Below are 52,156 nucleotides of genomic sequence, written 5' to 3' on the forward strand. Positions count from 1 at the left end.
TCGAGCACCCCGGTGCGCTGCAGGTGATCGACTTCGCCGAAGGCAAGGCGCAACTGGTGGCGGTCAAGGCCTACTACGGTGGCCCGCTGGTGGGCCAGCAACTGCGCCAGCTGCGCGAGCACATGCCCAACGTCGACACCCGGGTGGCGGCGATCTTCCGTCGCGACCGGCCGATCATGCCCAAGGGCGATACGGTGATCGAGGCCGACGACGAAGTGTTCTTCATCGCCGCCAAGGCCCACATCCGCGCGGTGATGAGCGAGATGCGCCGCCTGGAGGAATCCTACAAGCGCATCGTCATCGCCGGTGGCGGGCAGATCGGCGAGCGCCTGGCCGAGGCCATCGAAAGCCGCTACCAGGTGAAGATCATCGAGATGAACCCGGCCCGCTGCCGCTACCTCTCCGACACCCTGGACAGCACCGTGGTGCTGCAGGGCAGCGCCTCGGACCGCGACCTGCTGCTGGAAGAGAACATCGCCGACGCCGATATCTTCCTGGCCCTGACCAACGACGACGAAGCCAACATCATGTCCTCGCTGCTGGCCAAGCGCCTGGGAGCGAAGAAGGTGATGACCATCATCAACAACCCGGCCTACGTCGACCTGATCCAGGGTGGCGATATCGACATCGCCATCAGCCCGCAGCTGGCCACCATCGGCACGCTGCTGGCCCACGTGCGCCGCGGCGATATCGTCAGCGTGCACTCCCTGCGCCGGGGCGCGGCGGAAGCCATCGAGGCCATCGCCCACGGCGACGCCAAGTCGAGCAAGGTGATCGGCCGTGCCATCGAGAACATCGGCCTGCCGCCGGGCACCACCATCGGCGCGATCATTCGCGACGAAGAAGTGCTGATCGCCCACGACGACACGGTGATCGAAGCCGGCGACCACGTGATCCTGTTCCTTGTGGATAAAAAACACATCCGCGACGTGGAGAAACTGTTCCACGTCGGCCTGAGCTTCTTCTGATCAACAACTCTGTAGCCGCTGCCGAAGGCTGCGATCGACTGCGCAGCAGGCGCTGCCCTTGCGAAGGCTGTACGGGCCTGATCGCAGGCTACATGAGCCCACAGGAGTGACAACGATGCTTGAATCCCTGGAAAAAATGCTCGCCAAGGGTGTGGATAACGCCCTGCTGCGCTTCGGCCTGGGCAAGGGTTACCTGGATCAGGGCGATTTCGCCAAGGCCGCCGAGCACCTGCAACGTTGCGTGGCCTTCGACCCCAAGTATTCCGCGGCGTGGAAGTTGCTGGGCAAGGCCTGCCAGGGGCAGGGCGACCTGCCGGCAGCGCGCCAGGCCTGGGAACAGGGCCTGGAAGCGGCCCGGGGCCACGGCGACAAGCAGGCGGAAAAGGAAATGACGGTGTTCCTGAAAAAACTCGACCGCCAGTCTCAAGGCTGACCCCACCCCTCCTCGGTAGCCGCTGCTGCAGGCTGCGAACGAGCTGGGCGGCACTCCGATGCACTGCTCGCTAGCTCTGAAGACCCGCACAGGCTCGACAAGAGAGCGCCAAGCAAGGCCCTTCGGTCCTTTTCGCAGCCTCGCGGGCTCGGCAACGGCTACAGGGCTATTTCACAGGTAGCGCAGGGCGATCCCTTCCGCGTCCACTTGCACCACTTCCATGCGCACCCGCGGCGCCGTCACCGGCAGGCCCTGGACCTGGCCGTAGACCACCGCGCCCTTGGGCAGTCTTGCCAGGGCCGGGCTCTGTACATAGACGCCGCTGGCGGACAGGTTGCGGGTCTGCCCCAGGCATTCGCCGATGCTTTCGTGGGAAATCTTGATGCGGAACGACTTGCGATGATCGGACATCTTCTGCGCCCTTGTTCGGTGTGCTGTGGATAACTCCCGATGCGGGGTTATCCACAGATCGTGCCAGCTCCCTCAGTACCAGCGCGCCTCGCCAGGCGGGCGCTTCTTGAAGCGTTTCATGCTCCACATGTACTGGCTCGGATAGGCCCCCACATAACGCTCGACCACCTTGCTCATGGCCGCGCAGGAGGTTTCGGTATCGGTGCTGTACATGTCTTCCGGCGCCGCTTCGAGGATCACCTTGTAGCCCGAGCCGTCGGGCAGGCGCAGGGCATGGAGGAACACGCCGACCGCCTTGCCGCCGGCCAGCATGTTCGGCACGAACTTGCTGGTCAGGGCCTGGGTGGCGAAGAAGGGCACGAAGATCCCGGCGGATTCGGCCGGTTCCGGGTCGGCGGGGATGCCCACTGCCCCCCCTTTGCGCACTTCCTTGATGACGCTGAGGATGCCTTCCTTGGTGGAAGCCGCCACGCGGTTGCCCAGTTGCACCCGCTGCTTGCGCAGCAGTTCGTCCACTGCCTTGAGCTTGGGCGGACGGTAGAAAATGATCGGTTTGCACTGGCTGCAATAGAAGTGGTTGAGCACTTCCCAGTTGCCCAGGTGGCTGGTGATGCCAACCACGCCCTTGCCCGAGGCCAGGGCGTCCTTGAGCACTTCCAGGCCCTCGACTTCACGCACCAGGGCAATGGAACGCTCGGCCGGCCAGATCCAGGCGCAGGCGCTTTCAGTCAGGGACTTGCCGATGTCCTTCAGGCTCTGGCCCACCAGGCGCTCGCGTTCCGCCGGGTCCATCTGTGGAAAACATTTGGCCAGGTTGATACGCACCACCTCGCGGGAACGATTGGGCGTCTTCCACATGATCCAGCCGATGGCTGCGCCGACCGCCTGCACCGCGCGCCAGGGCAGCAGGGCAAACAACCGCAGAGCACCCACCAGCAGGGCGCCTTTGAACTTATCCACAAATGACTCCTGATCTTGGTCATGAAGCGTGTCGCCAGCCGGCTATTCTAACCGCGCATCGGCCAGGATGGCGTACCGATCACAGTCCAGGGTGTGGTCCATGACCATCCCCGAGGCCTGCATCAGCGCATAACAGATGGTCGGGCCGACGAAAGTGAAGCCGGCCTTGCGCAGGCCGCGGCTCATGGCTTCGGCCTCCGGCGTCACCGCCGGCACTTCGCTGCGGTCGTTGAAATGGTTGATCTTCGGCACGCCACCGACGAAGGCCCAGAGAAAGGCCACCGGGTCTTCCAGCTCCAGCCAGGCCTGGGCATTGCGCCGCGCGGCGTTGAGCTTGAGGCGGTTGCGGATGATGCCCGGGTCCTGCATCAGGTCGTCGATCTCGGCATCGCTCATCTGCGCCACACGCTGCACATCGAAGCCGAACAGCACCTGGCGATAATGCTCGCGCTTCTTCAGCACGGTGATCCATGACAGCCCGGCCTGGAACCCTTCGAGCAATAACAACTCGAACAAGCGCTGCCCATCGCGCAGCGGCACGCCCCACTCCTGATCGTGATAAGCCATGTACAGCGGATCTTCGGAACACCAAAAGCAGCGTGGCATAAGGCTCCAGGGGGCGTGCGCAGGACTGAATCGGGTATACTCCCGCTCCTTAAATCGCAGCCCAAGTAACAGGTGAATTTCGTGAGCCAGCCTACGCCAGCCGTGCGTACCTTCCAAGACTTGATCCTCGCCCTCCAGCAGTACTGGGCCGAGCAAGGTTGTGTGGTACTTCAGCCCTACGATATGGAAGTAGGCGCCGGCACTTTCCACACCGCTACCTTCCTGCGGGCCATCGGCCCGGAAACCTGGAACGCCGCTTATGTGCAGCCCAGTCGTCGCCCGACTGACGGCCGCTACGGCGAAAACCCCAACCGCCTGCAGCACTACTATCAGTTCCAGGTGGTCTTGAAGCCCAACCCGGAGAACTTCCAGGAGCTGTACCTGGGTTCCCTGAAGCACGTGGGCCTGGACCCGCTGGTGCACGACATCCGCTTCGTCGAGGACAACTGGGAATCGCCGACCCTGGGCGCCTGGGGCCTGGGCTGGGAAGTCTGGCTCAACGGCATGGAAGTGACTCAGTTCACCTACTTCCAGCAAGCCGGTGGCATCGAGTGCTACCCGGTGACCGGTGAAATCACCTACGGCCTGGAACGCCTGGCCATGTACCTGCAGGGCGTGGATTCGGTGTACGACCTGGTGTGGGCCGACGGCCCGTTCGGCAAGGTCACCTATGGCGATGTGTTCCACCAGAACGAAGTGGAGCAGTCGACCTACAACTTCGAACACGCCAACGTCGAGAAGCTGTTCGAACTGTTCGATTTCTACGAAAGCGAAGCCAAGCGCCTGATCGAGCTGGATCAGCCACTGCCGCTGCCGAGCTATGAAATGGTCCTCAAGGCCTCGCACACCTTCAACCTGCTGGATGCACGCCGGGCTATCTCGGTCACCGCACGCCAGCAGTACATCCTGCGTGTGCGCACCCTGGCGCGTTCCGTTGCGCAAGCCTACCTGCTGGCCCGTGCCAAGCTGGGCTTCCCGATGGCAACCCCGGACCTGCGTGATGAAGTGTTGGCTAAGTTGGAGGCGGCACAATGAGTGCGCAAGATTTTCTGGTTGAACTGGGCACTGAAGAACTGCCACCCAAAGCCCTGAACACCCTGGCCGAAGCCTTTCTGGCCGGCATCGAAAAAGGCCTGCAGAGCGCCGGCCTGAGCTTCCAGGCCAAGCACGTATACGCCGCGCCACGGCGCCTGGCGGTGCTGATCACCCAACTGGCCACCCAGCAGCCGGATCGCAGCATCAACCTCGACGGCCCGCCACGCCAGGCAGCCTTCGATGCTGAAGGCAACCCGACCCAGGCGGCCCTGGGCTTTGCCAAGAAGTGCGGCGTCGAACTCAGCGAGATCGACCAGAGCGGCCCGAAACTGCGCTACAGCCAGAGCATCAAGGGCAAGCCGACCGCCAGCCTGCTGCCGACCATCGTCGAAGATTCGCTGAACGACCTGCCGATTCCCAAGCGCATGCGCTGGGCCGCGCGCAAGGAAGAGTTCGTGCGCCCGACTCAATGGCTGGTGATGCTGCTGGGCGATGAGGTCATCGACTGCACCATCCTCGCCCAGAAGGCCGGTCGCGACTCCCGCGGCCACCGCTTCCACCACCCGCAAAGCGTGCGCATCACCGCGCCGGCCAACTACCTGGCCGACCTGCGTGCCGCCTACGTGCTGGCCGACGCCAACGAGCGTCGCGAGCTGATCAGCAAGCGCACCGCGGAACTGGCGACCCTGCAGGAAGGCACGGCGATCGTCCCGGCGGACCTGCTGGACGAAGTGACTGCCCTGGTCGAATGGCCGGTGCCACTGGTGTGCTCGTTCGAGGAACGCTTCCTCGAAGTACCCCAGGAAGCCCTGATCACCACCATGCAGGACAACCAGAAGTACTTCTGCCTGCTGGACGTGGACGGCAAGCTGCTGCCGCGCTTCATCACCGTGGCCAACATCGAGAGCAAGGACCCGCGCCAGATCATCGAGGGCAACGAGAAAGTCGTGCGCCCACGCCTGACCGACGCCGAGTTCTTCTTCAAGCAGGACAAGAAGCAGAAGCTCGAAGACTTCAACCTGCGCCTGCAGAACGTGGTCTTCCAGGAAAAACTCGGCAGCGTCTACGACAAGGCCGAGCGGATCTCCAAGCTGGCCGCCTTCATTGCCCCGCGCATCGGCGGCGATGCCCAGCGCGCCGCCCGTGCCGGCCTGCTGTCCAAGTGCGACCTGGCCACCGAGATGGTCGGCGAGTTCCCGGAGATGCAAGGCATCGCCGGCTACTACTACGCCCTCAATGACGGCGAGCCGGAAGATGTCGCCCTGGCCCTGAACGAGCAGTACATGCCACGTGGCGCCGGCGCCGAGCTACCCAGCACCGTGACCGGTGCCGCCGTGGCCATCGCCGACAAGCTGGACACCCTGGTGGGGATCTTCGGCATCGGCATGCTGCCCACCGGCAGCAAGGACCCCTACGCCCTGCGTCGCGCGGCACTGGGCGTGCTGCGGATCCTGATCGAGAAGAAGTTCGACCTCGACCTGAACGACGCCGTGGCCTTCGCCGTCAGCGCCTTCGGCAGCAAGGTCAAGGCCGCCGGCCTGGCCGACCAGGTGCTGGAGTTCATCTTCGACCGCCTGCGTGCCCGTTACGAAGACGAAGGCGTGGATGTGGCCACCTACCTCTCGGTGCGTGCCCTGAAGCCGGGTTCGGCCCTGGACTTCGACCAGCGCGTGCAAGCCGTGCAGGCCTTCCGCAAGCTGCCGGAAGCCGCCGCCCTGGCTGCGGTGAACAAGCGCGTGTCGAACCTGCTGAGCAAGATCGAAGGCAATGTGCCGACCACCGTCGAAGCCAAGTACTTCGACAACGCCAACGAGTTCTCCCTGTACTCGGCGATCCAGCAGGCGGACCAGGCGGTACAGCCTATGGCCGCAGCTCGTCAGTACAGCGAGACCCTGGCCCGCCTGGCCGCCCTGCGCGAACCAGTGGACGCCTTCTTCGAAGCGGTGATGGTCAATGCCGAGGACGCCAAGGTACGGGCCAACCGCTATGCGCTGCTGGCGCGTCTGCGGGGCCTGTTCCTGGGCGTGGCGGACATTTCGGTACTGAGCTGATCAGGTAGGGAACTGCTGTGAAACTGCTGATACTCGATCGTGACGGCGTGATCAATCACGACTCCGATGCCTACATCAAATCGGTGCAGGAGTGGATTCCGCTCCCCGGCGCGATCGAAGCCATTGCGCAGTTGAGCAAGGCCGGCTGGACGGTGGCGATCGCCACCAACCAGTCCGGCATCGCTCGCGGCTACTACGACCTGGCCACCCTCGATGCCATGCACGCGCGCCTGCGCGAACTGGTGGCGGAGCAGGGCGGCGAAGTCGGGCTGATCGTCTACTGCCCTCACGGGCCCGACGAAGGGTGCGCCTGCCGCAAACCGAAACCGGGCATGCTGCTAACCATTGCCGAGCATTACCAGGCAGAACTGACAGGTCTATGGTTTGTCGGTGACAGTCTCGGTGACCTGGAAGCCGCAAAAGCCGTCGACTCTCAGCCAGTATTGGTAAAGACCGGGAAAGGCGAAAAGACTCTGGGGAAAACCCTGCCGGTAGGCACCTTGATTTTTGACGACCTGGCGGCCGTTGCCGCTGAACTTATCCACAATTAGGCCCCTTCTGGCATCCTGACCAAGGACTGTTCGGGAGAGCGCTTTTTAACAGGCGGGCATGCCCGCAATGGTAAATGCCGCTATGTCGATCCTGCAGGCCATCAGAACCTTTTTCTTTTACCTGCTACTGGGCACCAGTTCCTTGCTGTGGTGCTCCCTGAGCTTTTTTATCGCGCCGTTCCTCCCATTCAAGGCGCGCTATCGCTTTATCAACGTCTACTGGTGTCGCTGCGCGCTGTGGCTGACCAAGGTATTCCTCAATATCCGCGTGGAAGTGAAGGGCGCGGAAAACGTCCCCGAGCGGCCTTGCGTGATCGTTTCCAATCACCAGAGCACCTGGGAAACCTTCTTTCTCTCGGCCTACTTCGAGCCCCTGAGCCAGGTGCTCAAGCGCGAGCTGCTGTATGTGCCGTTTTTCGGCTGGGCCATGGCCATGCTGCGGCCCATCGCCATTGACCGGGACAACCCCAAGGCTGCCCTCAAGCAGGTGGCGAGCAAGGGCGACGAGTTGCTCAAGGACAATGTCTGGGTACTGATCTTCCCTGAAGGCACCCGCGTGCCTTACGGCCAGATCGGCAAGTTTTCCCGCAGCGGCAGCGCCCTGGCGGTGAATGCCGACCTGCCGGTGCTGCCGGTGGCCCACAACGCGGGCAAGTTCTGGCCGAAGACCGGCTGGGCCAAGCGCCCCGGCACCATCACCGTGACCATCGGCGCGCCGATATATGCCGAAGGCAGCGGCCCGCGGGCCATCGCCGAGCTCAATGACCGGGTGGCGGCCTGGAATGAACAGGCTCAACGGGATATGGGCTCATTGCCACCATTGGCCACTTCTACGGATAAGGTTGCTGTATGAGCTTCTGTGGATAACCTGTGTACGACTTTTCCTACAAGGCTTGAAATCTAATTATAAATCACTGATTTATATATATATTTCCCAAGCTCATAAAATGTGGAAAAACGTGCATAAGTTTTTCAGCAGACAAAAAAACCGGCCTTGGAGCCGGTTTTTTTCACCTGGGATATTCCCGGCCCTTCATTCCTCCAGCAAAGGCAGTTCGAGGATGAAGCAAGAGCCCCGACCCACCACGCTCTGGCAACTGATACGGCCCTGATGCCGGTCCACCACCGCCTTGACCATGGACAAGCCCAGGCCCAGGCCATCAATGCCCTTGGCCGAAGCAAAACGCTGGTACTGGCCGAACAGCTGGGGCAGATCCGCGGCATCGATACCCCGGCCTTCATCGCTGATCTCGCAGCGCAGCCAGCCTGAGGTACAACTGACCCGCACACTCACCCTGGACTCCACCGGGCTGTACTTGATGGCGTTTTCCAGCAGGTTGAACAGCGCCCGGGTCAGTAGCGACTGGTCCGCCAGCACCAGGCCTTCGGCCTCGTCGTCCAGGTCATGCTCCAGGTGAATGTCCTTCAACTGGGCCAGGGTCGTGGCCTGATCGAAGGCGTCCAGCACCAGCATGGCGAACATGCTCGGTTCGAACTGGTAGGCCTCCGACTCGGCCTTGGCCAACTGCACGAAGGCCTCGGTCAGAGCCAGGGCCCGGCGTACCTGCTGCTCGATCTGGCCGTACACCTGCCGGGGCGTCGCCGGCTGATGGCGCTGCACATCCAGCAAGGCCAGGATCGCCGAATGGGGCGCGCGCAGATCATGGGACAGAAAGCGCAACAGCACGCTGCGTTGCTGTTCGGCGTCGCGCTCGACGCTGAGGTCGGTGAGGCTCAGCAGCCAGCCAATGGCGGTATCGCTGTCCACCGGCAGCAGCGGCGCCAGTTCCATGCGCAGGCTGCGCTGCTGAACATCACGGAACTCCACCGCCGGCAGTTGTTCCAGCCGGGGGTACAAGGCCGGTTCCGTCAGGCCCGGGTAACCCAGGGCAGCCAACTGGGCAATCAGCCCTTCACCCACCAGGGAATGGGCAAACACTTCCCGTGCATTGCGGTTGGCCAGCAGGATCTTGCCGTCGGGGTCGCTGATCAGGGTCGCCACCGGCAGGTACTCCAGGCCATCGGCGATAAAACGCCGGGTGTCCCGGGTGCGGCTCAGGGCCTGCTCCAGAGCGACGATCTGCCCCTGCAGCACATCCCCGGCCGGGGCCTGGCTGCGCCGGCGTTCCGGCAACACCTTGGGCTCGCTGTCCAGGCGCGCCAGTTCCCAGCCGAAGTAGGCCAGGATCACGCTCAGCCGGCGCCAGTTCCAGATCAGGTAGGCCAGCAGCATGCCCAGCAGGCTGGCCACCGGCGACCACCAGTAGCCCAGCCGCAGCATCAATACCGAGCCCGCCAGGCCCAGCCCCATGCAACCCAGGGTTATCCACAGCGCGTGGCGCGGCCGCCACAGCAACAGGCCCAGCAACACAGCGGTCAGGGCCATGGACAGCAGCATCCCCGACCACTGGCCCAGGGCAACCACGCTGCGATGCTGGAGCAGGCCGTTGAGCAGGTTGGCCTGGATCTCCACCCCCGGGGTGGTGCCCTGGCTGCCGGATTGCGGGGTCACGTAGCGGTCCCCCAGCCCCGGGGCCGTGGAGCCCACCAGGATCAGCCGGTCGCGCAGCAGCTCCGGCGGCACTTCGCCCCGCAGCACGCTGACATAGGGCACGCTGGGAAAGCCGGCGTCGGCGCTGATAAAGGGAATGCGCACCGGGTTGGACCGCAGCCACCCCTGGGCCACGCGAGGTTTACCGGGCCCGGGCATATGGGGGAATGCCGGCTCGGCTTCGGTCAGTTGGTACAGCAGCCACGTCAGTTGCGCCCGGGGAGCCAGCACCGGGCCTTCGCGCAGGTACACGCTGCGCACCGTGCCATCGGCATCCGCTTCGGCATTGATATGGCCCAGGCCGCGGGCGCAATTGCGCAGCAGCGGCACCGGCGGGATTTCCTCAATGTCCTGGCCATAGCGGGCAACGCCCTGGCGCAGCACCGGCAGGAACACATTGCCGGCCCGGCACAGGGCGGCAGCCAGGCGGGTGTCGTTTTCCACCGTGCTGCCGGGTTCACTGAGGATCACATCGAACAGCACCCCTTTGGCCTCGGCCGCGCTCAGCCGGTCCAGCAGTTGGCCATGAATGGCCCGCGGCCAGGGCCAGCGCCCCAGTTGCTGCAAGCTGTAGTCGTCGATGGTCACCAGCAGGATGCGCGGGTCCACCGGTAGCGGGGTGAAGCGCCGCAGGTTGTCGTAGAACAGATTGTTCAGGGCCAGGCCGTGGCTCAGGGACAACACCGCAGTCAGCGGCAGAAGAATCAGGCTGACCCACAGCCACTCCCGCACCAGCCCGCGGAACAGGCGCTGAGCCTGGGTCGGTTCACGGCCTTCGGCCCGACGGCGCCACACGCTCATGGACGGCCCACCGGAGCGTTATTCAACACGGGTGGTCCTGGGGTAATAAAAGATGTCATAGACCCCGGTTTCGCCTTCCAGGCCGTGCTCATCGAACGCCGAAAGACGCACGTGATAAAAAAATGCCTGCAAGCCGGTGAAGTTGACCTGCGGGATGCTGGAGAACTGCTCCTGCTTGATGTTCAGGAAGTCCTTGTCGGTGGCGACCTGGGCCCGGTAGCGGCTGGCCCCGGGCAAAGGTTGCAGGATCAGTTGCCAGACGGGCAGGGCACCGGTCTGCCCAGCCTGCCCCAGCAGCCTCGGTGCGGCCAGCAGTTCCACCGGCTTGAGCTCGCCCTGTTTCTGGATCCGCAGCCCCTGGCGCGCCATGACCTGGACTTCACCCGGCACCGGGCCTGCCGGTTTATCCACAGGGCGCTGACGCGTACGCCGCGGTCCCGGCTGCGGCGCGTCCTCTTCGCGATTCACCGCCACTTGGCCATTGAGCACCTCCACCAGGGATTGCTGATCGTCATTGCGTACCCGGAAGTGAGTACCGCGAACCCCCAGCACGCCCACCGGCGTAACGATCTGGAAACGGTCGTGATCACTGGTGCGCTTGATCACGTAGGACTCGATCTGGCCCTGCTCCAGCACAACCTGAGGGATGGCGTACTGGTTATTGAGTTGCAGGGTGACTTGGGAACTGGAAGGCAGCACCACCCGCGAACCGTCTCCCAGGGACAGGCTGACGAAGGCCGACGGCGAGGTCCTGACCCCTTCCTTCTCATCGATGCTCATGCCTTCCTGCAGGAGCACCTCGCGTCCCTTGGCGTCCAGTTTCCAGGCTTCGCCGGTCAGGTGTTCCACCGTCGCCGGCAGGGGCTGGCCACGGCACTGCTGGTTGTCATCGATATAGGGCAGCCGTGGCGCAGCCGCCTGTGCCGCACACAACGGCAGAATCAACCCGGCCAGCAGCAGGGCGACACGCGCGACCTGAGGCCGGCCGGTGGACGGAAAAGGGCAGAGGTCATTCATGGATGTGCTTAGAGCCTTTGGGAAAACCGCGGCGAAATCCTACGCACCATACCTGAGGCAGATCGTTGGCAGAAAGCCGAACGCTGCGGGATGTCGCCCAAAGACAGGAACCCGGTCGGGCGAGGGCGGAAACAGGACAGGGCGAGAAGAAAGTGACACGTCCCTGTGTCGGAACCGGAGCGACAGGTCGCCCGGCCCAAAGTCCTGAGGAGGCACTCCCTGTATTCCCCTTCAACGACGCACGCGAGCGCGCGTTGTCCCGCCAGCCTGGCGGTTGACACTCCCTGTGTCGGAGCACTTCCAGGTGCCCCCGTGTGCCACTCAGCGGGAAGCAATGTAACGCTGGCCGCAAAGCTGCGACGGATTTGCAATATTTGTTCAGAATCATTGCCGCGGCCTCTAGAACACCCAGCGCGGGGCCGGTGGCTGCAGGTTCGTGGGTAGCGCTGTCCGACCGATCACGGGCTCGGCGTCCAGGGTCAGGTTGGAGTCACTGCCAGCGGGCAGGGCAGACGCCGGGTATTGCCCGATGCCGGAGGGCTGACAGCAGCCCGCTGTGGACGCTGGCACGGTACAGGCACTGATTCCCAGATAAGCCGCCAGCATCAAACTGAGAAGACGCACCGGATCATCGCCGCTGAATATTCTGACAAGCGCGACCTGGCCTTTCCTGAGCAGGTTCCCCATGGTTCTTTTCCTTGTTTGTACGAGCCGGTATCGTGCTGCTCAATAGCCCGACGGCCCGTGCTCCGGGCGCCTTACCGGCTATTTGATATCAGCGTACCGAGGGATCCGGGGCTCAAGAGCAATTCGCCACAATTGTTCAGATTCAGGTCAGGTGCCTAAACTTCCCCTCAGTCCGAGCCCGGCAGCCACGGCCCCGGACGCTCTTGGAACCATAAGGAACTGCCTCGCATGCGTGTCGCGATACTGGATGACGAACCTGCGGAACTGGCGCGGGTGGAACAGACACTGCGAGAGATTCCCGGCCCCGGCGAACAGCCCTGGACCTTGCACAGCTTTGAGCGCGGAGAAGACCTGCTGCGCCAGTTGCGCCGGGAAACCTTCGACCTGCTGATCCTCGACTGGCAAGTGCCGGACCTCAGCGGCCTGTCCCTGTTGCGCTGGACCCGGGAACACATGGATTCGCCGCCCGCGGCCATCATGCTCACCAGCCGCGATGCCGAGAGCGATATCGTCCAGGCCCTGAACACCGGTGCCGACGACTACCTGAGCAAGCCGTTTCGCCCCAACGAACTCAAGGCCCGGGTCAACGCGGTACTGCGCCGCCATGGCTTGCAGCGCAACCACAGCGAAGAAGTGCAGAGTTTCAACGACCTGAGCTTCGATGATGCGGAACTGACCGTCACCCGCGCCGGCGCTCCCATCAGCCTTACCGAGCGCGAGTACCGCCTGGCCCGCTGCCTGTTCGCCAACCTGGGCCGGCCGCTGTCCCGGGAGTACCTGTACGAACGGTTCTGGACCCATGAGGAAATCGTTTCCTCACGGCCCCTGGATACCCACATCTACCGCTTGCGCAACAAACTCGGGCTGACCGCGGATCGCGGTTGGCAACTGTTGACGATCTACGGCTATGGCTACCGCCTGGAAAGTGTCGCGTCGCCTGAAGAACAGGGCAGCTGACTGCTTGCCTTCAAAAGCGGCTTGATATCATTCCGGGTCCCGCCAGACATCTTCATAGCCGGCGCGGTCGATGATGAAACGCGTCCCGCTCGGCAGGTACAGGTAATCGATCACCTCCGGCAACAGCTCGAGCAGATGCTCGGCACACAGAGGCTGGTAGAAATCCACCGCAGTGGAATGTTCGCCGCAGTGGATAAACCAACTGACCGTGCCGTTTTCCGGCAACTCGACCCGGGTGCCATAGATGGGCGATTGCGCAAGGGAGCCTATGGCCAGCGCAATCATCGGCTCCGGGGCCTGGGGAGCAAGGTCGTAGCGTTCACAGATAAGCTGCTGTCTTTCGTTCATAGGGCCAGCCACCAATCGAGCAGGGTCTCGTCATCGGTGTCATCGAGGTTTTTATAGATGTTGGCGTAGTACCACTCGCTGCCCGTGGTCTCGCGAAAGCGGTTGAAGAACAGGGCGATGTTGTCCATGCCGTTTCGCGCCGGCACCGAAAATGTCAGATTGCCCTTGTAGCGCCCGTCGAGCATGCCACCCAATTCGCTCGCCACATCCGTCGCCAGGGCCATGATGTGTTCTTCAGGGATGTGATCCGAATAGATATGGATGCAGAAGTTGCCGCCACGCTTGAGCACCACGGCGGGGGCCTGCGGATCCTTGATCGAGATGATGTCGCCCTTGGCCAGGTTCAGCGCCAGCCCTGGTGAATAGAGAATCTCGTAACTGTCCTCATCAATGCGCCGGACATGCAGCGGCTCATAGACCGGGCCACGGCTGTTCTGCCCCGCAACAACCCGAATCGATATTTCCTGGTGTTCATCATCCATAACCCATTTCCGTGCGATTGCTGTTTCTACAAAGGGTGAAATGAGCCGAACCGGCCCAGCCGCGTAGCGGGGTCAACTGATCGATAAACACATCTCGAACGCGCCTGTTCGATGGCCGGATCGTCTCGCAGCTCAGGTGCCAGCACAGCACCTAGTGATCCCTCCAGGTGACGCACTCAAGTGAGGCCAGTGAAGAGCACTCGCTCAGGCGCGCAGGCTCAATGGCCCCGTGCTGTAAACAGGCATCTTCATAGGCGACATGTTGGTCGTCGGTGATGGAGGCCAGGTATTGGTCGATTGCGCAAAAACTGACCTCGGGCGCGATATCCACAGAGAACAGCGACAGGCCCCGGGTAACCGTACACCTGGCGCCGAGGCTGCGCAGGTGCTGCACAATCCCCGAGCGCTCTGACTCGCGCTCGGCAAAAACCCGCAGCGTCGAGTGCCCGGATTGCCGCACCACGCCGGTAGCGATCCGCTCATGGGCCTCAGCGCGAGTCAGCACCCAGTCCCCCTTGCTCACGCCATAGAGATAGTAGGGCGTGTTATCCAACTGGTAGACATCTGCCCCCCGTTGAATGCCCCACATCGACTCATACTCCACCGGTGGATAACCGTCGGCGTCGACGGTGAGCTTGAAAATGATCTTGTGAAACTGTGCTGTCGAGGTATCCATTCCATCTCACCGAGGCGCCGCCATGGGCCTCATAAACTGCCCGTAAAAGAAGTTTTCCTCGAAGGAAAATATGACCTCCGCACGGCCCCCGAAGGGGAAGCGTGCTTCATCGAATAGGTGGCTGCTTGTACCTGCCAAGGTCAACGTCCTTATTGTCCAGTTAACCTTCCACTTCCCAGGCCAGATCGGGATCAGCCGAGCCATAGGCCGAGAAATAAGCCAGGGCCTGTCTCGCTCGCTCTTTAGCCACACACTGATAGCGAGGGTAACTACCGGACTGGCCGCCCGCGACCAACTCAACCCGCTGATCATCAGGGGTGTCTGCGCTGAGCAGGGTCTGCAACGACTGGTCGACGTCCTGGGCGATAAAGACCACATACTGATCGGCCGCACCGCCCCCGATATGCATCAGGGTCTGATCACTGAAGAAAAAAACCGTCGAGCTGAAAGCCTTTCCGTCCAGGCGGTTGAACGCGGACAACACCTGCATCGAGTCGGGGTTTAACCACTCATGGGTGTGACAACGATTACCGGCATATTCATCTTCAACAATTTTCTTGAGCATTTGCCATGACTGCCTTGTCCGGATAAAAACGTAAATCGTTATGGATGAGGGATTGAACAATCTGCCAATAAAAAAGGCCAACGCAAGCGTCGGCCTTTTTATTTTCAGCTGTGTCGCTGGATCAGAAGTCCAGGTTGGACACCGCCAGGGCGTTGCTTTCGATGAAGTCGCGACGAGGCTCGACCGCATCACCCATCAGGGTGTTGAAGATCTGGTCGGCCCCGATGGCGTCTTCAATGGTCACCTTGAGCATGCGGCGCATGCTTGGGTCCATGGTGGTTTCCCACAGCTGGTCAGGGTTCATCTCGCCCAGACCTTTGTATCGCTGGATGGTGTGGCGCTTGGTGCTTTCCGCCATCAGCCAGTCCAGGGCTTCCTTGAACTCGGTGACGGCTTTCTTGCGTTCGCCGCGCTGAACATACGCGCCTTCGTCCAGCAGGGTGCTCAGTTGAGCGCCGAGGGAGACGACGGTTTTGTAGTCGTTGCTGCCGAAGAAGTCGCGGTTGAAGGTGACGTAGTTGGACAGGCCGTGGGAGATCAGCTCGACCTCTGGCAGCCACACATTGCGTTCACGGTCTTCGCGCAGGCTGGCCTTGTAGACCAGGCCGGACTTCTCGGAAGTGCGCAGGCGGGCGTCGTACTTGGCCAGCCAATCCTGCATGGCGGCGTGGTCGGACAGTTGCTCCATGGTCACGGCCGGCAGGTAGATGAAGTGCTCGGTCAGCTCCTGCGGGTACAGGCGCGACAGGCGCTTGAGGGTCTTCATCACCATGCGGAAGTCGTTGACCAGGCGCTCCAGCGCCTCGCCGGAGATCCCCGGGGCTTCTTCGTTCAAGTGCAGGCTGGCATCTTCCAGAGCCGACTGGGTCATGTAGTCTTCCATGGCGTCGTCGTCTTTGATGTATTGCTCTTGCTTGCCTTTCTTGACCTTGTACAGCGGCGGCTGGGCGATGTAGATGTAGCCGCGCTCGATCAGCTCCGGCAACTGACGGAAGAAGAAGGTCAGCAGCAGGGTACGGATGTGCGAACCGTCGACGTCAGCATCGGTCATGATGATGATGTTGTGATAACGCAGCTTGTCGATGTTGTACTCTTCGCGGCCGATGCCGCAGCCCAGCGCGGTGATCAGGGTGCCCACCTCTTGCGAGGAGATCATCTTGTCGAAGCGTGCCTTCTCGACGTTGAGGATCTTGCCCTTGAGCGGCAGGATCGCCTGGGTCTTGCGATTGCGGCCCTGCTTGGCGGAACCGCCAGCAGAGTCACCTTCCACCAGGTAGAGTTCGGACAGGGCCGGATCCTTTTCCTGGCAGTCCGCCAGTTTACCCGGCAGGCCGGCGATATCCAGCGCGCCTTTGCGGCGAGTCATTTCACGGGCTTTCCGCGCCGCTTCACGAGCGCGGGCAGCGTCGATCATCTTGCCCACCACCAACTTGGCTTCGTTGGGGTTTTCCAGCAGGAAGTCGGAGAAGTACTTGCCCATTTCCTGTTCGACCGCGGTCTTCACTTCGGAAGAAACCAGCTTGTCCTTGGTCTGGGAGCTGAACTTCGGATCCGGCACCTTCACCGAGATGATCGCGGTCAGGCCTTCACGAGCGTCGTCACCAGTGGTGGCGACCTTGTGTTTCTTGGCCAGGCCTTCCTGCTCGATGTAGTTGTTCAGGTTACGGGTCAGGGCCGAACGGAAGCCCACCAGGTGGGTACCGCCGTCGCGCTGAGGAATGTTGTTGGTGAAGCACAACAGGTTCTCGTTGAAGCTGTCGTTCCACTGCAAGGCGATTTCCACGCCGATGCCGTCTTCACGCTGGATGTTGAAGTGGAACACCTGGTTGACCGCAGTCTTGTTGGTGTTCAGGTATTCAACGAATGCCCGCAGGCCGCCTTCGTACTTGAACAGCTCTTCCTTGCCGCTGCGCTCGTCCTTGAGGACGATGCCGACACCGGAGTTGAGGAAGGACAGTTCACGGATCCGCTTGGCCAGGACGTCCCAGCTGAAGTGGATGTTCTTGAAGGTTTCAGCCGAAGGCTTGAAGTGGATCTGGGTACCGGTGGTTTCGCTGTCACCAACGATTTTCATCCGCTCTTGCGGAACACCGTGGACATAGGTCTGTTCCCAGATCTTGCCGCTACGGCGCACGGTGAGGATCAGCTCCTCGGACAGGGCGTTCACTACCGATACACCTACGCCGTGCAGACCGCCGGAGACCTTGTAGGAGTTGTCGTCGAACTTACCGCCGGCGTGGAGCACGGTCATGATGACCTCTGCCGCCGAAACGCCTTCTTCTTTATGCACATCTACCGGGATGCCGCGACCATTGTCGCGCACGGTGATGGATTCATCCGGGTGGATGATGATGCTGATGTCGTCGCAATGGCCGGCCAGCGCTTCGTCGATGGAGTTATCGACCACCTCGAACACCATGTGGTGCAGACCGCTGCCGTCATCGGTGTCGCCAATGTACATACCGGGACGTTTGCGTACGGCATCCAAACCTTTCAGCACCTTGATGCTGGTCGAGTCGTACGTATTTTCTTCGCTCATGCCTTCACTCCCGATGGTCGTGGGTCTGGGTGATACGGCCTTGTTCCACGTGGAACAAAGCGACTGGCGTTTCCGTCTGCCAGCCTTCCCTCAATAATTCGTGGTCTACACAGGTGATAAACACCTGGCAGCGTAAGTCTTCCAACAAGCGACAAAGTGCGCGGCGATGCTGCTCGTCCAGCTCGGACGGCAAGTCATCCACCAGATAAATACACTGACCGCGGCGAGCCTGGCTCACCAGGTGCCCCTGGGCAATGCGCAAGGCACAGACCACCAACTTCTGCTGGCCACGGGACAAGATGTCCGCGGCGTTGTGTCCACCTAAGCGCAGACGCAAATCAGCACGTTGTGGGCCGGCCTGGGTATGACCCATTTGCTGGTCACGGTGGAGGGCGGTCGCGAGCACTTCACTGAGCTCCCGGTCCTTGTCCCAACCACGGTAATAGCTAAGCGTCAGGCCCTCGAGCTGCAACAGTTCGCCCAAGGTCCGCTCAAAGACTGGTTTCAAGGCTTTGATATAAGCGCGGCGGTATTCATCGATTTCAGCGCTGGCCTGACACAGTTCCCGGTCCCAGGCCGCTTGCGAAGCGGCGTCAAGTGTACCATGCCGCAGCCATGAGTTCCGCTGCCGCAGGGCCTTCTGCAAGCGCTGCCAGGTGGACATGAAGCGTGGTTCCACATGGAACACTCCCCAATCCAGGAACTGCCGACGGATCTTCGGTGCGCCCTCCAGCAGGCGGAAGCTGTCCGGGTTGATCAACTGCAGCGGCAGGATCTCGGCCAACTGCGCCGCGCTGCGGGCATTCTGACCGTCGATGCGGATCTGGAATTCCCCCTGGCGATCACGGGATATCCCCAGGCTGCTATGGCCGCCCTGGGCCAACTCCACCTGGCCGAACACCGTGCAAGCCAGCTGCTCGTACTGGATCACCGGCAACAGGCGGGCACTGCGGAACGAGCGGGCAAGCCCCAGCAGGTGGATGGCTTCCAGCACACTGGTCTTGCCACTGCCGTTGGCGCCATAGAGAAGGTTGATGCGGGGGGAGGGGGAGAAGGTCACCGGGTGCAGATTGCGCACCGCGGTGACCGAGACGCGACTGAGGGACATCTAGCTTCTGCTGAGCATGATTACAGGCGCATCGGCATGACAACGTAAGCCGAGTCGTCGTTGTCGGATTCCTGCACCAGCGCACTGCTGTTGGAATCGGACAGGATCAGGCGAACCTGTTCGGTGGTCATCACGCCCAGAACGTCCAGCAGGTAGCTGACGTTGAAGCCGATTTCCAGGGAACCGCCGTTGTATTCCACGCCCACTTCTTCTTCCGCTTCTTCCTGCTCCGGGTTGTTGGCCTGGATCTTCAGCTGACCATTGGCCAGTTGCAGACGGATGCCGCGGTACTTCTCGTTGGACAGGATCGCGGTACGGCTGAAGGCTTCGCGCAGCGCCTGGCGATCACCCAGTACCAGCTTGTCACCGCCTTTTGGCAGCACGCGCTCGTAGTCCGGGAACTTGCCGTCCACCAGCTTGGAGGTGAAGGTGAATTCGCCGGTGGTGGCACGAATGTGGTGCTGGCCCAGGACAATGCTGACGTTGCCATCGGGCTCGGTGAGCAGGCGCGCCAGTTCCAGGATGCCTTTGCGCGGCACGATCACCTGGTGGCGATCCGGCTGGCCGATGTCCGCCTGCATCGAGCACATGGCCAGACGGTGACCGTCGGTGGCCACGGCGCGGATGATCCCGGCGGACACTTCCAGCAGCATGCCATTGAGGTAGTAGCGCACATCCTGCTGGGCCATGGCGAAGCTGGTGCGTTCGATCAGGCGGCGCAGTCGGCTCTGCTCCAGCTGGCAGGTCAACGAGCCCGGGCCTTCTTCCACAGTCGGGAAGTCGTTGGCCGGCAGGGTCGACAGGGTGAAGCGGCTACGCCCGGCCTTCACCACCAGCTTCTGCTCGTCGACCTTGATGTCGATCAGGGCATCGTTGGGCAGGCTCTTGCAGATGTCCATCAGCTTGCGCGCGGGAACGGTGATTTCCCCCGGCTCGGCTGGCTCTTCAAGTTGCACACGACCGACCAGCTCGACTTCCAGGTCGGTACCGGTCAGCGACAGTTGCTGGCCTTCGACAACCAGCAGCACGTTGGAAAGCACCGGCAAGGTCTGGCGGCGTTCGACGACGCCGGCGACCAGTTGCAGGGGTTTCAACAGGGCTTCGCGTTGAATGGTGAAATGCATGGTCTAGTCCCTTGCCTTAATAAGCTGCGTTGGAGTCATCAAGTGGTCAGAGTACGCAGCAGGTTCTTGTAGTCCTCGCGGATGTCCGCGTCGGATTCCTTAAGTTCATTGATCTTGCGGCAGGCGTGCAGAACCGTGGTGTGGTCGCGACCGCCGAACACATCGCCGATTTCCGGCAGGCTGTGGTTGGTCAGTTCCTTGGACAGGGCCATGGCCACCTGACGCGGGCGGGCCACCGAACGGGAACGCCGCTTGGACAGCAGATCGGAAATCTTGATCTTGTAGTACTCGGCGACGGTGCGCTGGATGTTATCCACAGACACCAGCTTGTCCTGCAGCGCCAGCAGGTCCTTCAAGGATTCGCGAATCAGCTCGATGGTGATATCGCGGCCCATGAAGTGCGAGTGGGCGATGACCCGTTTCAGGGCACCTTCCAGTTCACGGACGTTGGAGCGAATGCGCTGGGCAATGAAGAACGCTGCATCATGAGGCAGCTCGACCTTGGCCTGGTCGGCCTTCTTCATCAGGATCGCCACCCGGGTTTCCAGCTCAGGCGGTTCGACGGCCACCGTCAGGCCCCAGCCGAAGCGCGACTTGAGACGCTCTTCCAGGCCTTCGATCTCCTTCGGGTAGCGGTCACTGGTGAGAATCACCTGCTGGCCGCCTTCGAGGAGGGCGTTGAAGGTGTGGAAAAACTCTTCCTGGGAACGCTCCTTGCGGGCGAAGAATTGAATGTCATCGATCAGCAGCGCATCGACCGAACGGTAGAAACGCTTGAATTCGTTGATGGCGTTGAGCTGCAACGCCTTGACCATGTCCGCCACGAAGCGCTCGGAATGCAGGTACACGACCTTGGCATTCGGGTTCTTCTTTAATAGGTGGTTACCCACAGCGTGCATCAAGTGGGTCTTACCCAGGCCGACGCCGCCATAAAGGAACAGCGGGTTGTAGCCATGCTTGGGGTTGTCCGCCACCTGCCAGGCCGCTGCGCGGGCCAGCTGGTTGGATTTACCCTCGACGAAATTCTCAAAGGTGAAAGTGCGGTTCAGGTAGCTGGTGTGCTTGAGCGCGCCTTCTACCTGGACGGTACGCTGTTCGGCGCGTACCGGTGCCTGCTGCGAGCTGGCGCCCGCCATCGGGTCGAAGCTGTCACGAGAGGGTTCTTCGCTGACTTCGGCAGCCTTCTGTGCGGCGGCTTTCTTGGCCGGGGCAGAAGTGGGTGCCGGAGCGGGCGCGGGAGTAGCCGCCGGGGCAGCATTGGCTGCAGCTGCTTGCAGGGCTTGCGAAGCGGCAGCGGCCAGTGGCGCGTTAGGTGCGGCGCGAGGCGCCGAACTGCGTTTGCTGCCTATTAATAAGGAAAGGACCGGTGCCATGCCGTTGCCGTGTTCATCCAGCAGCTCGAGCACGCGCCCCAGGTACTTTTCATTGACCCAATCGAGAACAAAACGATTCGGTGCGTATACACGCAACTCGTCGCCTTCGGCTTCGACCTGTAGCGGACGGATCCAAGTGTTGAATTGCTGGGCAGGCAGCTCATCACGCAGAAGCTCCACGCACTGCTGCCAAAGTTCCACTGACACGGATATCCCCTAAGTTGAAAGCCGGTGAGGCAAAAACAAGCGGCCATTGTAGCGATCAGCCGCCCACTTATCCACATGTAGCGTGTCCTCAGGACACTAAGAATCAACGCCTTACCCCGAATAAACACGACCAGCGGTATGTGCATAAGCTCTGTGGATAACCCCACTTGAGGCCATTGCACAACTCGGGGCGAAACTCTGTGGGTAACTCGCCTGTGGATAACCTACCGTTCCACACACAGGTTTTCCGATGGCGCAGCACAGGCAGGACACCGTTTCTCAACCGTGTTGTCATTCTCTGTACAGTGCGGACTAGAAGGGCTTGAGTCAGTTATCCACAGATGAGGACGTCCCTAATCTTTATAAGCTTTACAGAAAAGCTTTAAATACTTTCCTTCTTTATTTTTATATCTAGCCGACCCTGGCTCACAACCCCGTACCCGGACATACATAGATAAAGGAAAAGCTGGTTGGAAATTGACCTAGAGGCTTGCTTTCTCTAGAATCGCCGATCTCTTAAAACGGGGGCCATTCCGGCCCGTTGTGGACGAACCAGGTAACACGACATGAAACGTACTTTCCAACCAAGCACTATCAAACGCGCTCGTACCCACGGTTTCCGTGCTCGCATGGCTACCAAGAACGGTCGTGCCGTCCTGTCGCGTCGTCGCGCCAAAGGTCGTGCGCGTCTGGCAGTTTGATAATCCGGCACTGGAGGTGAGTCAGGACTTCAGTCGGGAAAAGCGTCTGCTTACTCCCCGGCACTTCAAGGCGGTCTTTGACTCCCCTACCGGCAAGGTTCCGGGGAAAAATCTCCTGCTCCTTGCGCGCAACAACGATCTTGATCATCCCCGTCTGGGGCTCGTGATCGGGAAAAAGAGCGTAAAACTCTCCGTTGAGCGCAATCGCCTCAAGCGTCTGATGCGCGAATCGTTTCGTCTCCACCAGGACTCACTGGTCGGATGGGATATCGTTATCGTCGCGCGCAAAGGTTTGGGCGATGTAGAAAACCCCGAATTGATTCAGCATTTCGGCAAACTCTGGAAACGCCTGGCACGCAACAAGCCGGTACCAGCAGCCAACTCCGAAACTGTAGGGGTAGACAGTCCCGATGCGTAAACTGGCACTCGTTCCGATCCAGTTTTACCGCTATGCCATTAGTCCTCTGATGGCCAATCACTGTCGTTTCTACCCCAGTTGTTCCTGCTACGCGTTGGAAGCCATCGAAAATCATGGCCTTCTGCGCGGTGGCTGGCTGACCTTTCGTCGTTTAGGTCGCTGTCATCCGTGGAATCCCGGTGGTTATGACCCGGTTCCACCTATCCCTACCTCCCGTTCTTCTTCGATGGCCGAGTAATCATGGATATCAAACGCACGATCCTGATCGTCGCCCTGGCAATCGTGTCCTATGTCATGGTTCTTAAATGGAACCAGGATTATGGCCAAGCTGCCCTGCCGACTCAGAATGTTGCTTCCAGCACGACCGCCCCGGGCTTGCCGGATGCGCCAACAGGCACTTCCGCTGCCAACGACGACATTCCGCGCGCGGCAAGCGACACCACCGCACCCGCTGAAGCGCCTGTAGCGGCAAGCAAAGATCTCATTCAGATCAAAACGGATGTGCTCGACCTGGCTGTCGATCCACAAGGTGGGGATATCGCGCAACTGCGTTTGCCACTGTATCCACGTCGTCAGGACCACCCGGAAATCCCGTTCCAGCTGTTCGATAACGGCAACGAACGGACTTACCTGGCACAAAGTGGCCTGATTGGCAGCAACGGCCCGGACGCAAGCCCGGCCGGTCGCCCGATCTACTCGGCCGAGAAGAAAAGTTATCAACTGGCTGACGGTCAGGACCAATTGGTGGTCGACCTGAAGTTCAGCAAGGACGGCGTCAACTACATCAAGCGCTTCACCCTGAAGCGTGGCTTGTATGACATCACCGTTTCCTACCTGATCGACAACGAAAGCGCGCAGCCCTGGACCGGTGCGATGTTCGCCCAGCTCAAGCGCGACGCCAGTTCCGATCCATCCTCCAGCACCGCCACCGGCACCGCGACTTACCTGGGCGCCGCCCTGTGGACAAGTTCCGAGCCGTACAAAAAAGTGTCCATGAAAGACATGGACAAGGTGAACGAGGACAAATCCAAGGCACCCATCACTGAAAATGTTCAGGGTGGTTGGGTTGCCTGGCTGCAGCACTACTTCGTAACCGCCTGGATTCCGCCAAAAGGCGAGAACAACCAGGTTCTGGCGCGTAAAGACAGCAAAGGCAACTACATCATCGGCTACACCGGCCCTTCAATGACCGTTGCTCCGGGTGCCAAGGCTGAAACCAGCGCCATTCTGTACGCCGGCCCGAAAAGCCAGGCCGTGCTGAAAGAGTTGTCCCCAGGCCTGGAACTGACCGTGGACTACGGTTTCCTGTGGTTCATTGCCCAGCCGATCTTCTGGCTGCTGCAACATATCCACAGCCTGGTGGGTAACTGGGGCTGGTCGATCATCTTCCTGACCATGCTGATCAAGGGGATCTTCTTCCCACTGTCGGCTGCCAGCTACAAGTCCATGGCACGCATGCGTGCAGTGGCTCCGAAACTGGCCGCGCTGAAGGAAAAATTCGGCGACGATCGTCAGAAAATGTCCCAGGCGATGATGGAGCTGTACAAGAAAGAGAAGATCAATCCGCTGGGCGGCTGCTTGCCGATCCTGGTGCAGATGCCGGTCTTCCTGTCCCTGTACTGGGTACTCCTGGAAAGCGTGGAAATGCGCCAGGCACCGTTCATGCTGTGGATTACCGACCTGTCGATCAAGGATCCGTTCTTCATCCTGCCGATCATCATGGGCGCCACCATGTTCATCCAGCAGCAGCTGAACCCGACGCCTCCGGATCCGATGCAGGCCAAGGTGATGAAAATGATGCCGATCATCTTCACCTTCTTCTTCCTGTGGTTCCCGGCGGGTCTGGTGCTGTACTGGGTAGTGAACAACTGCCTGTCGATCGCTCAACAGTGGTACATCACTCGTAAGATCGAAGCGGCTACCAAGAAAGCAGCTGCCTGACCTACGCTGTGGATAACCACACAAGACGCCCCCTAGTGGGGCGTTTTGCTATCTGTCACTTTTGTCTGGATGTCGGGTTATGAATGTCCCTCGTGAAACCATCGCTGCCATTGCTACCGCCCAGGGCCGCGGCGGCGTGGGTATCGTACGGATTTCCGGGCCCCTGGCGGGCGCGGCAGCCAAAGCCATCAGCGGTCGTGAGCTGAAGCCGCGGTTTGCCCATTACGGGCCGTTTCTCAGTGAGCAAGAAGAAGTCCTGGATGAGGGCATTGCCCTGTATTTCCCCGGGCCGAACTCCTTCACCGGCGAAGACGTGCTGGAACTGCAGGGCCACGGCGGCCCGATTGTTCTCGACATGCTGCTGCAGCGCTGCCTGGAACTGGGCTGCCGCCTGGCTCGGCCGGGGGAATTCAGCGAGCGTGCGTTCCTCAACGACAAACTGGACCTGGCCCAGGCCGAAGCCATTGCCGACCTGATCGAGGCCAGTTCGGCACAGGCTGCGCGCAATGCCCTGCGTTCGCTGCAAGGGGCGTTCTCCCAACGTGTGCATAACTTGACCGAGCAACTGATCGCCCTGCGGATCTATGTCGAAGCGGCGATCGATTTTCCCGAGGAAGAAATCGACTTCCTTGCCGATGGCCATGTGTTGAGCATGCTCGATGCAGTGCGTGACGAGTTATCCACAGTACTGCGTGAAGCCGGGCAGGGCGCCTTGCTGCGCGATGGCATGACCGTGGTAATCGCCGGGCGCCCAAATGCCGGCAAATCCAGCCTGCTCAACGCCCTGGCCGGGCGCGAGGCTGCCATCGTCACTGATATCGCCGGCACCACCCGGGACATCCTGCGCGAACATATCCACATCGACGGCATGCCGTTGCACGTGGTGGACACCGCAGGGCTGCGGGACACCGAGGACCAGGTGGAAAAGATCGGTGTCGAACGGGCCCTAAAGGCCATCAGCGAGGCCGACCGGGTGTTGCTGGTGGCGGACGCCACCGCGGCGGAAGCAGCGGACCCCTTCGCCCTGTGGCCGGAGTTTCTCGAACAGCGACCAGACCCGGCCAAGGTCACGCTGATTCGCAACAAGGCCGATCTGACCGGTGAACCCATTGCCCTGGAAACCTGTGACGATGGCCATGTCACCATCAGCCTCAGTGCCATGGCCGCGGGTAGCGGGCTGGAACTACTGCGTGACCACCTGAAAGCCTGCATGGGCTATGAACAGACGTCCGAAAGCAGCTTCAGTGCGCGCCGCCGGCACTTGGAGGCATTGCGCTACGCCAGTGCCGCCCTGGAACATGGCCGGGCACAGTTGACCCTGGCAGGTGCCGGCGAACTGCTGGCCGAGGACTTGCGCCAGGCTCAGCAATCGCTGGGGGAAATCACCGGGGCCTTCAGTTCCGATGACCTGCTGGGGCGGATCTTCTCCAGCTTCTGCATCGGCAAGTAATCATCCTTCCGAGCAAGCGCCTGTGGACAACTCCCTCCGGGATACCGTCTGCGGGCGTTACCTTTATCCCCCATCCAAGCCCGCTGCGACATTGAGTAACAGCGCCCGACTGAAAATAACTGCTTTATCCCCCGGTTAATCAGCCAATAGCCGTCATATCGCAGAAGTTCGCATAAGCGCCGACTTGGTTCCCTATTTGCATCCATTTCTTGTACAGGTTTATACATCTCGGGAAATTCCCCGGCATGCGTCGCCTGGGCCGACGGTTGGAAGCCGGCTGGTCTTCATGAACCTGCATTCAAGGAGCTGAAATGGCTGACGCGGGCACTGTTCTACAGCGTGGCCTGAGCACCCGGCACATCCGCTTCATCGCCCTGGGCTCTGCCATCGGCACAGGCTTGTTCTACGGTTCGGCGGCCGCCATTCAACGGGCGGGGCCTTCGGTCCTGCTGGCCTATCTGATTGGCGGCGCAGCCATCTACCTGACCATGCGCGCCCTGGGAGAGATGGCAGTCAGGACCCCTGTTTCAGGCTCTTTCGGACATTACGCCAGCAGTTATCTGGGACGTTTTGCGGGGTTTCTCACCGGTTGGAGCTACGCCTTTTCCATGCTCATGGTGTGCCTGGCTGACGTCACCGCATTCGGCGTCTACATGGGCCTGTGGTTTCCCGATACTCCCCGCTGGATCTGGGTGCTGAGCATTGTCCTGGGCATTGGCGCCTTGAACCTGTGCAGCGTAAAGGTGTTCGGCGAGCTGGAGTTCTGGCTGTCGCTGCTCAAGGTTGGCGCCATTGTGGCCATGATCGTCGGCGGCTTTACCCTGCTGTTCTTCGGCATCCAGCTTGGGGAGGAACAAAGCCGGGGAGGGCTGGCCAATCTCTGGGAATACGGCGGCTTTTTCCCTAACGGCGTGGAGGGCATGATCGCCTCCTTCACCATCGTCATGTTCGCCTTTGGTGGAATCGAAGTCATCGGCATCACCGCCGGCGAGGCCAAGGACCCGCAGCGCATGATCCCCAAGGCCATCAACTCGGTACCGCTGCGGATCCTGATCTTCTACGTACTGACCTTGCTGATTCTGTTGACCCTGGCGCCCTGGTCGAGCATCGGTAGCCATGGCAGCCCGTTCGTGCAGATCTTCAGCAGCCTGGGGATCAGTTCGGCGGCCACGGTGCTGAATATCGTAGTGATTTCCGCCGTGGTCTCGGCCATCAACAGCGATATCTTCAGTGCCGGGCGAATGATGTATGGCATGGCGGCGATCGGGCAGGCGCCGGCAGTGTTCGCCAGGACCTCCCGGTTCGGCGTGCCCTGGATGACGGTGTTGGTCATGTCGGTGGCATTGCTGCTGGGGGTGCTGCTCAACTACTGGATCCCGCAGGAACTGTTCCTGATCTTTGCCTCGCTGGTGACCTTTTCCGTGGTCTGGGTCTGGCTGATGATCCTGCTGTCACAAATGGCCATGCGTCGTGGCATGAGTGCCAGGGAAATCCACGAACTGAAGTTCCCGGTGCCCCTGGGCACTGCGGGTCAGGCCTGTGCCGTGGTTTTCATGTTGTTCATCTTCGGTGTGCTGGGCGCATTTGCCGATACGCGCCTGGCTCTGTATGTGGGGCTGGGCTGGTTGGCGCTGCTGTCGCTGGCCTATTGGATATGGATCAAGCCGGATACCACCGGCTCGGCCGCCGCCGAGCCCGGTATCGGAACTCAGGAAAAGGGATAACCCATGGGATCGTTCGAGTTGCCGCCTACAACCATTGAAGCCTTTCAGCGCGATGGCGCTGTGTGCATTCGCCAACTGTTCAGCAGCGATGAAGTCGGCCTGCTGGAGCGGGGGATCGAGCACAACCTGGCGTTTCCCAGCGAACGGGCCAAGGTCGCCAGCCGTCCGGACGACCCTGGCTGGTTCTTCGAGGACTTCTGCAACTGGCAAGAGAACCCGGCCTATCGGCAGTTCATCTTCCAGAGCCGGGTTGGCCATGTGGCTGCGCAACTGATGGGCAGCGATCAGGCTCGCCTGTATCACGACCACCTGCTGGTCAAGGAACCCAATACCCGGCAACGCACGCCCTGGCACCAGGACCAGCCGTACTACAACGTCGAAGGCCGTCAGAACTGCAGCATGTGGATGCCGGTGGACCCGGTGGCCCGGGAATCGACCCTGGAGTTCATTGCCGGCTCACACCTGGGGCCCTGGCTGATGCCGCGAACCTTTCTCGACAACCAGGCCAGGTGGTTCCCCGAGGGCAGCCTGGCTGATCTTCCGGACATCGAGGCCGATCGTTCAGCATGGAACATTCTGGGCTGGGAACTGCAGCCCGGCGACGCAGTGTTTTTCCACATGCTGACCCTGCATGGGGCCGGCGGTGTAGGCGGAAATAGACGGCGGCGGGCGTTTTCCCTGCGTTTTCTCGGAGAAGACATGCGCCATGCCCCGAGACCATGGCGAACCTCACCGGAATTCCCCGGCCTGGTCGAACAGTTGGCCGCCGGCGCCGCTCTGGAGCATGAGCTGTTTCCACGCTTGTGGCCTCGCGACCTGGCCTGAACGGTCATTTATCCACCGGCAGGTCGCGCTCGCGGCCTGTCTTTTCGCGTTATCCAGCTTCCATTTTCGTTCTTTGCCCTGGGCGAAGGGGGGAGCTGTGGGCGTCTATCAGTGGAAAGCAGGTTTTTCTGTGGATTAAGCCCTGTGAATAACTGCCCTTCAGCTCAGTTGATAACCGGGCTCCAAAACTGAGGAAAACCACCCCTGTGGATAACAGCCCCATTCATCCACAGGCTTAAACCGGTTATCCAAGGGCCTCATTGCCACCTAACCACAGACTTTAAAATCTCTGTACACATTGTAAATAAAGGGATACAGCGATCTATCCACAGATAGGGTGCTGTATAAGAATAAACATAAAAACAAGGTTTTAATAAATCTCTCTCTTTTAATTTCTATTGTCCGCCAGTCATCCACAGCTGGTTAAATTTTGTGCAAAGGGTTCTTTAGAAAGGTCGAAGTCCCTATACTTGCCGCCTTGGTCCAAAAACCAACCCGACAACTACTCCTAATTACTCCTACTTGAAGCAGGCACGAGGTGCGTGGTGGATTTCCCTTCCCGTTTTGAAGTGATCGTCATCGGCGGCGGTCATGCCGGTACCGAGGCAGCACTTGCATCAGCACGCATGGGGGCAAAAACCCTGTTGCTGACGCATAACGTGGAAACCCTCGGTGCCATGAGCTGCAATCCCGCGATCGGCGGCATTGGCAAGAGCCACCTGGTCAAGGAAATCGATGCCCTGGGCGGCGCGATGGCCATGGCTACTGATAAGGGCGGCATCCAGTTTCGCGTGTTGAATAGCCGCAAAGGCCCAGCCGTGCGCGCTACCCGCGCCCAGGCCGACCGCATTCTGTATAAGGCAGCTGTTCGCGAGATTCTGGAAAACCAGCCCAACCTGTGGATATTTCAACAGGCAGCTGACGACCTGATCGTTGAACAGGATCAGGTCCGTGGTGTTGTGACCCAGATGGGCCTACGTTTCTTCGCCGAATCCGTGGTGTTGACCACCGGTACCTTCCTCGGCGGACTTATCCACATCGGTATGCAGAACTACTCCGGCGGTCGTGCTGGTGATCCGCCCTCGATTGCCCTGGCGCAACGACTTCGGGAACTGCCTCTGCGTGTCGGCCGCCTGAAAACCGGCACACCGCCGCGTATTGATGGCCGTTCTGTGGATTTCTCGGTAATGACCGAGCAACCTGGCGATACCCCGATTCCCGTGATGTCGTTCCTGGGGTCGAAAGAGCAGCATCCACCGCAAGTCAGTTGCTGGATTACCCACACCAACGCCCGCACCCACGAAATCATTGCTTCGAACCTCGACCGTTCGCCGATGTACTCCGGGGTGATCGAAGGTATTGGCCCGCGTTACTGCCCGTCGATCGAAGACAAGATCCATCGCTTTGCCGACAAGGAAAGCCACCAGGTCTTCATCGAGCCCGAAGGCCTGACTACCCACGAGCTGTACCCGAACGGGATATCCACCTCCCTGCCATTCGACGTGCAACTGCAGATCGTGCAGTCGATTCGCGGCATGGAAAACGCCCATATCGTGCGCCCGGGCTATGCCATCGAGTACGACTACTTCGACCCGCGGGACTTGAAGTACAGCCTGGAAACCAAAGTCATCGGTGGCCTGTTCTTCGCAGGCCAGATCAATGGCACCACCGGCTATGAAGAAGCCGGTGCCCAAGGTTTGCTGGCCGGGGCCAACGCGGCACTGCGTGCTCAGGGCAAAGACAGCTGGTGCCCGCGTCGCGACGAGGCCTATATCGGGGTACTGGTGGATGACCTGATTACCCTGGGCACCCAGGAACCGTACCGGATGTTCACGTCCCGCGCGGAATACCGCTTGATCCTGCGTGAAGACAACGCCGACCTGCGTCTGACCGAAAAAGGTCGCGAACTGGGGCTGGTGGATGACGTGCGCTGGGCCGCTTTCTGCAAGAAACGCGAAGGCATTGTCCAGGAAGAACAACGTTTGAAGTCCACCTGGGTTCGTCCGGGTACCGAGCAGGGTGATGCCATTGCACAAAAATTCGGCACGCCGCTGACCCACGAATACAACCTGCTGAACCTGCTGAGCCGTCCGGAAATCGACTACGCTGGTCTGGTCGAAGTGACCGGGCAGGGCGCTGAAGATCCGCAGGTCGCCGAACAGGTCGAGATCAAGACCAAGTACGCCGGCTACATCGATCGCCAGCAGGACGAAATTGCTCGCCTGCGCGCCAGTGAAGACACCAAATTGCCTGTGGATATCGATTACAGCGGTATTTCCGGCCTGTCGAAGGAAATCCAGAGCAAGCTCGGCGCGACCCGCCCGGAAACCCTGGGCCAGGCCTCGCGGATTCCCGGTGTGACCCCGGCAGCGATCTCCCTGTTGATGATTCACTTGAAAAAACGCGGCGCGGGCCGTCAGTTGGAGCAAAGCGCTTGAGTTCTATGGTCACCCCACAACACGCGGATGAGTTATCCACAGGCGCTCGCGAGCTCGGCGTCGAGCTGAGCCCGACCCAGCACCAATTGCTGCTGGGTTACCTGGCCCTGTTGATCAAGTGGAACAAGGCCTACAACCTCACTGCGGTGCGCGATCCCGATGAAATGGTCTCCCGCCATCTGCTCGATAGCCTGAGCGTGATGTCGTTCATCGAAAACGGCCACTGGCTGGACGTCGGCAGCGGTGGCGGCATGCCCGGCATCCCGCTGGCGATCCTGTTTCCCGAGTCGCAAGTCACCTGTCTGGACAGCAACGGCAAGAAAACCCGCTTCCTGACCCAGGTCAAACTCGAACTCAAGCTCGAAAACCTGCAAGTTATCCACAGTCGGGTCGAAGCCTTTACTCCTGAGCAGCCTTTCAACGGGATCATTTCTCGGGCGTTCAGCAGCATGGAGAACTTCACCAGCTGGACCCGCCACCTGGGCGACCGCGATACACGCTGGCTGGCAATGAAGGGCGTCCATCCCTCGGATGAGCTGTTAGCATTGCCGGCGGACTTCCACCTCGATAGCGAACACGCCTTGGCCGTACCCGGTTGCCAAGGCCAACGCCATCTGCTGATACTGCGCCGCACGGCATGATTGGGAACACAAGCAAGAATGGCTAAGGTATTCGCGATAGCGAACCAGAAAGGTGGCGTGGGCAAGACCACCACCTGCATCAACCTCGCAGCATCCCTGGTAGCGACCAAGCGCCGGGTGCTGTTGATCGATCTTGATCCACAGGGCAACGCCACCATGGGTAGCGGTGTGGATAAACACGGTTTGGAAAACTCGGTCTATGACCTGCTGATCGGTGAGTGCGACCTGGCCCAGGCCATGCACTTCTCCGAGCACGGCGGTTACCAGTTGCTGCCGGCCAACCGCGACCTGACGGCCGCGGAGGTGGTGCTGCTGGAAATGCAGATGAAGGAAAGCCGTCTGCGCAGCGCCCTGGCGCCAATCCGCGAAAACTACGACTACATCCTGATCGACTGCCCGCCGTCGCTGTCGATGCTCACCCTCAACGCCTTGGTCGCCGCCGATGGGGTCATTATCCCCATGCAGTGCGAGTACTACGCGCTGGAAGGTTTGAGCGACCTTGTGGATAACATCAAGCGCATCGCCGAACTGCTCAACCCGGAGCTGAAGATCGAAGGCTTGCTGCGCACCATGTTCGACCCGCGCCTGAGCCTGATGAACGATGTTTCCGCGCAGCTCAAGGAACACTTCGGCGATCAGCTGTATGACACCGTGATTCCGCGCAACATCCGTTTGGCCGAAGCGCCGAGCTACGGTATGCCGGCGTTGGCGTACGACAAACAATCCCGTGGCGCGCTGGCCTACCTGGCCCTGGCGGGCGAGATGGTTCGCCGGCAACGTAAACAATCGCGCGTCGCAGCCGCCCAGCCAACTTAAGGAATCCCCATGGCCGTTAAGAAAAGAGGTCTCGGACGTGGACTGGATGCACTGTTGAGTGGTCCGACTGTCAGCGCACTGGAAGAACAAGCGGTGCAGGCCGACCAGCGTGAGCTGCAACACCTGCCCCTGGACCTGATCCAGCGCGGCAAGTACCAGCCGCGTCGGGACATGGACCCGCAAGCGCTGGAAGAACTGGCGAATTCGATCAAGAGCCAGGGCGTGATGCAGCCGATCGTGGTCCGGCACATCGGTGGTGGTCGTTTCGAGATCATTGCCGGCGAGCGCCGCTGGCGGGCCAGCCAGCAGGCTGGCCAGGAAACCATCCCGGCGATGGTCCGCGATGTGCCGGATGAAACCGCTATCGCCATGGCTCTGATCGAGAACATCCAGCGTGAAGATCTCAACCCCATCGAGGAGGCGGTGGCCCTGCAGCGCCTGCAGCAGGAATTCCAGCTGACTCAGCAACAGGTCGCCGAAGCCGTGGGCAAGTCCCGCGTCAGCGTGGCCAACCTGCTGCGCCTGATCGCCTTGCCTGAGGTGATCAAGACCATGCTGTCCCACGGCGACCTGGAAATGGGTCATGCCCGTGCATTGCTCGGATTGCCGGAAAATCAACAGGTTGAAGGGGCGCGACACGTTGTCGCACGAGGCCTCACCGTGCGCCAGACCGAGGCCCTGGTTCGCCAGTGGCTGAGCGGCAAACAGGAACCTGCTGAACCGGTCAAGCCAGACCCGGATATCGCCCGTCTCGAGCAGCGTCTGGCCGAGCGCCTGGGCTCTGCGGTGCAGATCCGCCACGGCAAGAAGGGTAAAGGTCAGCTGGTGATCGGCTACAACTCCCTGGATGAGCTGCAAGGCGTCCTCGCTCACATCCGCTGAAACATTTCCTTATGTAGCGCGCAGTCGGAAATCACTACCCGGCAGTTGAATAGGGGCTGAACCGCCCCTATACTCTGCGCGCATTTTGTCGGCACAAATTATGCCAAGTTAATGAATTCTGGCAGCCGACCCTTGAGGAGCAAGAGCGATGGAAACCCGCACGCCAAACCGCTTGCCGTTTCATCGCTTGGCGGTTTTTCCGGTTTTACTGGCTCAGTTGATCATTTTACTGATAGCCGCTCTGGCGCTCTGGCAATGGCGTGGAGTCGTAGCCGGATACTCAGGCCTTTGCGGAGGACTGATAGCCTTGCTACCCAATGTGTATTTCGCTCACAGGGCATTTCGGTTTTCCGGCGCCCGAGCGGCCCAAGCCATCGTCCGGTCTTTTTATGCCGGTGAGGCGGGCAAACTGATTTTGACGGCGGTGCTGTTTGCACTGACGTTTGCAGGTGTGAAGCCATTGGCGCCGCTGGCTGTATTCGGCGTCTTCGTGCTGACCCAACTGGTCAGCTGGTTCGCTCCCCTGCTAATGAGAACAAGACTTTCGAGACCTTAGGGCGTTTGAGGCAACCATGTCAGCAGAAACAACCGCTTCGGGCTATATCCAGCACCACTTGCAGAACCTGACCTTCGGTCAGCTACCCAATGGGAGCTGGGGCTTTGCCCACTCCGCAGCAGAAGCCAAGGAAATGGGCTTCTGGGCATTCCACGTCGATACCCTCGGCTGGTCTGTCGCACTGGGTGTGATCTTCATTCTTCTGTTCCGCATGGCGGCCAAGAAGGCGACTTCCGGCGTGCCGGGCGCTTTGCAGAACTTCGTTGAAGTCATGGTTGGCTTCGTCGATGGCAGCGTGAAGGACAGTTTCCACGGCCGCAGCCCGGTGATCGCACCGTTGGCACTGACCATTTTCGTCTGGGTGTTCCTGATGAACGCCATCGACCTGGTACCGGTGGACTGGATTCCACAACTGGCCATGTTGATCTCCGGCGACCAGCACATTCCGTTCCGTGCCGTATCCACCACTGACCCGAACGCCACCCTGGGCATGGCCCTGTCGGTGTTTGCGCTGATCATTTTCTACAGCATCAAGGTCAAGGGCATCGGCGGCTTCATCGGCGAACTGACCCTGCACCCGTTCGGCAGCAAGAACATCCTGGTTCAGGCGCTGCTGATTCCGGTGAACTTCCTGCTTGAATTCGTGACCCTGGTTGCCAAGCCGATCTCGTTGGCACTGCGTCTGTTCGGCAACATGTATGCCGGCGAACTGGTGTTCATCCTGATCGCTGTGATGTTCGGCAGCGGCCTGCTGTGGCTCAGCGGCATGGGTGTGGTTCTGCAATGGGCGTGGGCTGTGTTCCACATCCTGATCATCACCCTGCAGGCCTTTATCTTCATGATGCTGACCATCGTCTACCTGTCGATGGCGCACGAAGAGAACCATTAAGACCAGTCTCGACTAGTCTGATGTCCCTCTCGTTGCGGCGAGAGGGGGCCCGTCTCGGGTCAATGAAACGATTTGTTTTACCGCTTTAATCTAAAAAACCTAAACCATACGACGTAAAAGTCGGGAGGAAAGATGGAAACTGTAGTTGGTCTAACCGCTATCGCTGTTGCACTGTTGATCGGCCTGGGCGCACTGGGTACCGCAATTGGTTTCGGCCTGCTGGGCGGCAAGTTCCTGGAAGGCGCAGCGCGTCAGCCAGAAATGGTTCCAATGCTGCAAGTTAAAATGTTCATCGTTGCCGGTCTGCTCGACGCCGTAACCATGATCGGTGTTGGTATCGCTCTGTTCTTCACCTTCGCAAACCCCTTCGTTGGTCAACTCGCTGGCTAATCACTCGATTCTTCGAGTTGATTGGTGTGACGGACAACGAACGAGCGAGGTGTTGGCGTGAACATTAATGCAACCCTGATTGGCCAGTCCGTTGCGTTCTTAATTTTTGTATTGTTCTGCATGAAGTTCATTTGGCCTCCGGTCATTGCAGCTCTGCACGAACGTCAAAAGAAGATCGCGGATGGACTGGACGCTGCCAGCCGAGCAGCTCGTGACCTGGAACTGGCCCAAGATAAAGCGGGTCAGCAACTGCGCGAAGCTAAAGCTCAGGCAGCTGAAATCATTGAGCAAGCCAAGAAGCGCGGTTCTCAGATCGTCGACGAAGCCCGTGAACAGGCTCGTGTCGAAGCTGAACGTGTGAAGGCTCAGGCTCAGGCCGAGATCGAACAGGAACTGAACGGCGTCAAAGACGCGCTGCGCGCCCAACTGGGTAGCCTGGCAGTCAACGGCGCAGAGAAGATCCTGGGTGCCACAATCGATCAAAACGCGCACGCAGAGCTGGTTAACAAACTGGCTGCTGAAATTTAAGCGAGGGCGATCATGGCAGAACTGACCACGTTGGCCCGACCTTACGCTAAGGCGGCCTTCGAGCACGCTCAGGCCCACCAGCAGCTGGCCTCTTGGTCAGCCATGCTCGGCCTGGCTGCAGCGGTGTCACAAGATGACACCATGCAGCGCGTGCTTAAGGCCCCGCGACTGACGAGCGCAGAAAAGGCCAGCACTTTTATCGAAGTGTGTGGCGACAAGTTTGATGCACAGGCACAGAATTTCATTCACGTTGCCGCCGAAAACGACCGTCTCCTGCTGTTGCCGGAGATCTCCGCTCTGTTCGACCTGTACAAGGCCGAGCAAGAGAAATCGGTGGATGTGGATGTGACCAGTGCGTTCGCATTGAACCAAGAACAGCAAGACAAACTCGCCAAGGTTCTCAGTGCACGGCTCGGCCGGGAAGTGCGACTGCACGCTGCGGAGGATGCCAGCCTTATTGGTGGCGTCGTAATCCGCGCCGGCGACCTGGTTATCGATGGCTCGATTCGCGGCAAACTCGCGAACCTTGCCGAAGCATTGAAATCTTGAGTTTGAAGGGGCAGCAGAGCAATGCAGCAACTCAATCCTTCCGAAATAAGTGAAATTATCAAGGGCCGCATCGAAAAGCTCGATGTGACCTCCCAAGCCCGTAACGAAGGCACTGTCGTCAGCGTATCTGACGGCATCGTGCGGATTCACGGTCTGGCCGACGTTATGTACGGCGAGATGATCGAGTTTCCGGGCGGCGTCTACGGTATGGCCCTCAACCTGGAGCAAGACTCCGTAGGTGCCGTTGTATTGGGCGCGTACACCAGTCTGGCTGAAGGCATGAGCGCCAAGTGCACTGGCCGCATCCTGGAGGTTCCGGTTGGTAAGGAACTGCTGGGTCGCGTAGTCGACGCACTGGGTAACCCAGTTGACGGCAAAGGTCCGCTGAACAACACCGAGACCGACGCGGTCGAGAAAGTTGCTCCAGGCGTGATCTGGCGTAAGTCGGTAGACCAGCCTGTACAGACTGGCTACAAGGCTGTCGATGCCATGATCCCAGTCGGCCGTGGCCAGCGTGAGCTGATCATCGGTGACCGTCAGATCGGTAAGACCGCTCTGGCGATCGACGCGATCATCAACCAGAAAGACAGCGGCATTTTCTGCGTCTACGTGGCTATCGGTCAGAAGCAATCGACCATCGCCAACGTGGTTCGCAAGCTCGAAGAAAACGGTGCACTGGCTAACACCATCATCGTTGCAGCGAGCGCTTCGGAATCTGCAGCACTGCAGTTCCTGGCTCCGTACTCCGGTTGCACCATGGGCGAATACTTCCGTGACCGCGGTGAAGACGCGCTGATCGTTTATGACGATCTGTCCAAGCAAGCAGTGGCCTACCGCCAGATTTCCCTGCTGCTGCGCCGTCCACCAGGCCGTGAAGCCTACCCAGGTGACGTGTTCTATCTCCACTCCCGTCTGCTGGAGCGCGCATCCCGCGTTTCCGAAGAGTACGTAGAGAAGTTCACCAACGGTGCAGTGACTGGCAAGACCGGTTCCCTGACCGCTCTGCCGATCATCGAAACCCAGGCTGGCGACGTTTCCGCGTTCGTTCCGACCAACGTGATCTCCATCACCGACGGTCAGATCTTCCTGGAATCGGCCATGTTCAACTCCGGGATCCGTCCTGCTGTGAACGCCGGTGTTTCGGTATCCCGTGTGGGTGGTGCCGCTCAGACCAAGATCATCAAGAAGCTGTCCGGTGGTATCCGTACCGCTCTGGCTCAGTACCGTGAACTGGCGGCATTCGCCCAGTTCGCTTCTGACCTGGACGAAGCGACCCGTAAGCAACTTGAGCATGGTCAGCGCGTTACCGAGCTGATGAAGCAGAAGCAATATGCGCCGATGTCCATCGCCGACATGTCCTTGTCCCTGTATGCCGCTGAACGTGGCTTCCTGACGGACGTCGAGATTGCCAAAGTTGGTAGCTTCGAACAGGCCATGATTGCTTACTTCAACCGCGATCACGCCGACCTGATGGCGAAGATCAACGTGAAGGGTGACTTCAATGACGAAATCGACGCTGGCCTGAAAGCCGGTATCGAGAAGTTCAAAGCCACCCAAACCTGGTAAGCCGCAGCGGGAGCCGCAAGGCTCCCGCTTGCTAACCTGATAGGTGTTACATGGCAGGCGCAAAAGAGATTCGCAGTAAGATTGCGAGCATCAAAAGCACGCAAAAAATTACCAGCGCCATGGAAAAAGTGGCGGTCAGCAAAATGCGCAAGGCACAAATGCGCATGGCTGCTAGCCGTCCTTATGCGGAGCGCATCCGCCAGGTTATTGGTCATCTGGCCAACGCCAACCCGGAATATCGTCACCCATTCATGATCGACCGTGCTATCAAGCGCGTCGGTTACGTTGTGGTGAGCAGTGACCGTGGTCTGTGTGGTGGCTTGAACACCAACCTGTTCAAGGCCCTGGTCAAGGACATGGCGGTAAACCGCGAACAAGGCGTCGAGATCGATCTGTGTGTGGTCGGTAGCAAGGGTGCGGCCTTCTTCCGCAACTTCGGCGGTAACGTCGTTGCAGCTATCAGCCATCTGGGTGAAGAGCCGTCGATCAATGATCTGATCGGCAGCGTCAAGGTGATGCTGGATGCGTACCTGGAAGGCCGGATTGACCGCCTGTCCGTGGTATCCAACAAGTTCATCAACACCATGACCCAGCAGCCGACCGTGGAGCAGTTGATTCCACTGGAGGCAACCCCGGATCAAGAACTCAAGCACCACTGGGACTACCTATACGAACCGGATGCTAAGGAGCTGCTGGACGGCTTGATGGTCCGTTACGTGGAGTCGCAGGTCTACCAGGCGGTGGTCGAGAACAACGCAGCTGAACAAGCGGCGCGGATGATCGCAATGAAGAACGCTACCGACAACGCCGGTGATTTGATCAGCGATTTGCAGCTGATCTACAACAAGGCGCGTCAGGCTGCGATCACCCAAGAGATCTCGGAAATCGTCGGCGGCGCTGCCGCGGTTTAACGGTTCAAATATTCAGAGGATCCAGCTATGAGTAGCGGACGTATCGTTCAAATCATCGGCGCCGTTATCGACGTGGAATTTCCACGCGACAGCGTACCGAGCATCTACGACGCCTTGAAGGTTCAAGGCGCCGAAACCACTCTGGAAGTTCAGCAGCAGCTGGGCGACGGCGTGGTGCGTACCATTGCGATGGGCTCCACCGAAGGCTTGAAGCGCGGTCTGGACGTCAACAACACTGGCGCAGCCATCTCCGTACCGGTCGGTAAAGCGACCCTGGGCCGGATCATGGACGTACTGGGCAACCCAATCGACGAAGCCGGTCCTATCGGTGAAGAAGAGCGTTGGGGCATCCACCGTCCAGCACCTTCCTTCGCAGAACAGGCAGGTGGCAACGACCTGCTGGAAACCGGGATCAAGGTAATTGACCTGGTTTGCCCGTTCGCCAAGGGCGGTAAAGTCGGTCTGTTCGGTGGTGCCGGTGTAGGCAAGACCGTAAACATGATGGAACTGATCCGTAACATCGCCATCGAGCACAGCGGTTATTCCGTGTTCGCCGGTGTGGGTGAGCGTACTCGTGAGGGTAACGACTTCTACCACGAGATGAAGGACTCCAACGTTCTGGACAAAGTGGCACTGGTCTACGGCCAGATGAACGAGCCGCCGGGAAACCGTCTGCGCGTAGCCCTGACCGGCCTGACCATGGCCGAGAAGTTCCGTGACGAAGGTAACGACGTTCTGCTGTTCGTCGACAACATCTACCGTTACACCCTGGCCGGTACCGAAGTATCCGCACTGCTGGGCCGTATGCCTTCCGCAGTAGGCTACCAGCCGACCCTGGCTGAAGAGATGGGCGTTCTGCAAGAACGTATCACTTCGACCAAGCAAGGCTCGATCACCTCGATCCAAGCGGTATACGTACCTGCGGACGACTTGACCGACCCGTCGCCAGCGACCACCTTCGCCCACTTGGACGCCACCGTCGTTCTGTCCCGTGACATCGCTTCCCTGGGTATCTACCCAGCGGTAGACCCACTGGACTCGACCTCCCGTCAGCTGGACCCGAACGTGATCGGCAACGAGCACTACGAAACCGCTCGCGGCGTTCAGTACGTACTGCAGCGTTACAAAGAGCTGAAGGACATCATTGCGATCCTGGGTATGGACGAGCTGTCGGAAACCGACAAGCAGTTGGTATCCCGCGCTCGTAAGATCCAGCGCTTCTTGTCGCAGCCGTTCTTCGTGGCTGAAGTCTTCACTGGTTCTCCAGGCAAATACGTTTCCCTGAAAGACACCATCGCTGGCTTCAAAGGCATCCTCAACGGTGACTACGACCACCTGCCAGAACAAGCGTTCTACATGGTCGGCGGCATCGACGAAGCGATCGAGAAAGCCAAGAAACTGTAATCCCGGCGCCCGGCAACGGGCGCTAATTTAGGTTGAGGCAAGCAGATGGCTATGACAGTCCATTGCGATATCGTCAGCGCGGAAGGGGAAATCTTCTCCGGTCTGGTGGAGATGGTGGTTGCGCACGGTGAACTGGGTGATCTTGGTATCGCTCTGGGTCACGCACCGCTGATCACCAACCTGAAGCCAGGTCCGATCCGCTTGATCAAGCAGGGCGGGGAAGCCGAGGTGTTCTACATCTCCGGTGGTTTCCTCGAGGTTCAGCCGAACATGGTCAAGGTTCTTGCCGACACCGTGCAACGTGCTGCCGACCTGGACGAAGCCTCCGCTCAGGAAGCCGTCAAGGCTGCTGAGAAGGCCCTGAATGAAAAAGGCGCAGATTTCGACTACGGTTCTGCTGCTGCACGTCTGGCCGAGGCCGCAGCTCAGCTGCGTACCGTCCAGCAGATCCGCAAGAAGTTCGGCGGCTAAGTCGCAGGCTTTCTGTGTGATTGATTAAAAAGGGTAGCCTCGGCTACCCTTTTTATTTTCCGCCATTCACCCCCCCTCTTGGTCGCAGTCTGACCTTCCAGGATTGGTAGCCAGTCATGTCTCTCGAAATCGTTATCCTCGCCGCAGGCCAGGGCACCCGCATGCGTTCGGCGCTGCCCAAGGTTCTTCACCCGGTCGCCGGCAACTCCATGCTCGGGCATGTTATCCACAGCGCCCGGCAACTCGACCCACAGCGTATCCATGTGGTGATCGGCCACGGTGCCGATGCGGTGCGCGAGCGGCTGGACGCCGACGACCTGAATTTCGTGCTGCAGGACAAGCAACTGGGTACCGGCCATGCGGTGGCCCAGGCCGTGCCTTTTATCACTGCTGACACGGTGCTGATCCTCTACGGCGACGTGCCGCTGATCGAAGTCGAGACCCTGCAGCGCCTGCTCAAGCAGGTGGGGCCGGAGCAACTGGGCCTGCTTACCGTCGAGCTGGACGACCCTACCGGCTACGGGCGCATCGTTCGTGATGCCGACGGCAAAGTCGTCGCCATCGTCGAGCAGAAGGATGCTGACGAAGCCACTCGCGCCATCACCGAAGGCAACACCGGCATTCTCGCAGTGCCCGGCAAGCGCCTGGGCGACTGGACCGGCCGGCTGTCCAACAACAACGCCCAGGGCGAGTACTACCTCACCGACGTGATCGCCATGGCGGTCAGCGACGGCCTGATCGTCGCCACCGAGCAGCCCCACGACGCCATGGAAGTGCAGGGCGCCAACGACCGCAAGCAACTGGCCGAGCTGGAGCGGCACTACCAGCTGCGGGCCGGCCGCCGGTTGATGGCCCAGGGCGTGACCTTGCGCGACCCGGCACGCTTCGACGTACGCGGCGAAGTCACGGTGGGCCGCGACGTGCTGATCGACATCAACGTGATTCTCGAAGGCCGGGTAGTGATCGAGGACGACGTGGTAATCGGTCCCAACTGCGTGATCAAGGACAGCACCCTGCGCAAGGGCGCGGTGATCAAGGCCAACAGCCACCTCGATGGCGCGGTGATGGGCGAGGGCAGCGATGCCGGTCCGTTCGCCCGGCTGCGTCCCGGTACCGTGCTGGAAGCCAGGGCTCATGTGGGTAACTTCGTCGAACTGAAGAATGCCCACCTGGGCCAGGGTGCCAAGGCCGGCCACCTGACCTACCTGGGCGACGCGGTGATCGGTGCGCGCACCAACATTGGCGCCGGCACCATCACCTGCAACTACGATGGGGTGAACAAGCACAAGACGATCATGGGCGAAGACGTGTTCATCGGCTCCAACAACTCGTTGGTAGCACCTGTGGATATCTCCTCCGGCGCCACCACGGCTGCCGGTTCCACCATCACCCAGGATGTGGCCCCGGCTCAACTGGCGGTCGGCCGCGCCCGGCAGAAGAACATCGACGGCTGGAAACGGCCGGAGAAGATCAAGAAGGACTGAGGTTATCCACAACCGCGGAACCCTGTTCGCCGGCAAGCTGGCTCTTACACCCATCTGTAGGAGCCGGCTTGCCGGCGATTTTTTTCACCTGTGCGCTTGACGAAGTTTCGATCTTGGGTTTTTATTGCTTCCGTTATCTTTCGAATCGAAACTTAAAGCCATCATGTCAAAACGCAACACACCTCAACGTCGCCACAACATCCTCGCCTTGCTCAATGAACAGGGCGAAGTGAGTGTCGACGAGTTGGCCAAGCGTTTCGAAACCTCTGAAGTTACGATTCGAAAGGACCTGGCCGCCCTGGAGAGCAATGGCTTGCTGCTGCGCCGCTACGGTGGAGCGATCACCATGCCCCAGGAACTGGTCAGCGATATTGGCCAGCCCGTATCCCTCTACAAGCAGGCCATTGCCCGCGCTGCGGTGCAGCGTATCCGTGAGCATGCCCGGATCATCATCGACAGTGGCAGCACCACCGCCGCGATGATCCCCGAGCTGGGCCTGCAGCCTGGCCTGGTGGTCATGACCAACTCGCTGAATGTGGCCAACGCCCTGAGCGAGCTGGAGCACGAGCCGGTGCTGTTGATGACTGGTGGCACCTGGGACCCGCATTCCGAGTCCTTCCAGGGCCAGGTGGCCGAGCAGGTTCTACGCTCATACGACTTCGACCAGCTGTTTATCGGTGCCGATGGCATCGATCTGGCCCGTGGCACTACCACCTTCAACGAACTGCTGGGTTTGAGCCGGGTCATGGCCGAAGTGGCCCGTGAAGTGGTGGTGATGGTCGAATCCGACAAGATCGGCCGCAAGATTCCCAACCTGGAGCTGCCGTGGAGCAGCGTCCATACCCTTATTACCGATGATCGCCTGCCCTTAGAGGTCCGCGACCAGATCCAGGCCCGCGGCATAACTCTGATTTGCGCGGCTGTCAGCTAGGAGAGAAACCATGTGTGGAATTGTTGGCGCCGTTGCTGAACGCAATATCACCGCCATTTTGCTGGAAGGCCTCAAGCGCCTCGAATACCGCGGCTACGACAGCGCCGGTGTGGCGGTCTATACCAATGCCGGCAAGCTGGAGCGCATGCGGCGCCCGGGCAAGGTCAGCGAACTGGAGCAGGCCCTGGCCAGTGAGCCGCTGGTCGGCCGCCTGGGCATCGCCCACACCCGCTGGGCCACCCACGGTGCGCCATGCGAACGTAATGCCCACCCGCATTTCTCCGGCGACCTGGCGATCGTGCACAACGGCATCATCGAGAACCACGAAGCCTTGCGCGCGCAGCTCGGCGCCCTGGGTTACGAGTTCACTTCGGACACCGACACCGAAGTCATCGCCCACTTGCTGAACCACAAGCTCAAGGACCTGGGAGACCTCACCAAGGCCCTCAAGGCCACCGTCAAGGAGCTGCATGGTGCCTACGGCCTGGCCGTGATCAGCGCCAGCCAGCCGGACCGCCTGGTTGCGGCCCGCAGCGGCAGCCCGCTGGTGATCGGCCTGGGCCTGGGGGAAAACTTCCTCGCCTCCGACCAGTTGGCCCTGCGCCAGGTCACCGACCGCTTCATGTACCTGGAAGAAGGTGATATCGCCGAAATCCGCCGCGACAGCGTGCAGATCTGGGACATCAACGGCAAGGCCGTGGAACGCGAAGCGGTGCAGTACCGCGACGGCGCCGAAGCGGCAGAGAAGGGCGAGTTCCGCCACTTCATGCTCAAGGAAATCCACGAGCAGCCATCCGTGGTGCAGCGCACCCTGGAAGGCCGTCTGAGTGCCAACCAGGTACTGGTCCAGGCCTTCGGTCCGCAAGCCGCCGAGCTGTTCGCCAAGGTGCGCAATGTGCAGATCGTCGCCTGCGGCACCAGCTACCACGCCGGCATGGTCGCCCGTTACTGGCTGGAAGAACTGGCCGGCATCCCCTGCCAGGTGGAAGTGGCCAGCGAGTTCCGCTACCGCAAGGTGGTGGTGCAGCCCGACACCCTGTTCGTGACCATCTCCCAGTCCGGCGAAACCGCCGACACTTTGGCCGCTCTGCGCAATGCCAAGGAGCTGGGCTTCCTCGCCAGCCTGGCGATCTGCAACGTCGGCATCAGCTCCCTGGTGCGTGAATCGGACCTGACCCTGCTGACCCAGGCCGGTCGCGAGATCGGCGTGGCCTCGACCAAGGCCTTCACCACCCAACTGGTGGGCCTGCTGCTGCTGACCCTGTCCCTGGGCCAGGTACGTGGCACCCTGGCCGCCGGCGTGGAAGCCGAGCTGGTGGAAGAGCTGCGTCGCCTGCCGATCCGCCTGGGCGAAGCCCTGGCCATGGATGGCGTGGTGGAAAAAACGGCCGAGCTGTTTGCCGACAAGCACCACACCCTGTTCCTCGGCCGTGGTGCCCAGTACCCGGTGGCGATGGAAGGCTCGCTCAAGCTCAAGGAGATTTCCTACATCCACGCCGAAGCCTATCCGGCCGGCGAGCTCAAGCACGGCCCCCTGGCGCTTGTGGATAACGACATGCCGGTGGTTACCGTGGCACCGAACAACGAGCTGCTGGAAAAGCTCAAGTCCAACCTGCAGGAAGTGCGCGCCCGTGGCGGCGAACTGATCGTGTTCGCCGACGAGCAGGCCGGCATGACCAATGGCGAAGGTACCCACGTGATCCAGATGCCGCACATCCACGACATCCTCTCGCCGATCCTCTACACCATCCCGCTGCAGCTGCTGTCCTACTACGTGGCCGTGCTCAAGGGCACCGACGTCGACCAGCCGCGCAACCTCGCCAAGTCGGTGACCGTGGAGTGAGTTATCCACAGTGACCGCCCAGGTGCTCGCTCTTGCAACAAGGCGCTCCAGATGAGCGCCTTGTTGCAGGGGGCTGCTTCACATGGCGCCGACTCAGTTGGGCGCTAGCAGCGAGCGAAAGCGTGAATCGCTGCGGGTTGGGGCCAGGGTGTACAGCTGTTCTTTCTTGTCGATCCAGGTGTAGAGCGCGTATTCCTTGTCGCTGTCACCAACGTGTTTGCCCAGGCCATAAACCGAAAGATGACTGCTCGGGGTATTGCCATACGTGTAGAACATTGAGCAGGTGCGGTTACGTTGTTTGTCGCGCCAGGTGTAGTGATGGACAGCTTGATTGCCAATGTACAGGGGCTCGCCATCCACCGTCAGGTTGCCACGATCAAGGCGATCGAAGAGGAAGTTCATGGCTTCGATCTCGAAACCATCATGGTTGAATTGGTCAAGGTTGCCGACCAGTGTGATTGCAGGATTCAAAGTGGGCATATCAGGCCTCTCTCTACTGTGATGGGTTGCCAAAATGGCAAGCCCATCTCAGCGCCATGCCGCTGCCAGCATCAGTAGGAAACAATTCCGCGACAGCATTCGGGGCGATATTTCCTTGGGCTGGCGAGACAGTCTTTAATCTTCACTATCACTCAAGTGATGGTCCTGGATCATCGAAGCTGACACAGCAAGAGGGGAGCCCAGCCAAGCTCCCCTCTTTGTTATTTCCCTTTGCCTGCCTGCAGCGCTCGTCGCTCAGGCGTGGCGGTGCTGAACAGCGCTCAGCGCGAATGCTGTATCGAAACAATGTCGCCAGTCGACGCGTCGATATCCACCCTGAACATTGCCTGGTCACGCTGACGGCTGAACATGCAGGTAAAGATGCTGGGCGAAACCTGCGGGAACTGCTCGAACCAGCTGTAGATACCTGCTTCGAGCTGGCCATTGATCAGTAACTTGTCGGCAATCCTGATCTGTTGCTGGCGGTCGCCGGAGACCACGTAGAGGGTTGCGGCCACGCCCGTATCGTCATCGTTCCACAGGATGGCCAGGTGTTGCCGATCCGGCACCACGATCGCCAGCAGGCCGCGGCTGTTGACCACGCTCAGGAGCTGTTCCTGCCAGCGCCAGCGAGCCTCGACGACCCGGCAAGGAGACCACCCCAGGGCGATCATCTGGTCCACCGTCATGTTTTCGTCGATGACCTTGCCGTCTTCGCGGATCCGCTCGAAATCACTAATCACAACTTTCACTCCACAGGCAGCACACCAGGCGTGCCGACAATTTTCAGATTCCTGTCACCGACGAACTCCACCTGCTGCACGCCGCCCTTGTAGTTCTCCAGCGGGCCGGTGATACCACTGTGAATCTTTTGCGGTGCGGTGGTTTCGACGGTGATCACATGGGATACGTCTGTCTTGAATCGATCGAGGATCACCAGTTTATCCCGAGCATAGGCCTGGCTGGGAATCGGCTCGGGGGCGGCGAAACCTCCGAAGGCTGGCTTGCCCTGCATGATGGCTTCGGCCTGGCCCTTGGCGACGACCATCTGGTATTGCCTTCCCGGTGGCACTATTTCGGTCTTGACCTGGGTGCCTTCCAGCCAAGCCGGCAAGTTGCCCTCGGCGACCATCGCCTCGTTGACCTGGGCGGCCGTGCGCACCTCGAGCACCTGCGACTGGTTGGCCAGTCGCGCGGCATTGCGTTCGGCGCTCAACTTGGCCATTTTCGGCCCGGCGCCGAGCAGCGCCAGGCCGGCGATACCTTGCAGCAGGTCACGGTAGCCCGGGCCGAGCCGGTCGCCGAGCTGGCCCAGCAACTCCATGCCGCCATAGATCGCGGCCCCCACCGCCACGGTGGTCAGCAGGGCCGCGAGGCCGGCCATGGCGGCCAGCACCAGCGCGCCGGCGGCGGCGACCAGGCCCAGCGCCTCCAGGCCGGTATGCAGCCAGCCCTCGATATCCAGCACGAATTCCACCTGCAGCGTCGGACCGCCGATGAAGGTGTTCGGGCTACCGGACTTGATATGCGCGCCGCAGGTCATCTTGCTGCTCAGTCGCGCCGCCGGCTTGCCGTTGATGTACACGGTAGCGCTGCCTTCGGCGATGGTGACCGGGAAGGGCCAGGGGGGATGCGCCACGGGAAAGCCGGTACAGGAACTGGACACGTCCTCGCCGGCACGCATGGCATTGCGCAAGTTGACGAATACGTTGGGACTGCCCCTTATGAGTTCACCGGTGGTTGGCTCGGGCAGATCGAAGATGGTCGACAGCCCCTTCACCAGCTGGAACATCGACAGGCCACCGGCGGCGACCGAACCCGCCAGGATCACCACCGCCAGGCCGCCTGTTGCCGCGGTCGCCGCAATGATGGCCGCGCCAATGAGAGCGCCTGCGACCGCGCCGGCGAGCATGGCAGCAACTCCGAATCCATGGGCGATGTCGTCGCCCAACCGCGCTGCGGCCTGTACATCCATGCTGAGACTCCGCCTGCGATGCGATACGCATCTTCCCTGGGGCCAGTGGGTGGCCCGAGCGGCGGATTATCAAAGAGTAACCGGGGGCGCGGCAAGAGCTGGAAGGCAGTCTGTCGTCACAGGGGACCACTCGCGCTTCACGCCGCCGGCGGGAAGGAACCAAACGGCTGGGGTGCACCCTTGTCCTTGCTCGCCTGTCCGCGTTGGATCTTCGAAAAACAATTGAAATCAGAGCGTTATTTTTGTGCGACAGTTTTGGTTCTGCGAATCCACTGCGAGTGCCAGTGGACGCCCCGGCGAATCCCGACTTGTGCACAGGCCGGAATTTTTTAGCGCGCTAATGGAAAACCAATGACACTTCGCCTGATTCATGGATGGATGATCGTTCTGATGGTGGCTGTCCTGGGCCTGGGAGTCCTGACCCCAGTGCTCTCCAACAGCCTCTTGCTGCTGATGGACCGAACCAATTTCATTCCTGCTGAATCGTCCATCTGGACCTTTGAACCGACCCTGATCAACCAGGGTTCCTCTTCCTATTGGCTATACGGTGAAGATCAGCAGTACTACTTCTATTTTTCCTACGCCCAAGACCAACCTTACCGGTTGATTGCCAAAACCAACCGTTGCCCCGGATTCGACAAGCACGAGGTGCAGACCTGGTGCGCTCCCTGACGTCGTGGCCGTGGATTATGCTGCGCGTGCGGGGCGCCTGTCGGGCGGGCGCTGCCAGGTGAGATAAGACATGGACAGGTTTCAGGAAATGCAGGTGTTCGTCTGTGTGGCCCAGGAGCAGGGGTTCGCCGCGGCTGCGCGGCGCCTTAACCTGTCGGCGGCCAGCGTCACCCGGGCCGTGGCAGCCCTCGAACAGCGCATCGGCACCCAGTTGCTGGTACGCACCACCCGCAAGGTGCACCTGAGCGAAGCCGGGCAACGTTATCTGGAGGACTGCCGACGCATTCTCGCCGAGGTCCAGGATGCCGAGGCCTCGGCCGCCGGCATCCACGCCCAGCCACGGGGGCAACTGAGCCTGACTGCGCCGGTGCTGTTCGGCGATCTGTTCGTCACCCCGCTGCTGGTGCGCTACCTGCAGCGTTATCCACAGGTCAGCATCAACGCCTTGCTGGTGGACCGAGTGGCGAACATGGTGGATGAAGGCATCGATGTGGCGGTGCGCATCGGCGAATTGCCGGACAGCGGCCAGCACAGCATCCGAGTAGGCCAGGTGCGCCGGGTGGTCTGTGCAGCCCCCGGATTCCTGGCGACCCATGGTTGCCCCCAGCACCCCGATGACCTGCGCCAGGCTCCGCTGATTGCGCCATCCTCCACCGGCCAGGCGCGCCACTGGCAATTCAACGACGCCGGGCGCGCTCTGAGCCTGCGCCCGGAACCGCGGCTGCTGGTGAGCGCCAACCAGGCCGCCATCAGTGCCGCCTGCCTGGGGCTGGGCCTGACCCGGGTGCTGTCCTATCAGGTGGCCGATCAGGTCGCTGCCGGCCAGCTGCAGATCGTGCTGGCGGATTTCGAGCTGCCGCCCTTGCCGATCCACGTGGTGTACCAGGGCGGTCGCAAGGCGCCGGCGCGGGTACGCAGCTTTGTCGATTTCGCCGTGCAGGCCCTGCGCGAGCATCCATCGCTCAATACTTGATCAGCTTTATTGCGCTGGCTGAAATGCCGGATTGCGATTTCTGGTGATTCTGTTGTTTTGCGTCATGGACCAAGATGGCCCTGCCAGCGCGGCCCTTCGACCGCGTCCCAGCCTGCGGAGTCGAGCATGTCCCTGCTTCCCATCAAGTTCTACAACTTTCCCCGGTCCGGCCACGCTCACCGCGTCGAGCTGATGCTGTCGCTGCTGGACCTGCCTACCGAAACCATCTTTGTCGACCTGGCCCAGGGTGCCCACAAGCAGCCCGAGTTCCTGGCCCTCAACGCCTTTGGCCAAGTACCGGTGATCGATGACCAGGGCACGGTGCTGGCGGACTCCAACGCGATCCTGGTGTACCTGGCGCAACGCTATGGCCGCGGGCGCTGGTTGCCTACCGACCCGGTGGGCGCGGCGCAGGTACAGCGCTGGTTGTCGGTGGCGGCGGGGCCGATCGCATTCGGTCCGGCGGCGGCGCGACTGATCACGGTGTTCGGCGCCACCTTCAATGCCGAAGAGGTCATTGCCCGCGCCCACGGCCTGCTCAAGGTCATGGACCAGGAACTGGCGAGCCGGCCGTTCCTGGTGGGTGAACAGGCGACCATCGCCGACGTCGCCGGCTACAGCTATATCGCCCACGCGCCGGAGGGCAACGTGTCCCTGGCCGATTATCCCAATGTGCGGGCCTGGCTGGCGCGGATTGAGGCCTTGCCGGGCTTCGTGCCCATGCCGTCCACGGCGGCGGGGCTCAAAAGCGCCTGAGGCGCACCTGCGGAGGCAGCACCATGAGCAACAGTTCTCCCTGGCATGCCGGCGAGCGGCAGTTGCAGGCCCGGGCCGGAGTGGCCGAGCGCATGGAGGCCTTTGGCACCAAGGTGATCCGCCAGGCGATGCCGGATCAGCACCGGCAGTTCTACGGGCAGCTGCCGTTCATCCTGGTGGGTGCGGTGGATGCCCAGGGCAACCCCTGGGCGAGCATTCTCGAAGGCCCGCCCGGTTTCGCCCAGGCCCCCGAGGCGACCCGGCTGCGCCTGGGCAGCCTGCCTGCCGCCGACGACCCCGTGCAGTTGCAGGAAGGTGCGGCCCTGGGCTTGCTGGGCATTGAACTGCACACCCGGCGGCGCAACCGCCTCAATGGCCGGGTCAGTGCTGTGGACCGTCACGGCTTCAGCGTGAGGGTGCAACAGGCGTTCGGCAATTGCCCGCAATACATCCAGCAGCGCGAGCTGCAGCAGGTGCCCTTGAGCGACCCCGCCAGCCGGCCGGCAAAGTATCGCGACGGCCTGGATGCTGAGGCTCGGGCCCTGATCGGTGGCGCCGACACCTTCTTTGTCGCCAGCTACGTCGACCTGGACGGCCAGCGCTCGGTGGATGTGTCCCACCGTGGCGGCCAGGCCGGGTTCGTCCGGGTCGAGGGCAATTGCCTGACCATCCCGGATTTTGCCGGCAACCTGCACTTCAACACCCTGGGCAACCTGCTGCTCAACCCCCGGGCCGGCTTGTTGTTCATCGACTTTCACAGCGGTGAGTTGCTGCAGCTCAGCGGCCGCACCGAAATCATCCACGACGGGCCGCTGGTCAAGGCCTTCCAGGGCGCCGAGCGGTTGTGGCGCTTTACCGTGGAGCGGCTGGTACGGCGCCCGGCGGCGCTGTCCCTGCGTTGGCAGTTGCAGGGTTTTTCCCCCAACAGCCTGCTGACCGGCAGTTGGCCGCAAGCCGAGGCTCGGCTGCGCGCCACGGCCCTGGGCCAGCAGTGGCGGCCATTGCGGGTGACCCGGATCGAGGACGAAAGCAGCAGCATTCGCTCCTTCTACCTGGAGCCGGCGGATGCAGCCGGCGCCCCGAGCTTTGTGCCCGGCCAGCACCTGCCCGTGCAGGTCGTGCTCGACGGCCAGCCGCTGATTCGCACCTACAGCCTGTCCAGCGCGCCTTCCGATGATTTTCTGCGTATCAGCATCAAGCGCGAGGGCCAGGTTTCCCGCCACCTGCATCAGGCACTCAAGGTCGGCGACTTGCTGCAGGCCCGCGCTCCACAGGGGCGTTTCACTGCCGATGCGCTGTCGTCACAGCCACTGGTGCTGCTGGCGGCCGGGGTCGGCATCACACCGTTGCTGTCGATGCTGCGGGAGGTGCTGTACCAGGGCCTGCGCACCCGGCATACCCGGCCCACCTGGTTGATCCAGGGTTCGCGCACGCTTGCCGAGCAACCCTTTGCCAAGGAGCTGCAAACCCTGCTGGCGCAGGCTGGGGATTCAGTGCGGCTGCTGCGCCTGCTCAGCCAGCCGGAAGCCGGGGCCCGGCCGGGTGCTGGCTTCGATCATTGCGGGCGCATCGATGTGCAACTGCTGCTGGCGCAACCGGACCTGGATCTTGACCGCGCAGACTTCGTGCTCTGCGGCCCCGGGGCCTTTACCCAGGGCCTGTACGACAGCCTGCGGGACCTGGATATCGACGACCGGCAGATCCATGCCGAAACCTTCGGCCCTTCGACCCTGCGCCGCCGGCCGGACCCCGAGGCCGTGCCCTTTGCCCAACCGCCTGCCGCCACCCTGGCCGTGGCGGTGCGGTTCCAGCAGGCCGGCCGGGAGCTGTCCTGGGAGCCGGCCAGCGGCAGCCTGCTGCAACTGGCGGAGAGTGCCGGCCTGCATCCGCCATTCAGTTGCCGTGGCGGCTCCTGCGGCACTTGCCAGACTCGGTTGATCAGCGGCCAGGTGAATTATCCACAGGTGCCTGCACAGTTACCGGATCCGGGGCAGGTACTGATCTGCTGCGCGGTGCCGGCGGCTGTGGATAACCTGGTGCCAGCGTTGGTGCTGGACCTGTAGAAGCGGGAAAAACTCCTTGCGGCGATTGCTGCCAACCGCGCTGCTGCGTAGGCTGGCGGCTGCTTTGTCGCAGTAGCTGCGGGTTGTAAGTGAGGGGGGAAGGCCCTGCGGTTCTTTTCGCTGCCTCGCGGGCCCGGCAGCGGCTACAGGCGATGTCGATCAGGTGTATGGCGCCCGGTATTCCGGGGCTTTTGCGTTAAAGGGAATCAACGATTCATGCTCCCCCGGTTTTTGCTCCGTCTTTGCGCCGTGCTGGTCTGCGGGCTGCTGCTCAATGCCTGTCGTCATGAAGAGGGGCCGCCCCTGGATCAGCAGCTCTATATCTGGCAACGCCAGTGGACCCCGGCCCACGCCGACGCCCTGGCAGGCTCGCGGGCGGACTTTTCCACCGTCCGGGTGCTGGCCCTGCAGGCTTTTCCACAGGCCGGC

51 protein-coding genes and 1 pseudogene are annotated in these 52,156 nt (G+C 60.9%); 35 read left to right on the top strand and 17 right to left on the bottom strand.

Annotated elements, in window-relative coordinates; all coding sequences use genetic code 11:
* Positions 1-968: Trk system potassium transporter TrkA (gene trkA / locus F6S12_RS11955; protein WP_315868932.1), on the top strand; the 968-nt coding region annotated here is incomplete at its 5' end.
* Positions 969-1,083: 115 nt separating this feature from the next.
* Entirely contained in the window at positions 1,084-1,401 is a 318-nt protein-coding gene (locus F6S12_RS11960; protein WP_011058407.1) for a tetratricopeptide repeat protein, read from the top strand.
* 171 nt (positions 1,402-1,572) lie between these two features.
* On the opposite strand, the gene F6S12_RS11965 is transcribed toward F6S12_RS11960, so the two are convergent.
* From F6S12_RS11965 to F6S12_RS11975, 3 genes are all read right to left on the bottom strand, one after another.
* Complete coding sequence (locus F6S12_RS11965; protein WP_011058406.1) at positions 1,573-1,812, bottom strand: PilZ domain-containing protein; 240 nt, start codon at positions 1,810-1,812, stop codon at positions 1,573-1,575.
* A 72-nt stretch (positions 1,813-1,884) separates the two neighbouring features.
* Complete coding sequence (locus tag F6S12_RS11970) at positions 1,885-2,772, bottom strand: lysophospholipid acyltransferase (protein WP_011058405.1); 888 nt, start codon at positions 2,770-2,772, stop codon at positions 1,885-1,887.
* Between the two features lie 42 nt (positions 2,773-2,814).
* Complete coding sequence (locus F6S12_RS11975) at positions 2,815-3,378, bottom strand: DNA-3-methyladenine glycosylase I (RefSeq protein WP_011058404.1); 564 nt, start codon at positions 3,376-3,378, stop codon at positions 2,815-2,817.
* A gap of 81 nt (positions 3,379-3,459) precedes the next feature.
* Between F6S12_RS11975 and glyQ the strand changes: the two genes are divergently transcribed.
* The 4 genes from glyQ (at position 3,460) to F6S12_RS11995 (ending at position 7,868) form a co-directional block, all read left to right on the top strand.
* On the top strand, positions 3,460-4,413 hold the full coding sequence (gene glyQ, locus F6S12_RS11980; protein WP_003177094.1) for a glycine--tRNA ligase subunit alpha: 954 nt from the start codon (positions 3,460-3,462) through the stop codon (positions 4,411-4,413).
* Positions 4,410-6,464 carry a glycine--tRNA ligase subunit beta gene (gene glyS / locus F6S12_RS11985; RefSeq protein WP_053154783.1) on the top strand — a complete coding sequence of 685 codons (2,055 nt, stop codon included), beginning with the start codon at positions 4,410-4,412 and terminating at the stop codon, positions 6,462-6,464. The genes glyQ and glyS overlap by 4 nt, the downstream gene beginning before the upstream one ends.
* 17 nt (positions 6,465-6,481) lie before the next feature.
* Entirely contained in the window at positions 6,482-7,015 is a 534-nt protein-coding gene (gene gmhB / locus F6S12_RS11990) for a D-glycero-beta-D-manno-heptose 1,7-bisphosphate 7-phosphatase (protein ID WP_015633611.1), read from the top strand.
* Positions 7,016-7,097: 82 nt separating this feature from the next.
* Complete coding sequence (locus F6S12_RS11995; RefSeq protein WP_161466464.1) at positions 7,098-7,868, top strand: lysophospholipid acyltransferase family protein; 771 nt, start codon at positions 7,098-7,100, stop codon at positions 7,866-7,868.
* Positions 7,869-8,048: 180 nt separating this feature from the next.
* Here F6S12_RS11995 and F6S12_RS12000 read toward each other — a convergent pair whose 3' ends face one another.
* The 3 genes from F6S12_RS12000 to F6S12_RS12010 form a co-directional block, all read right to left on the bottom strand.
* Complete coding sequence (locus tag F6S12_RS12000; protein ID WP_123431150.1) at positions 8,049-10,367, bottom strand: CHASE2 domain-containing protein; 2,319 nt, start codon at positions 10,365-10,367, stop codon at positions 8,049-8,051.
* 18 nt (positions 10,368-10,385) lie between these two features.
* Positions 10,386-11,384 carry a FecR domain-containing protein gene (locus F6S12_RS12005; protein ID WP_161466463.1) on the bottom strand — a complete coding sequence of 333 codons (999 nt, stop codon included), beginning with the start codon at positions 11,382-11,384 and terminating at the stop codon, positions 10,386-10,388.
* Positions 11,385-11,783: 399 nt separating this feature from the next.
* Positions 11,784-12,071, bottom strand: coding sequence for a hypothetical protein (locus F6S12_RS12010; RefSeq protein ID WP_041114921.1), 288 nt, complete (start codon positions 12,069-12,071; stop codon positions 11,784-11,786).
* Between the two features lie 228 nt (positions 12,072-12,299).
* Here F6S12_RS12010 and F6S12_RS12015 point away from each other — a divergent pair, with 228 nt between their 5' ends.
* Positions 12,300-13,028, top strand: coding sequence for a response regulator transcription factor (locus F6S12_RS12015; protein ID WP_011058398.1), 729 nt, complete (start codon positions 12,300-12,302; stop codon positions 13,026-13,028).
* 27 nt (positions 13,029-13,055) lie between these two features.
* Here the strand turns inward: F6S12_RS12015 and F6S12_RS12020 are convergent, their stop codons facing one another.
* From F6S12_RS12020 to dnaA, 8 genes are all read right to left on the bottom strand, one after another.
* Positions 13,056-13,376: a hypothetical protein gene (locus tag F6S12_RS12020; RefSeq protein ID WP_169892327.1), complete on the bottom strand. Its 321-nt coding sequence runs from the start codon at positions 13,374-13,376 to the stop codon at positions 13,056-13,058.
* Positions 13,373-13,858, bottom strand: coding sequence for a DUF4265 domain-containing protein (locus F6S12_RS12025; protein ID WP_152685847.1), 486 nt, complete (start codon positions 13,856-13,858; stop codon positions 13,373-13,375). The genes F6S12_RS12020 and F6S12_RS12025 overlap by 4 nt, the downstream gene beginning before the upstream one ends.
* A 151-nt stretch (positions 13,859-14,009) precedes the next feature.
* Positions 14,010-14,534 (bottom strand): DUF4265 domain-containing protein, encoded by a 525-nt coding sequence (locus F6S12_RS12030; protein ID WP_053154776.1) that lies wholly within the window; start codon positions 14,532-14,534, stop codon positions 14,010-14,012.
* A 160-nt stretch (positions 14,535-14,694) separates the two neighbouring features.
* Positions 14,695-15,099: an Imm1 family immunity protein gene (locus F6S12_RS12035; protein WP_015633604.1), complete on the bottom strand. Its 405-nt coding sequence runs from the start codon at positions 15,097-15,099 to the stop codon at positions 14,695-14,697.
* Between the two features lie 121 nt (positions 15,100-15,220).
* A complete protein-coding gene (gene gyrB, locus F6S12_RS12040; protein ID WP_011058394.1) occupies positions 15,221-17,638 on the bottom strand; it encodes a DNA topoisomerase (ATP-hydrolyzing) subunit B in 2,418 nt (805 codons plus the stop codon).
* Between the two features lie 4 nt (positions 17,639-17,642).
* On the bottom strand, positions 17,643-18,746 hold the full coding sequence (recF, locus tag F6S12_RS12045; protein ID WP_011058393.1) for a DNA replication/repair protein RecF: 1,104 nt from the start codon (positions 18,744-18,746) through the stop codon (positions 17,643-17,645).
* Between the two features lie 20 nt (positions 18,747-18,766).
* Positions 18,767-19,870 (bottom strand): DNA polymerase III subunit beta, encoded by a 1,104-nt coding sequence (dnaN, locus tag F6S12_RS12050; protein ID WP_011058392.1) that lies wholly within the window; start codon positions 19,868-19,870, stop codon positions 18,767-18,769.
* A 38-nt stretch (positions 19,871-19,908) separates the two neighbouring features.
* Positions 19,909-21,450, bottom strand: coding sequence for a chromosomal replication initiator protein DnaA (gene dnaA, locus F6S12_RS12055; RefSeq protein ID WP_315868933.1), 1,542 nt, complete (start codon positions 21,448-21,450; stop codon positions 19,909-19,911).
* Positions 21,451-22,016: 566 nt separating this feature from the next.
* Here dnaA and rpmH point away from each other — a divergent pair.
* The 23 genes from rpmH (at position 22,017) to glmS (ending at position 44,808) form a co-directional block, all read left to right on the top strand.
* Positions 22,017-22,151: a 50S ribosomal protein L34 gene (gene rpmH / locus F6S12_RS12060; protein WP_003213577.1), complete on the top strand. Its 135-nt coding sequence runs from the start codon at positions 22,017-22,019 to the stop codon at positions 22,149-22,151.
* A 16-nt stretch (positions 22,152-22,167) separates the two neighbouring features.
* Positions 22,168-22,569 (top strand): ribonuclease P protein component, encoded by a 402-nt coding sequence (gene rnpA / locus F6S12_RS12065; protein WP_026020269.1) that lies wholly within the window; start codon positions 22,168-22,170, stop codon positions 22,567-22,569.
* Entirely contained in the window at positions 22,562-22,807 is a 246-nt protein-coding gene (gene yidD / locus F6S12_RS12070) for a membrane protein insertion efficiency factor YidD (protein ID WP_003213574.1), read from the top strand. Before rnpA ends, yidD begins: the two co-directional genes overlap by 8 nt.
* Positions 22,808-22,809: 2 nt before the next feature.
* Positions 22,810-24,510 (top strand): membrane protein insertase YidC, encoded by a 1,701-nt coding sequence (yidC, locus tag F6S12_RS12075; RefSeq protein ID WP_011064394.1) that lies wholly within the window; start codon positions 22,810-22,812, stop codon positions 24,508-24,510.
* A 79-nt stretch (positions 24,511-24,589) separates the two neighbouring features.
* A complete protein-coding gene (gene mnmE, locus F6S12_RS12080) occupies positions 24,590-25,960 on the top strand; it encodes a tRNA uridine-5-carboxymethylaminomethyl(34) synthesis GTPase MnmE (RefSeq protein ID WP_315868934.1) in 1,371 nt (456 codons plus the stop codon).
* Positions 25,961-26,271: 311 nt separating this feature from the next.
* Positions 26,272-27,684, top strand: coding sequence for an amino acid permease (locus tag F6S12_RS12085; RefSeq protein ID WP_065364981.1), 1,413 nt, complete (start codon positions 26,272-26,274; stop codon positions 27,682-27,684).
* 3 nt (positions 27,685-27,687) lie between these two features.
* The gene (locus tag F6S12_RS12090; protein ID WP_015637576.1) at positions 27,688-28,509 is read left to right on the top strand and encodes a phytanoyl-CoA dioxygenase family protein; all 822 of its coding nucleotides are present in this window, start codon (positions 27,688-27,690) and stop codon (positions 28,507-28,509) included.
* A gap of 545 nt (positions 28,510-29,054) precedes the next feature.
* On the top strand, positions 29,055-30,947 hold the full coding sequence (mnmG, locus tag F6S12_RS12095; protein ID WP_152685845.1) for a tRNA uridine-5-carboxymethylaminomethyl(34) synthesis enzyme MnmG: 1,893 nt from the start codon (positions 29,055-29,057) through the stop codon (positions 30,945-30,947).
* Positions 30,948-30,952: 5 nt separating this feature from the next.
* A complete protein-coding gene (rsmG, locus tag F6S12_RS12100) occupies positions 30,953-31,588 on the top strand; it encodes a 16S rRNA (guanine(527)-N(7))-methyltransferase RsmG (protein WP_174824018.1) in 636 nt (211 codons plus the stop codon).
* Positions 31,589-31,606: 18 nt separating this feature from the next.
* Entirely contained in the window at positions 31,607-32,404 is a 798-nt protein-coding gene (locus tag F6S12_RS12105) for a ParA family protein (RefSeq protein WP_011064388.1), read from the top strand.
* A gap of 9 nt (positions 32,405-32,413) precedes the next feature.
* Positions 32,414-33,286 (top strand): ParB/RepB/Spo0J family partition protein, encoded by an 873-nt coding sequence (locus tag F6S12_RS12110; protein WP_315868935.1) that lies wholly within the window; start codon positions 32,414-32,416, stop codon positions 33,284-33,286.
* A 148-nt stretch (positions 33,287-33,434) separates the two neighbouring features.
* A complete protein-coding gene (locus F6S12_RS12115) occupies positions 33,435-33,842 on the top strand; it encodes a F0F1 ATP synthase subunit I (protein WP_015637573.1) in 408 nt (135 codons plus the stop codon).
* Positions 33,843-33,858: 16 nt separating this feature from the next.
* Entirely contained in the window at positions 33,859-34,731 is an 873-nt protein-coding gene (gene atpB / locus F6S12_RS12120) for a F0F1 ATP synthase subunit A (protein ID WP_011064386.1), read from the top strand.
* A 132-nt stretch (positions 34,732-34,863) separates the two neighbouring features.
* The gene (gene atpE, locus F6S12_RS12125) at positions 34,864-35,121 is read left to right on the top strand and encodes a F0F1 ATP synthase subunit C (RefSeq protein ID WP_002555987.1); all 258 of its coding nucleotides are present in this window, start codon (positions 34,864-34,866) and stop codon (positions 35,119-35,121) included.
* Between the two features lie 57 nt (positions 35,122-35,178).
* Positions 35,179-35,649: a F0F1 ATP synthase subunit B gene (locus F6S12_RS12130; RefSeq protein WP_011064385.1), complete on the top strand. Its 471-nt coding sequence runs from the start codon at positions 35,179-35,181 to the stop codon at positions 35,647-35,649.
* Between the two features lie 12 nt (positions 35,650-35,661).
* On the top strand, positions 35,662-36,198 hold the full coding sequence (locus tag F6S12_RS12135; RefSeq protein ID WP_011064384.1) for a F0F1 ATP synthase subunit delta: 537 nt from the start codon (positions 35,662-35,664) through the stop codon (positions 36,196-36,198).
* 21 nt (positions 36,199-36,219) lie between these two features.
* Positions 36,220-37,764 (top strand): F0F1 ATP synthase subunit alpha, encoded by a 1,545-nt coding sequence (gene atpA / locus F6S12_RS12140; protein WP_011064383.1) that lies wholly within the window; start codon positions 36,220-36,222, stop codon positions 37,762-37,764.
* Between the two features lie 50 nt (positions 37,765-37,814).
* The gene (atpG, locus tag F6S12_RS12145) at positions 37,815-38,675 is read left to right on the top strand and encodes a F0F1 ATP synthase subunit gamma (RefSeq protein ID WP_011064382.1); all 861 of its coding nucleotides are present in this window, start codon (positions 37,815-37,817) and stop codon (positions 38,673-38,675) included.
* A 27-nt stretch (positions 38,676-38,702) separates the two neighbouring features.
* A complete protein-coding gene (atpD, locus tag F6S12_RS12150; protein ID WP_011064381.1) occupies positions 38,703-40,079 on the top strand; it encodes a F0F1 ATP synthase subunit beta in 1,377 nt (458 codons plus the stop codon).
* A 45-nt stretch (positions 40,080-40,124) separates the two neighbouring features.
* Positions 40,125-40,550: a F0F1 ATP synthase subunit epsilon gene (locus tag F6S12_RS12155; RefSeq protein ID WP_011064380.1), complete on the top strand. Its 426-nt coding sequence runs from the start codon at positions 40,125-40,127 to the stop codon at positions 40,548-40,550.
* A gap of 116 nt (positions 40,551-40,666) precedes the next feature.
* Complete coding sequence (gene glmU, locus F6S12_RS12160) at positions 40,667-42,034, top strand: bifunctional UDP-N-acetylglucosamine diphosphorylase/glucosamine-1-phosphate N-acetyltransferase GlmU (protein WP_015637572.1); 1,368 nt, start codon at positions 40,667-40,669, stop codon at positions 42,032-42,034.
* A 160-nt stretch (positions 42,035-42,194) separates the two neighbouring features.
* A complete protein-coding gene (locus tag F6S12_RS12165; protein ID WP_169892547.1) occupies positions 42,195-42,965 on the top strand; it encodes a DeoR/GlpR family DNA-binding transcription regulator in 771 nt (256 codons plus the stop codon).
* Positions 42,966-42,975: 10 nt separating this feature from the next.
* On the top strand, positions 42,976-44,808 hold the full coding sequence (gene glmS / locus F6S12_RS12170) for a glutamine--fructose-6-phosphate transaminase (isomerizing) (protein WP_019095991.1): 1,833 nt from the start codon (positions 42,976-42,978) through the stop codon (positions 44,806-44,808).
* 93 nt (positions 44,809-44,901) lie between these two features.
* Here glmS and F6S12_RS12175 read toward each other — a convergent pair whose 3' ends face one another.
* The 3 genes from F6S12_RS12175 to F6S12_RS12185 all read right to left on the bottom strand — a co-directional run bounded on the left by F6S12_RS12175 (position 44,902) and on the right by F6S12_RS12185 (position 47,263).
* Entirely contained in the window at positions 44,902-45,288 is a 387-nt protein-coding gene (locus F6S12_RS12175) for a hypothetical protein (protein WP_015637570.1), read from the bottom strand.
* A 281-nt stretch (positions 45,289-45,569) separates the two neighbouring features.
* Complete coding sequence (locus F6S12_RS12180; RefSeq protein WP_212805813.1) at positions 45,570-46,031, bottom strand: hypothetical protein; 462 nt, start codon at positions 46,029-46,031, stop codon at positions 45,570-45,572.
* A 5-nt stretch (positions 46,032-46,036) separates the two neighbouring features.
* Positions 46,037-47,263: a PAAR domain-containing protein gene (locus F6S12_RS12185; protein ID WP_015637569.1), complete on the bottom strand. Its 1,227-nt coding sequence runs from the start codon at positions 47,261-47,263 to the stop codon at positions 46,037-46,039.
* 351 nt (positions 47,264-47,614) lie between these two features.
* On the opposite strand from F6S12_RS12185, the gene F6S12_RS12190 reads away from it, so the two are divergent.
* The 5 genes and pseudogenes from F6S12_RS12190 to F6S12_RS12210 form a co-directional block, all read left to right on the top strand.
* The gene (locus tag F6S12_RS12190; RefSeq protein WP_011064373.1) at positions 47,615-47,935 is read left to right on the top strand and encodes a hypothetical protein; all 321 of its coding nucleotides are present in this window, start codon (positions 47,615-47,617) and stop codon (positions 47,933-47,935) included.
* A 70-nt stretch (positions 47,936-48,005) separates the two neighbouring features.
* Positions 48,006-48,908, top strand: coding sequence for a LysR family transcriptional regulator (locus F6S12_RS12195; protein WP_145713511.1), 903 nt, complete (start codon positions 48,006-48,008; stop codon positions 48,906-48,908).
* Between the two features lie 126 nt (positions 48,909-49,034).
* Positions 49,035-49,664, top strand: coding sequence for a glutathione S-transferase family protein (locus F6S12_RS12200; protein WP_053154760.1), 630 nt, complete (start codon positions 49,035-49,037; stop codon positions 49,662-49,664).
* 23 nt (positions 49,665-49,687) lie between these two features.
* The gene (locus tag F6S12_RS12205) at positions 49,688-51,727 is read left to right on the top strand and encodes a pyridoxamine 5'-phosphate oxidase family protein (protein ID WP_315868936.1); all 2,040 of its coding nucleotides are present in this window, start codon (positions 49,688-49,690) and stop codon (positions 51,725-51,727) included.
* A 105-nt stretch (positions 51,728-51,832) separates the two neighbouring features.
* Positions 51,833-52,156, top strand: a pseudogene (locus F6S12_RS12210) (DUF3142 domain-containing protein); the annotation flags it as partial.

Origin of the sequence: Pseudomonas sp. JV245A (genome assembly GCF_032424515.1) — a bacterium.
Classification (GTDB): domain Bacteria; phylum Pseudomonadota; class Gammaproteobacteria; order Pseudomonadales; family Pseudomonadaceae; genus Aquipseudomonas; species Aquipseudomonas protegens.

Excerpts from the sequence above, each read along its gene's own strand:
- dnaN (WP_011058392.1), bottom strand. The coding sequence starts at position 19,870 with ATGCATTTCACCATTCAACGCGAAGCCCTGTTGAAACCCCTGCAACTG.
- F6S12_RS12110 (WP_315868935.1), top strand. The coding sequence starts at position 32,414 with ATGGCCGTTAAGAAAAGAGGTCTCGGACGTGGACTGGATGCACTGTTG.
- F6S12_RS12195 (WP_145713511.1), top strand. The coding sequence starts at position 48,006 with ATGGACAGGTTTCAGGAAATGCAGGTGTTCGTCTGTGTGGCCCAGGAG.
- recF (WP_011058393.1), bottom strand. The coding sequence starts at position 18,746 with ATGTCCCTCAGTCGCGTCTCGGTCACCGCGGTGCGCAATCTGCACCCG.
- F6S12_RS12025 (WP_152685847.1), bottom strand. The coding sequence starts at position 13,858 with ATGGATGATGAACACCAGGAAATATCGATTCGGGTTGTTGCGGGGCAG.
- atpG (WP_011064382.1), top strand. The coding sequence starts at position 37,815 with ATGGCAGGCGCAAAAGAGATTCGCAGTAAGATTGCGAGCATCAAAAGC.
- F6S12_RS11960 (WP_011058407.1), top strand. The coding sequence starts at position 1,084 with ATGCTTGAATCCCTGGAAAAAATGCTCGCCAAGGGTGTGGATAACGCC.
- F6S12_RS12185 (WP_015637569.1), bottom strand. The coding sequence starts at position 47,263 with ATGGATGTACAGGCCGCAGCGCGGTTGGGCGACGACATCGCCCATGGA.
- F6S12_RS12155 (WP_011064380.1), top strand. The coding sequence starts at position 40,125 with ATGGCTATGACAGTCCATTGCGATATCGTCAGCGCGGAAGGGGAAATC.
- F6S12_RS12035 (WP_015633604.1), bottom strand. The coding sequence starts at position 15,099 with ATGCTCAAGAAAATTGTTGAAGATGAATATGCCGGTAATCGTTGTCAC.
- F6S12_RS12190 (WP_011064373.1), top strand. The coding sequence starts at position 47,615 with ATGACACTTCGCCTGATTCATGGATGGATGATCGTTCTGATGGTGGCT.
- F6S12_RS11975 (WP_011058404.1), bottom strand. The coding sequence starts at position 3,378 with ATGCCACGCTGCTTTTGGTGTTCCGAAGATCCGCTGTACATGGCTTAT.
- F6S12_RS12200 (WP_053154760.1), top strand. The coding sequence starts at position 49,035 with ATGTCCCTGCTTCCCATCAAGTTCTACAACTTTCCCCGGTCCGGCCAC.
- mnmE (WP_315868934.1), top strand. The coding sequence starts at position 24,590 with ATGAATGTCCCTCGTGAAACCATCGCTGCCATTGCTACCGCCCAGGGC.
- F6S12_RS11995 (WP_161466464.1), top strand. The coding sequence starts at position 7,098 with ATGTCGATCCTGCAGGCCATCAGAACCTTTTTCTTTTACCTGCTACTG.
- F6S12_RS12135 (WP_011064384.1), top strand. The coding sequence starts at position 35,662 with ATGGCAGAACTGACCACGTTGGCCCGACCTTACGCTAAGGCGGCCTTC.
- F6S12_RS12005 (WP_161466463.1), bottom strand. The coding sequence starts at position 11,384 with ATGAATGACCTCTGCCCTTTTCCGTCCACCGGCCGGCCTCAGGTCGCG.
- F6S12_RS12000 (WP_123431150.1), bottom strand. The coding sequence starts at position 10,367 with ATGAGCGTGTGGCGCCGTCGGGCCGAAGGCCGTGAACCGACCCAGGCT.
- atpD (WP_011064381.1), top strand. The coding sequence starts at position 38,703 with ATGAGTAGCGGACGTATCGTTCAAATCATCGGCGCCGTTATCGACGTG.
- yidD (WP_003213574.1), top strand. The coding sequence starts at position 22,562 with ATGCGTAAACTGGCACTCGTTCCGATCCAGTTTTACCGCTATGCCATT.
- glyS (WP_053154783.1), top strand. The coding sequence starts at position 4,410 with ATGAGTGCGCAAGATTTTCTGGTTGAACTGGGCACTGAAGAACTGCCA.
- F6S12_RS12175 (WP_015637570.1), bottom strand. The coding sequence starts at position 45,288 with ATGCCCACTTTGAATCCTGCAATCACACTGGTCGGCAACCTTGACCAA.
- gyrB (WP_011058394.1), bottom strand. The coding sequence starts at position 17,638 with ATGAGCGAAGAAAATACGTACGACTCGACCAGCATCAAGGTGCTGAAA.
- F6S12_RS11965 (WP_011058406.1), bottom strand. The coding sequence starts at position 1,812 with ATGTCCGATCATCGCAAGTCGTTCCGCATCAAGATTTCCCACGAAAGC.
- yidC (WP_011064394.1), top strand. The coding sequence starts at position 22,810 with ATGGATATCAAACGCACGATCCTGATCGTCGCCCTGGCAATCGTGTCC.
- F6S12_RS12030 (WP_053154776.1), bottom strand. The coding sequence starts at position 14,534 with ATGGATACCTCGACAGCACAGTTTCACAAGATCATTTTCAAGCTCACC.
- rsmG (WP_174824018.1), top strand. The coding sequence starts at position 30,953 with ATGGTCACCCCACAACACGCGGATGAGTTATCCACAGGCGCTCGCGAG.
- F6S12_RS12205 (WP_315868936.1), top strand. The coding sequence starts at position 49,688 with ATGAGCAACAGTTCTCCCTGGCATGCCGGCGAGCGGCAGTTGCAGGCC.
- rpmH (WP_003213577.1), top strand. The coding sequence starts at position 22,017 with ATGAAACGTACTTTCCAACCAAGCACTATCAAACGCGCTCGTACCCAC.
- F6S12_RS12090 (WP_015637576.1), top strand. The coding sequence starts at position 27,688 with ATGGGATCGTTCGAGTTGCCGCCTACAACCATTGAAGCCTTTCAGCGC.
- atpB (WP_011064386.1), top strand. The coding sequence starts at position 33,859 with ATGTCAGCAGAAACAACCGCTTCGGGCTATATCCAGCACCACTTGCAG.
- F6S12_RS12105 (WP_011064388.1), top strand. The coding sequence starts at position 31,607 with ATGGCTAAGGTATTCGCGATAGCGAACCAGAAAGGTGGCGTGGGCAAG.
- F6S12_RS12020 (WP_169892327.1), bottom strand. The coding sequence starts at position 13,376 with ATGAACGAAAGACAGCAGCTTATCTGTGAACGCTACGACCTTGCTCCC.
- F6S12_RS12010 (WP_041114921.1), bottom strand. The coding sequence starts at position 12,071 with ATGGGGAACCTGCTCAGGAAAGGCCAGGTCGCGCTTGTCAGAATATTC.
- glmU (WP_015637572.1), top strand. The coding sequence starts at position 40,667 with ATGTCTCTCGAAATCGTTATCCTCGCCGCAGGCCAGGGCACCCGCATG.
- F6S12_RS12015 (WP_011058398.1), top strand. The coding sequence starts at position 12,300 with ATGCGTGTCGCGATACTGGATGACGAACCTGCGGAACTGGCGCGGGTG.
- F6S12_RS12085 (WP_065364981.1), top strand. The coding sequence starts at position 26,272 with ATGGCTGACGCGGGCACTGTTCTACAGCGTGGCCTGAGCACCCGGCAC.
- atpA (WP_011064383.1), top strand. The coding sequence starts at position 36,220 with ATGCAGCAACTCAATCCTTCCGAAATAAGTGAAATTATCAAGGGCCGC.
- F6S12_RS12115 (WP_015637573.1), top strand. The coding sequence starts at position 33,435 with ATGGAAACCCGCACGCCAAACCGCTTGCCGTTTCATCGCTTGGCGGTT.
- glmS (WP_019095991.1), top strand. The coding sequence starts at position 42,976 with ATGTGTGGAATTGTTGGCGCCGTTGCTGAACGCAATATCACCGCCATT.
- atpE (WP_002555987.1), top strand. The coding sequence starts at position 34,864 with ATGGAAACTGTAGTTGGTCTAACCGCTATCGCTGTTGCACTGTTGATC.